54 protein-coding genes (2 of these 54 cut by a window edge) are annotated in these 56,453 nt (G+C 56.8%); 29 read left to right on the plus strand and 25 right to left on the minus strand.

Translation table 11 applies throughout. The features are described from left to right. On the plus strand, window positions 1-625 hold the 3' portion of the coding sequence (locus tag AC6I8X_RS02065; RefSeq protein WP_497841010.1) for a glucosamine kinase nucleotide-binding domain-containing protein. It extends 242 nt beyond the left edge of the window; only the last 625 of its 867 coding nucleotides appear in the window; the start codon falls outside the window, past its left edge; its stop codon occupies window positions 623-625. Window positions 626-653: 28 nt separating this feature from the next. Next, the gene (locus AC6I8X_RS02070; protein WP_497840470.1) at window positions 654-1,775 is read left to right on the plus strand and encodes an ROK family transcriptional regulator; all 1,122 of its coding nucleotides are present in this window, start codon (window positions 654-656) and stop codon (window positions 1,773-1,775) included. Between the two features lie 777 nt (window positions 1,776-2,552). Here the strand turns inward: AC6I8X_RS02070 and AC6I8X_RS02075 are convergent. Beyond that, entirely contained in the window at window positions 2,553-3,644 is a 1,092-nt protein-coding gene (locus AC6I8X_RS02075) for an ABC transporter ATP-binding protein (RefSeq protein WP_313689645.1), read from the minus strand. Between the two features lie 12 nt (window positions 3,645-3,656). Further along, on the minus strand, window positions 3,657-4,256 hold the full coding sequence (locus AC6I8X_RS02080; RefSeq protein ID WP_497840471.1) for a GNAT family N-acetyltransferase: 600 nt from the start codon (window positions 4,254-4,256) through the stop codon (window positions 3,657-3,659). A 528-nt stretch (window positions 4,257-4,784) separates the two neighbouring features. On the opposite strand from AC6I8X_RS02080, the gene AC6I8X_RS02085 reads away from it, so the two are divergent. Genes AC6I8X_RS02085 through AC6I8X_RS02100 form a run of 4 tightly spaced genes read left to right on the plus strand, consistent with a single transcriptional unit; the run spans window position 4,785 to window position 9,210 of the window. Next, the gene (locus tag AC6I8X_RS02085; protein WP_313689649.1) at window positions 4,785-6,125 is read left to right on the plus strand and encodes an ABC transporter substrate-binding protein; all 1,341 of its coding nucleotides are present in this window, start codon (window positions 4,785-4,787) and stop codon (window positions 6,123-6,125) included. A gap of 56 nt (window positions 6,126-6,181) precedes the next feature. After that, window positions 6,182-7,054, plus strand: a complete 873-nt coding sequence (locus AC6I8X_RS02090) for a carbohydrate ABC transporter permease (RefSeq protein WP_313689651.1) — start codon at window positions 6,182-6,184, stop codon at window positions 7,052-7,054. Next, a complete protein-coding gene (locus AC6I8X_RS02095) occupies window positions 7,054-7,869 on the plus strand; it encodes a carbohydrate ABC transporter permease (protein ID WP_084871902.1) in 816 nt (271 codons plus the stop codon). Before AC6I8X_RS02090 ends, AC6I8X_RS02095 begins: the two co-directional genes overlap by 1 nt. 9 nt (window positions 7,870-7,878) lie before the next feature. Beyond that, complete coding sequence (locus tag AC6I8X_RS02100; RefSeq protein WP_497840472.1) at window positions 7,879-9,210, plus strand: glycoside hydrolase family 28 protein; 1,332 nt, start codon at window positions 7,879-7,881, stop codon at window positions 9,208-9,210. A gap of 24 nt (window positions 9,211-9,234) precedes the next feature. Here the strand turns inward: AC6I8X_RS02100 and AC6I8X_RS02105 are convergent, their stop codons facing one another. Further along, window positions 9,235-10,308 (minus strand): tartrate dehydrogenase, encoded by a 1,074-nt coding sequence (locus AC6I8X_RS02105; protein WP_497840473.1) that lies wholly within the window; start codon window positions 10,306-10,308, stop codon window positions 9,235-9,237. Between the two features lie 85 nt (window positions 10,309-10,393). Here AC6I8X_RS02105 and AC6I8X_RS02110 point away from each other — a divergent pair, with 85 nt between their 5' ends. Beyond that, the gene (locus AC6I8X_RS02110; protein WP_497840474.1) at window positions 10,394-11,299 is read left to right on the plus strand and encodes a LysR family transcriptional regulator; all 906 of its coding nucleotides are present in this window, start codon (window positions 10,394-10,396) and stop codon (window positions 11,297-11,299) included. Window positions 11,300-11,303: 4 nt separating this feature from the next. Here AC6I8X_RS02110 and AC6I8X_RS02115 read toward each other — a convergent pair whose 3' ends face one another. Continuing rightward, window positions 11,304-12,803: a sugar porter family MFS transporter gene (locus AC6I8X_RS02115; RefSeq protein ID WP_497840475.1), complete on the minus strand. Its 1,500-nt coding sequence runs from the start codon at window positions 12,801-12,803 to the stop codon at window positions 11,304-11,306. A 670-nt stretch (window positions 12,804-13,473) separates the two neighbouring features. Here AC6I8X_RS02115 and AC6I8X_RS02120 point away from each other — a divergent pair. The 3 genes from AC6I8X_RS02120 to AC6I8X_RS02130 are packed head-to-tail and all read left to right on the plus strand — an operon-like array spanning window position 13,474 to window position 16,758. After that, on the plus strand, window positions 13,474-14,895 hold the full coding sequence (locus AC6I8X_RS02120) for a sodium:solute symporter family protein (protein ID WP_313683020.1): 1,422 nt from the start codon (window positions 13,474-13,476) through the stop codon (window positions 14,893-14,895). A 1-nt stretch (window position 14,896) separates the two neighbouring features. Then, window positions 14,897-16,081: a sialidase family protein gene (locus tag AC6I8X_RS02125; protein WP_497840476.1), complete on the plus strand. Its 1,185-nt coding sequence runs from the start codon at window positions 14,897-14,899 to the stop codon at window positions 16,079-16,081. Continuing rightward, window positions 16,078-16,758 (plus strand): SDR family NAD(P)-dependent oxidoreductase, encoded by a 681-nt coding sequence (locus tag AC6I8X_RS02130; RefSeq protein ID WP_497840477.1) that lies wholly within the window; start codon window positions 16,078-16,080, stop codon window positions 16,756-16,758. Before AC6I8X_RS02125 ends, AC6I8X_RS02130 begins: the two co-directional genes overlap by 4 nt. A gap of 24 nt (window positions 16,759-16,782) precedes the next feature. Here the strand turns inward: AC6I8X_RS02130 and AC6I8X_RS02135 are convergent, their stop codons facing one another. Continuing rightward, complete coding sequence (locus tag AC6I8X_RS02135) at window positions 16,783-18,738, minus strand: sigma-54-dependent Fis family transcriptional regulator (protein WP_497840478.1); 1,956 nt, start codon at window positions 18,736-18,738, stop codon at window positions 16,783-16,785. Window positions 18,739-18,934: 196 nt separating this feature from the next. Between AC6I8X_RS02135 and AC6I8X_RS02140 the strand changes: the two genes are divergently transcribed. From AC6I8X_RS02140 to AC6I8X_RS02155, 4 genes are all read left to right on the plus strand, one after another. After that, the gene (locus AC6I8X_RS02140; RefSeq protein WP_497840479.1) at window positions 18,935-19,945 is read left to right on the plus strand and encodes a Gfo/Idh/MocA family oxidoreductase; all 1,011 of its coding nucleotides are present in this window, start codon (window positions 18,935-18,937) and stop codon (window positions 19,943-19,945) included. Next, window positions 19,945-20,724 carry a TIM barrel protein gene (locus tag AC6I8X_RS02145; protein ID WP_497840480.1) on the plus strand — a complete coding sequence of 260 codons (780 nt, stop codon included), beginning with the start codon at window positions 19,945-19,947 and terminating at the stop codon, window positions 20,722-20,724. The genes AC6I8X_RS02140 and AC6I8X_RS02145 overlap by 1 nt, the downstream gene beginning before the upstream one ends. 79 nt (window positions 20,725-20,803) lie before the next feature. Beyond that, the gene (locus AC6I8X_RS02150) at window positions 20,804-21,721 is read left to right on the plus strand and encodes a substrate-binding domain-containing protein (RefSeq protein ID WP_084871915.1); all 918 of its coding nucleotides are present in this window, start codon (window positions 20,804-20,806) and stop codon (window positions 21,719-21,721) included. Window positions 21,722-21,811: 90 nt separating this feature from the next. Continuing rightward, window positions 21,812-22,900: a YncE family protein gene (locus AC6I8X_RS02155; RefSeq protein ID WP_299458080.1), complete on the plus strand. Its 1,089-nt coding sequence runs from the start codon at window positions 21,812-21,814 to the stop codon at window positions 22,898-22,900. Between the two features lie 34 nt (window positions 22,901-22,934). Here the strand turns inward: AC6I8X_RS02155 and AC6I8X_RS02160 are convergent, their stop codons facing one another. The 4 genes from AC6I8X_RS02160 to AC6I8X_RS02175 form a co-directional block, all read right to left on the minus strand. After that, the gene (locus AC6I8X_RS02160; protein WP_299458077.1) at window positions 22,935-23,225 is read right to left on the minus strand and encodes a DUF1330 domain-containing protein; all 291 of its coding nucleotides are present in this window, start codon (window positions 23,223-23,225) and stop codon (window positions 22,935-22,937) included. Then, window positions 23,225-24,106 (minus strand): glutathione-dependent disulfide-bond oxidoreductase, encoded by an 882-nt coding sequence (yghU, locus tag AC6I8X_RS02165; RefSeq protein ID WP_313683039.1) that lies wholly within the window; start codon window positions 24,104-24,106, stop codon window positions 23,225-23,227. Before yghU ends, AC6I8X_RS02160 begins: the two co-directional genes overlap by 1 nt. Window positions 24,107-24,377: 271 nt before the next feature. Further along, a complete protein-coding gene (locus AC6I8X_RS02170) occupies window positions 24,378-25,256 on the minus strand; it encodes a sugar phosphate isomerase/epimerase family protein (RefSeq protein WP_084871921.1) in 879 nt (292 codons plus the stop codon). A 16-nt stretch (window positions 25,257-25,272) separates the two neighbouring features. Beyond that, window positions 25,273-26,310: a Gfo/Idh/MocA family protein gene (locus AC6I8X_RS02175; RefSeq protein ID WP_313683088.1), complete on the minus strand. Its 1,038-nt coding sequence runs from the start codon at window positions 26,308-26,310 to the stop codon at window positions 25,273-25,275. A 328-nt stretch (window positions 26,311-26,638) separates the two neighbouring features. Here AC6I8X_RS02175 and AC6I8X_RS02180 point away from each other — a divergent pair, with 328 nt between their 5' ends. The 3 genes from AC6I8X_RS02180 (at window position 26,639) to AC6I8X_RS02190 (ending at window position 29,930) form a co-directional block, all read left to right on the plus strand. After that, window positions 26,639-27,667, plus strand: a complete 1,029-nt coding sequence (locus AC6I8X_RS02180; protein WP_313683042.1) for a LacI family DNA-binding transcriptional regulator — start codon at window positions 26,639-26,641, stop codon at window positions 27,665-27,667. A gap of 159 nt (window positions 27,668-27,826) precedes the next feature. After that, a complete protein-coding gene (locus AC6I8X_RS02185; RefSeq protein ID WP_313683044.1) occupies window positions 27,827-28,750 on the plus strand; it encodes a TIM barrel protein in 924 nt (307 codons plus the stop codon). Between the two features lie 10 nt (window positions 28,751-28,760). After that, on the plus strand, window positions 28,761-29,930 hold the full coding sequence (locus AC6I8X_RS02190) for a Gfo/Idh/MocA family protein (protein WP_313683046.1): 1,170 nt from the start codon (window positions 28,761-28,763) through the stop codon (window positions 29,928-29,930). Window positions 29,931-30,008: 78 nt separating this feature from the next. Here AC6I8X_RS02190 and AC6I8X_RS02195 read toward each other — a convergent pair whose 3' ends face one another. The 7 genes from AC6I8X_RS02195 to nac form a co-directional block, all read right to left on the minus strand. After that, window positions 30,009-31,136: a hypothetical protein gene (locus AC6I8X_RS02195; RefSeq protein WP_497840481.1), complete on the minus strand. Its 1,128-nt coding sequence runs from the start codon at window positions 31,134-31,136 to the stop codon at window positions 30,009-30,011. Between the two features lie 175 nt (window positions 31,137-31,311). Then, a complete protein-coding gene (locus AC6I8X_RS02200) occupies window positions 31,312-32,049 on the minus strand; it encodes an amino acid ABC transporter ATP-binding protein (RefSeq protein ID WP_313683050.1) in 738 nt (245 codons plus the stop codon). A 9-nt stretch (window positions 32,050-32,058) separates the two neighbouring features. Beyond that, window positions 32,059-32,811 carry an amino acid ABC transporter permease gene (locus AC6I8X_RS02205; RefSeq protein WP_313683052.1) on the minus strand — a complete coding sequence of 251 codons (753 nt, stop codon included), beginning with the start codon at window positions 32,809-32,811 and terminating at the stop codon, window positions 32,059-32,061. A gap of 5 nt (window positions 32,812-32,816) precedes the next feature. After that, window positions 32,817-33,512 carry an amino acid ABC transporter permease gene (locus AC6I8X_RS02210; protein ID WP_313683054.1) on the minus strand — a complete coding sequence of 232 codons (696 nt, stop codon included), beginning with the start codon at window positions 33,510-33,512 and terminating at the stop codon, window positions 32,817-32,819. A gap of 12 nt (window positions 33,513-33,524) precedes the next feature. Further along, window positions 33,525-34,277, minus strand: coding sequence for an SDR family oxidoreductase (locus AC6I8X_RS02215; RefSeq protein ID WP_313683056.1), 753 nt, complete (start codon window positions 34,275-34,277; stop codon window positions 33,525-33,527). Between the two features lie 119 nt (window positions 34,278-34,396). Next, window positions 34,397-34,828 carry an acetyl-CoA carboxylase biotin carboxyl carrier protein gene (locus AC6I8X_RS02220; protein WP_497840483.1) on the minus strand — a complete coding sequence of 144 codons (432 nt, stop codon included), beginning with the start codon at window positions 34,826-34,828 and terminating at the stop codon, window positions 34,397-34,399. A 120-nt stretch (window positions 34,829-34,948) separates the two neighbouring features. Next, window positions 34,949-35,872, minus strand: a complete 924-nt coding sequence (nac, locus tag AC6I8X_RS02225) for a nitrogen assimilation transcriptional regulator NAC (RefSeq protein ID WP_299458040.1) — start codon at window positions 35,870-35,872, stop codon at window positions 34,949-34,951. Between the two features lie 199 nt (window positions 35,873-36,071). On the opposite strand from nac, the gene AC6I8X_RS02230 reads away from it, so the two are divergent. Beyond that, a complete protein-coding gene (locus AC6I8X_RS02230; protein WP_313683061.1) occupies window positions 36,072-36,341 on the plus strand; it encodes a hypothetical protein in 270 nt (89 codons plus the stop codon). Window positions 36,342-36,365: 24 nt separating this feature from the next. Further along, window positions 36,366-37,574, plus strand: a complete 1,209-nt coding sequence (locus AC6I8X_RS02235; protein ID WP_497840485.1) for a pyridoxal phosphate-dependent aminotransferase — start codon at window positions 36,366-36,368, stop codon at window positions 37,572-37,574. A gap of 53 nt (window positions 37,575-37,627) precedes the next feature. On the opposite strand, the gene AC6I8X_RS02240 is transcribed toward AC6I8X_RS02235, so the two are convergent. From AC6I8X_RS02240 to AC6I8X_RS02255, 4 genes are read right to left on the minus strand one after another with little or no spacing between them, the layout of a single operon-like run. Further along, the gene (locus tag AC6I8X_RS02240; protein WP_313683064.1) at window positions 37,628-38,395 is read right to left on the minus strand and encodes a 5-oxoprolinase subunit PxpA; all 768 of its coding nucleotides are present in this window, start codon (window positions 38,393-38,395) and stop codon (window positions 37,628-37,630) included. A gap of 21 nt (window positions 38,396-38,416) precedes the next feature. Continuing rightward, window positions 38,417-39,403 (minus strand): 5-oxoprolinase subunit C family protein, encoded by a 987-nt coding sequence (locus tag AC6I8X_RS02245; protein ID WP_497840486.1) that lies wholly within the window; start codon window positions 39,401-39,403, stop codon window positions 38,417-38,419. Beyond that, window positions 39,400-40,107 carry a 5-oxoprolinase subunit PxpB gene (gene pxpB / locus AC6I8X_RS02250; RefSeq protein ID WP_084871936.1) on the minus strand — a complete coding sequence of 236 codons (708 nt, stop codon included), beginning with the start codon at window positions 40,105-40,107 and terminating at the stop codon, window positions 39,400-39,402. The genes AC6I8X_RS02245 and pxpB overlap by 4 nt, the downstream gene beginning before the upstream one ends. A gap of 3 nt (window positions 40,108-40,110) precedes the next feature. Next, entirely contained in the window at window positions 40,111-40,950 is an 840-nt protein-coding gene (locus tag AC6I8X_RS02255; protein ID WP_497840488.1) for a transporter substrate-binding domain-containing protein, read from the minus strand. 253 nt (window positions 40,951-41,203) lie between these two features. On the opposite strand from AC6I8X_RS02255, the gene AC6I8X_RS02260 reads away from it, so the two are divergent. Further along, on the plus strand, window positions 41,204-42,100 hold the full coding sequence (locus tag AC6I8X_RS02260; RefSeq protein WP_313683069.1) for a DMT family transporter: 897 nt from the start codon (window positions 41,204-41,206) through the stop codon (window positions 42,098-42,100). 57 nt (window positions 42,101-42,157) lie between these two features. Here the strand turns inward: AC6I8X_RS02260 and AC6I8X_RS02265 are convergent, their stop codons facing one another. Then, window positions 42,158-42,853 (minus strand): RraA family protein, encoded by a 696-nt coding sequence (locus AC6I8X_RS02265; protein ID WP_299458026.1) that lies wholly within the window; start codon window positions 42,851-42,853, stop codon window positions 42,158-42,160. A gap of 11 nt (window positions 42,854-42,864) precedes the next feature. Further along, a complete protein-coding gene (locus AC6I8X_RS02270; RefSeq protein ID WP_497840489.1) occupies window positions 42,865-44,376 on the minus strand; it encodes a sialate:H+ symport family MFS transporter in 1,512 nt (503 codons plus the stop codon). 308 nt (window positions 44,377-44,684) lie between these two features. Between AC6I8X_RS02270 and licT the strand changes: the two genes are divergently transcribed. Then, window positions 44,685-45,548 carry a BglG family transcription antiterminator LicT gene (gene licT / locus AC6I8X_RS02275; RefSeq protein ID WP_497840490.1) on the plus strand — a complete coding sequence of 288 codons (864 nt, stop codon included), beginning with the start codon at window positions 44,685-44,687 and terminating at the stop codon, window positions 45,546-45,548. 96 nt (window positions 45,549-45,644) lie between these two features. On the opposite strand, the gene AC6I8X_RS02280 is transcribed toward licT, so the two are convergent. The 3 genes from AC6I8X_RS02280 to AC6I8X_RS02290 all read right to left on the minus strand — a co-directional run bounded on the left by AC6I8X_RS02280 (window position 45,645) and on the right by AC6I8X_RS02290 (window position 50,152). After that, a complete protein-coding gene (locus tag AC6I8X_RS02280; protein ID WP_313683076.1) occupies window positions 45,645-47,039 on the minus strand; it encodes a glycoside hydrolase family 1 protein in 1,395 nt (464 codons plus the stop codon). Between the two features lie 15 nt (window positions 47,040-47,054). Next, window positions 47,055-48,917 (minus strand): PTS beta-glucoside transporter subunit IIABC, encoded by a 1,863-nt coding sequence (gene bglF, locus AC6I8X_RS02285; RefSeq protein ID WP_497840492.1) that lies wholly within the window; start codon window positions 48,915-48,917, stop codon window positions 47,055-47,057. A gap of 311 nt (window positions 48,918-49,228) precedes the next feature. Further along, complete coding sequence (locus AC6I8X_RS02290; protein ID WP_313683080.1) at window positions 49,229-50,152, minus strand: LysR family transcriptional regulator; 924 nt, start codon at window positions 50,150-50,152, stop codon at window positions 49,229-49,231. Window positions 50,153-50,299: 147 nt separating this feature from the next. Between AC6I8X_RS02290 and AC6I8X_RS02295 the strand changes: the two genes are divergently transcribed. The 8 genes in view from AC6I8X_RS02295 to AC6I8X_RS02330 are tightly spaced (at most 23 nt apart) and all read left to right on the plus strand, a layout consistent with a single transcriptional unit that may run on beyond the window. Further along, a complete protein-coding gene (locus AC6I8X_RS02295) occupies window positions 50,300-51,256 on the plus strand; it encodes a PDR/VanB family oxidoreductase (RefSeq protein WP_497840493.1) in 957 nt (318 codons plus the stop codon). Next, window positions 51,253-52,458, plus strand: a complete 1,206-nt coding sequence (locus AC6I8X_RS02300; RefSeq protein WP_497840494.1) for an amidohydrolase family protein — start codon at window positions 51,253-51,255, stop codon at window positions 52,456-52,458. Before AC6I8X_RS02295 ends, AC6I8X_RS02300 begins: the two co-directional genes overlap by 4 nt. After that, window positions 52,448-52,903 (plus strand): RidA family protein, encoded by a 456-nt coding sequence (locus AC6I8X_RS02305; RefSeq protein ID WP_497841011.1) that lies wholly within the window; start codon window positions 52,448-52,450, stop codon window positions 52,901-52,903. Before AC6I8X_RS02300 ends, AC6I8X_RS02305 begins: the two co-directional genes overlap by 11 nt. 14 nt (window positions 52,904-52,917) lie before the next feature. Continuing rightward, on the plus strand, window positions 52,918-53,796 hold the full coding sequence (locus tag AC6I8X_RS02310) for a creatininase family protein (RefSeq protein WP_497840496.1): 879 nt from the start codon (window positions 52,918-52,920) through the stop codon (window positions 53,794-53,796). Between the two features lie 14 nt (window positions 53,797-53,810). After that, entirely contained in the window at window positions 53,811-54,782 is a 972-nt protein-coding gene (locus tag AC6I8X_RS02315) for an ABC transporter substrate-binding protein (protein ID WP_313687972.1), read from the plus strand. After that, window positions 54,779-55,615, plus strand: a complete 837-nt coding sequence (locus AC6I8X_RS02320; RefSeq protein ID WP_299458003.1) for an ABC transporter ATP-binding protein — start codon at window positions 54,779-54,781, stop codon at window positions 55,613-55,615. Before AC6I8X_RS02315 ends, AC6I8X_RS02320 begins: the two co-directional genes overlap by 4 nt. Then, window positions 55,612-56,412 carry an ABC transporter permease gene (locus tag AC6I8X_RS02325; protein WP_310617372.1) on the plus strand — a complete coding sequence of 267 codons (801 nt, stop codon included), beginning with the start codon at window positions 55,612-55,614 and terminating at the stop codon, window positions 56,410-56,412. Before AC6I8X_RS02320 ends, AC6I8X_RS02325 begins: the two co-directional genes overlap by 4 nt. Window positions 56,413-56,435: 23 nt before the next feature. Further along, window positions 56,436-56,453, plus strand: partial view of an FAD-binding oxidoreductase gene (locus AC6I8X_RS02330; protein ID WP_497840497.1) — the 5' portion only. The gene runs 1,374 nt beyond the window's last position; 18 of the gene's 1,392 nt are visible here — the first part of the coding sequence; the start codon lies at window positions 56,436-56,438; the stop codon falls past the right edge of the window.

Below are 56,453 nucleotides of genomic sequence, written 5' to 3' on the forward strand. Positions count from 1 at the left end.
TCGTCTGGATAGCTGGCAGCCCGTTTGCCAGGCGCGCTATGTTTTTACCGATGTCGAAATTGCCTGCGCTGGTGCGCACCATGGCGCGCCCGGAGCGGTGTTTATTACCGGCACCGGCAGCCAGGGGGCCGCCTGGGATGGTGAACGCTTTACGTTGCTGGGTGGCTGGGGCTTTGCGCTCTCCGATGCTGGTTCTGGCGCGGTGCTCGGTCAGCGGGCATTGCGGCTGGCGCTGCTGGCCCATGAAGGCATTGTTCCGTCCTCGGCGCTGACGCAGCGTATCATGGCGCATTACCACGACAGCCCGGAACAGATGCTAATCTGGTCACGTCAGGCGACACCCGCCGACTGGGGCCGGGTTGTACCGGACGTGTTCACCGCCGCACAGGCGGGGGATGAGCATGGCACTGCCTTAATTGAACAAACCGCGGCGGATATCGCGCAAATGGTCCAGCCACTGCTGGCGCGCAGCCACGGTAAGCTGGCGTTGATGGGCGGCTTAGCCACGCCGATTCAGCCCTGGCTCCCGGCGGATATCGCCGCGCTGCTGGTGCCGCCACAGGGCGATGCGCTGAGTGGCGCACTCCGGCTCGCCAGTCAGTTCAGCCTGAGTCAACTCGCGTAACCTTTTCATTCTGCTGATAAAGAGAACCATGACCGCTCCGAACGTAACCGCCCGCATTCTGCGGCTGATTGTCGAAAACGCGCCAATAAGCCAGTCCGATCTCAAAGTGCGCAGCGGCCTGAGCATGTCAACGGTTTCGCAGGCCACCAATCGCCTGCTGACTGGCGGCATCGTGCAGGAGCTGGGGCTACGCCGGGTCTCGATGGGGCGTCCTAAAACTCTACTCGGCCTCAATCCAGATCACGCCAGTGTGGTTGGCATCCAGCTCAATGCGGAACGTAACCTGATTGTGCTGACCGACCTCGGTGGAAATATCATCGGCGAGCAGCAAATGCCTTCCGGTGCGATGAGCCCGAAACAGCTGGGTGACGCGCTGGCAAAGTTTCTGCGCGGCGTAGAAGGCAAGAAAGTCGGTGCCATTGGTCTGGCGCTATCCGGTCTGGTGGATGCCAGCAATGGCTATTGCGTGCGCTCACGCGTGCTGGACTGGGATAACGTGCCCATCGCCCGCCTGCTGGAAGAGCGTTTTTCGTTACCGGTATTTATCGAAAACGACGCTAACGCGCTGGCGATGGCGGCGCTGGTGTTTGGTCAGCTCGGTCATGCACAATCGGCGATTATCGCCACCTTCGGCAAAGGGATTGGCGCGGGTATTTTGCTGGATCGTCAGCTTTATCGCGGACGTCATGGCAAAGCGGGGGAGATTGGCAATGCCCTGCTGGGTGATGGCTCTGAGCGCCTGCTGGAAGACGTCGCCTCATCGCAGGCGATTCTGCATCGGGTGGCGGAGACGCTGAAAGAGGATGTACCGCCGACGCTGCGCGATCTGGATTTGCGTCCCACACCGGAGGTGTTAAGCGCGCTGGCGGAAGCCGGACATCAGCTGGGCATGTCGCTGGCGAACCTGTCGATTGCCTATGATCCGGATGTGGTTTATCTGGCGATGGAGCCGCAAATGGCGTCACGTATTCTGCTGGATAATATCACCCAGAGTTTCCAGAACTATCGTCTGAAGCTGACACCGCATATGACGCCGTTGCAGTTTATTACCGAGTCGAATCGGATGTGGGCGCAGGGCGCGGCGGGGTTTGCGGTGAATAAGTTGCTGGATTTGCTGGCGGCGCAAGCCGATGAGGATATTGCGCCTTAAGTCGCGTGGTTTCGTTTGCTTCCGCGGGGATTTCGTTTGCTTCCGCGGGGATTTCGTTCGCTTCCGAGGAGATTTTGTTCGCTTCCGAGGAGATTTCGTTCGCCTCGGGCTGAGGTAGTTTCAGTTCGCCGGTGCGGCGACCGAGCAAAGGGGGCCAGGCCGCCCCCTTTGCATTCCCCGGCCCTGCGCCGCCTGCCTCGCCGCTTCGCGGTCCCTTCGCTTACTCACGCTTCCGACGGACCGGCGTCGATTCGCTCCTGCTCAACGCCGCCTTTCGCCGCATCCATGCGGCTCATCCTGGAATCGTTCCCGCGCTCAGCGAGTTCGGATGGCGCTCACACCCCCGCTGCCCCAGCCATGCCGGTCTATGTTTTTTTCTTTTGCTGTTGGTTTTTATTCGATGGTCCTGCAAACGGGGGGGTTGGCGGCATTCGCAGCGCCGAGCGCAGAGTGAAGGCCAGGACGAGCCGCATGGATGCGGCGAGAGGGCGGCATGAGCCATGGATGGCGAATCCGCGCGGTCCGTCAGGCCTGAGAGATAAGCGAGGGAACAGCGCGAAGCGCTGCGCGAGGACGCCGCAGGGCGCGGATTGCAAAGGTCCGCGCCCTCGGACCTTTGCCCGTCCGCCTGCACAGGCGGCCCTGAAACTACCTAAAGCCTGGCGGGCGGAACCCCTACGGAGCTAAACCACTGTCTGGCGGGCGGAACCCCTGCGGAGCCAAACCGCTGCTGCCTGGCGGGCGGAACCTTCTCATAGCCACCCGCTGCCAGGCCCTTTACCGCATCCGCAGGCCCTGCTCATCAAACAACAAACAACTCCCCGCATCCAATTGGTAACGCATCGGCTCACCGATCTGATGGCTTGCCACATTCCGCTCCTCAATCACCAGCAGCCGCTCCTGGCCCACATCCAGATAAAGATAATTGGTGTGCCCCAGCATCTCACTGAACGATAGCGGGGCGCTAAAACTCAGCGGCGCGCTGGCAGTCGTGGCAAGCTGGAAATGCTCAGGACGTACGCCCAGCGTCACCTTCTGTCCTTCGTGGCAGGTCGCTGCAATATTCAGCGTTAAAGAGTGGATACCCAGCGAGGGCACGCGCAGCTGCACCTGGCCGGGAGCTAACGCTGCCACCTCAGCCGGTAAAAAATTCATCTTCGGCGAACCAATAAACCCGGCGACAAACAGGTTATCCGGGTCGCGATACAACTCCAGCGGCGCACCGACCTGTTCAATACGTCCCTGACGCAGCACCACGATCCGGTCGGCCAGCGTCATCGCTTCCAGCTGGTCATGGGTGACGTAAATCATGGTGTTGCCCAGCGAGGCGTGCAGCCGGGCAATTTCGATACGCATCTGCAAACGCAGCTCAGCATCCAGGTTCGACAGGGGTTCATCGAACAGGAAAATACGTGGATGGCGAATAATGGCGCGGCCAATCGCCACACGCTGCCGCTGCCCGCCCGACAAGGCACGCGGCAGGCGATCGAGCAACTCGGTAAGGTGCAGGCGCGCCGCGGTCTGCGCAATCGCCTGTTCAATCTCGGCTTTCGGCCGCTTCATCACCTCCAGCGGATAAGCGAGGTTGCCACGTACCGTCATATTCGGGTAAAGCGCGTAGGATTGAAACACCATGGCGATACCGCGCTCGGTGGCAGGCTGCTGGGTCATATCCGCCCCCTCAATCAGCAGCTTGCCATCACTGATCTCCTCCAGCCCGGCAATCATGCGTAACAGCGTCGATTTTCCGCAACCCGAAGGGCCAACAAACACCACAAATTCACCGCTGTTGATGGTGAGATCGATACCGTGGATCACGTTCACTTGCTCGTAGGACTTCTTAACGCTTTGCAGATGCAGGCTGGTCATGCTGTGTCTCGCTTAAAGTAACTGGCCCAGATAAATGGCGTTGCTGCGCACGATGGGCGTGAAGCCAAGGCGCTGATAAAAACCGCAAACCTGCTCGTTTTGCAGGCTAACGCCGAGATGCACGCCAGGCACATCGGCCTGGCGCAGCAGGGTCAGCAGGTGTGCAATCAGTTTGCGCCCCCAACCACCCTGCTGAGCGGGCGGCAGCAGATTAATGTGCAGATGCGCGGGCCACTGGCTCACCAGTCGATCGGCGGCGGCATCTGGCTTGAGGATGGCATCCAGCACTTTGCTGTCGAGCGGTGCGCTGGCCGGGTAGTCGCGATACTGCGCCTGCAACAGCGGCCACCACTGCTGATTCAGCACGGCTTCGAAGGCACGGGTATCCGGTACCGCGACCGCATAGCCGACGACCTCTCCCTGTTGTTCCAGTACCAGCGCGAAATCAGGTACGAAACGGGCGTAGGGAATCACAAAGCGCAGGCCCGGCAGGGCGGGGTCAGAATAAAGCGCGGTCGCGTCTTTCCCTGCATTGGCGGTTTCTAAACAAATACGCGAGAGCGCGGGAAAATCCGCCTCGGTGGCGTGACGAATAACACCTTCAGCCGTCATGGTGGAGCCTCTGTGGTCAGGAGATGAACAGTTTTTACGGTAATGAAAGCGTACTTAGTTTTCAAGGTGTAATAATTGCGCCATCCCACAAAGCGCAGGCGAAACATAACCGCAGCGCATGACAGTCAGCGTGGCAAGGCTGTGGTGATGCGCTGGCAAGCCCTTAATCCGCAGGCTTTTTCATGTTTTCTTCGTCAGTATCATCCATAACTATACGATTTTCATATGCTCTATCAGTAAGTTAATGCACTTTAAAATCGTGAGTGATTTATGCTGGGCATGGCTTGATGTGGGCTGTTTGCAGCGGCCTGGTGGCTGATTAAGCAGCATTCCCTGCTGATCATCGCGCCTTTTTTCTCACTTTTTGCACTGCATCACAGAGCAAAAATTCCGCGCGGCACAGGTTTGACTTTCTTTTGTTCATAAAGTAAGTATGGATAAGTGCGTTATTTATGCTGAATCAGCCTGCGGGAACTGCGGGTGTCGAGATGAAGGGATGCCAGTCATCTGTTGGAGAAACCGAGCATTATGTGTGATTCAACCGTACGTTCGCAGTACTTCCATCGCCCTCTGCGTACCCTGTCTCGTCTGGTTTCCGCTGGGGTGCTGCTCGGCGCAGCGATGACCTCGGCCCAGGCAGTGACGCTGAATGAGTGGGACATTTATAACTATCCACAGCAGACGGAAGCCGTGGATGAAGCGATTAAAGTGTTCCAGCAACAGAATCCCGGCATTGTCATCCAGCGTTCAGTGCACTCCTTTGAAGACACTCGCATCCCGCTCAAACTGGCGCTGACTGCCGGTGATGGCCCGCAGATCGCCCAGGTCAACCAGGGCGGTGGCGACATGGGATCGCTGGTGAAAGACAAACTACTGTGGCCGCTGGATGATTACGCCAAAACCTACGGCTGGACCACGCGCTTTCCGGATTCGATCCTGAAACGCAACCGCTGGTCCGATAATCAGGACTTCGGCAGCGGCAAGTTATATGGCGTCGCCAGCCTCGGTGAAATGGTTGGCCTGTACTACAACAAAGCGCTGCTGGATAAAGCCGGTATCGCGGTGCCGAAAACTCTCGCCGAGCTGGAACAGGCGATGGAAAAACTGAAAGCGCAGGGTACCGCACCCATGATGCTGGGGCTGCTGGACGGCAACATGGGCCAGCAGCTGCTGAGTACCCTTTGGGAAGCGCAGATCGAAAGCAGCGACCGCAAAAAACTGGATGACCTGATTTACGACGTGGGCGGCACCTTTAAAGATGACAAGCTGGTGAAAGCCGCCAACATGATGAAAAGCTGGAACGACAAAGGCTATTTCTTCCCCGGCTTTCAGGGCATTGGTCATGACGATGCCGCCACCCTGTTCCAGAACGGCCAGGCCGCCTTCCTGGTGAGCGGCACCTGGTATCTGGGGCAGTTCAAAGACAACAAAGATATTCATTTTGCCGCGATGCCGATGGGGGCGGGTGTGCAGCATGCGCTGATGGTGGGCGGGACTGACCTGGCGTTCTCCATCACCAGCACGGCGAAAACCAAAGAGCAGCAGGATGCCGCCGCGAAGTTCATCGATTATATTGTGTCGGATGAGATGGCGAACCGCTGGCTGAAAGTGGGCTTCCTGCCAGCCAGCGCCAGCAAAAATGCGCAGATCCCGGCCGATAACCCGCTGCTGGCCGAGACCTACCAGGTATGGGTGACGCTGAACCAGCATGATGGCCTCGGTCATTACGTGGACTGGGCAACACCAACCATGAACGCCGAACTGAATCAGAACGTGCAACTGCTGCTGGCCGGACGGCAAACCGCCGACCAGATGGTCACCAACTTCGACAACAACTATCAACGTTACCTGAAAACCCTGAAGCACTGATAAATCCGGCCCGGCATGAGGCCGGGCCGCTGACAGGTCCGCAAGCGAGTAAGGTTATGCTGAACAAATCTGCCTGGCGCAATGCGCTCTATCTCCTGCCCGCGGTGCTGGTATACGCGGTCTTTCTGTTGCTGCCGCTGCTGGCGTCGCTGGGCATCAGTTTTACCGAGTGGGATGGCACCTCGATGCCGATTTTTACCGGCATCAGCAACTACATGCGTATGTTCAGTGACCCGGTGTTCTGGGTGGCACTGGGCAACAACGCATTGCTGATGTTGTTCTACACCTTGTTGCCGATTGGTGTTGGCCTGCTGTTGTGCAGCTTCCTGTACGAAACGCGCAACAACAAAGAGCGCAGCCTGCTGCGTATCTTCTTCTTTCTGCCGTATATCATGCCGATGGCGGTATTGGGCGTGGTGTGGCGCTGGCTGTATAACCCGGCGTTTGGTCCGATCGACCAGTTCCTGCGCGCCATCGGCCTGCCGCAGCTGGCGCTGTCCTGGCTGGGGGATTTTACCTGGGCGTTGCCTGCGGTCGGTCTGGTGGCGACCTGGTACTTCTTTGGTTTTTGCCTGGTGTTGTTTATGGCGGGATTACAACGCATGGACCCGTCGCTGCTGGAAGCGGCCGATCTGGATGGCTCCTCGCGGCGGCAAAAATTTATGCGCATCACGCTGCCGTCACTGCGCCCGGAGTTGCGAATTGCGCTGTTGCTGACGGTGATCGCCAGCCTGAAAGCCTTTGATCTGGTCTACGTGATGACCCAGGGCGGGCCGGGTACCGCAACCATGGTGACCAACATCTTTATGTATAAGCAGGGCTTTGACCTGCACTACTTCGGCTATGCTTCGGCCGTCGCGGTGTTCAGTATGATGATTGTGTTGTTGATCAACGCGCTAATCCACTTTGCTATTCGGGAGCGTCACTGATGCGTGGCACGCCAGTAGTTTCTCGTGCGCTTATCTGGATCGTAGCGCTGATGACCATTATGCCGTTCCTGATGGCGCTGATGACCTCATTCAAAACCCAGATGGAGCTGTTCCAGGGCGTCTTTACCTTACCTGCGTCGCTCAACTTTAAAAACTACGTCACTGCCTGGCAGCAGGGCCATTTCAATGTTTACTTTATGAACTCGGTGCTGGTGGTGATCCCGGTGGTGATTTGCAGCATCCTGCTCGGTATTCTGGCCGGTTTCGGTTTTGCGTGGCTGAAGATCCCCGGCAAAAAAGTGGTAGCGGCAATGCTCGCGCTTGGCATGGTGCTGCCAAGTGAAGCCTTTATTATCCCGCTGTATCATGAGCTGCGCTGGATGGGGCTGACCAACACCTACCTGGCGCTGATTCTGCCGCAGATTGCGCTGTCGCTGCCGTTCACCACGCTGATGATTGCCACCGCACTGCAACAGGTGCCGCGCGAGCTGGTGGAAGCCTCGGTGATGGATGGCGCATCACGGCGCAAAATTCTGTGGGGCATTCTGGTGCCCGCCATCTGGCCCACGTTATCAACGCTGGCGCTGCTGCTGTTTATCTGGACCTGGAACGAGTTCTTGATCCCGCTGATTCTGGTGAACAAAGATGAGTTGCGAACCCTGCCAATTGGCATGATGTTTTTCCAGAACAAAAACACCATCGATATCCCGGTACTGATGGCGGGCGCGATGATCGTCATTCTGCCGCTGGTGGCGGTGTTCCTGGTGTTCCAGCGTAAATTTATCAGTGGCGTGACTGAAGGCGCGGTGAAATAGGAGAACTTTATGCACCTTTCTCTGGCCGATTTTCATCCCGCTGGCGACGGGGAAACACTCGATACCGCCTGCTTTCAGCGTGCTCTGGACCAACTGGCGCAACGAGGCGGCGGTACGCTCACGGTGCCAGCGGGCCGTTACCGTCTGGGCACCGTCACGCTGGGTTCAAATCTCCATCTGCATCTGGCGGCGGGGGCAGTGTTGCTGGCGAGCCAGCGGGTTGAAGATTACCAGCACTGCCTGGCGCAGAGTCAGGCTGAGTTGTCGCAGCATGTGCTGCTGTATGCGGTGGGGCAGCGCAATATTACCCTCAGCGGCAAAGGGATGATTGACGGGGATGGCGAAGCCTGGTTTGCGGCAGAAAAGGATGATCAGGGCTATCGACTGCCGCGCCCGTTTCGCCCACGCATCATCGTGTTTGAAGATTGCCAGCAGATCACGCTACAGGAATTCAGTATCGTGCAGGCACCGATGTGGACCGTGCATCTGGTGAGTTGCCGCCATGTCCATATTGATCATCTGACCATCGATAATTCCATGACCATGCCCAACACCGACGCGCTGGATATCGACAGCTGCGAAGCGGTGTTTGTCAGCAACAGTTATCTGAGCGCGGCGGATGACGCGATCTGCATTAAAACTACCCATAAACCGGCCCCTCTCAGGGGTGCGGCGCGCCAGATTATGATCAGCAACTGCCTGCTGCGCTCGTATAGCTGTGCCTTCAAAATCGGCACCGAAACCTTTGATGACGTGGAAGATGTTACTGTCACCGGCTGTACTATTTTCGATTCCAATCGGGCGATCGGCCTGCTGTCGCGCGACGGTGGCTGTTTCCGTCGTCTGCATTTCAATAACCTGACGCTGGCCTGCCACCATGCGCCGCCTTGCCACTGGGGCAAAGCCGATGCGTTGTTTGTTTCGGTTCGCGCGCGCGATCCGGCGATTGCACCGGGCCATATCGAACAGCTGCAATTCACTAACGTCAGCGGGGTGATGGAAGGGGCGATTAACCTGCATACCGAGGCAGCGGGGCAGATCCGTGAGGTGATGCTCAGCAATGTGCAGCTACGGCAGGTGGTGGCGACCACGGTGGAGCAGGGGCACTACGATGTGCGTCCGCCCTGTAATCCCGCATCACCCACCGGAATGGGGCTGGATAACGCCTATAAAATGGATAGCCTCACCGGGTTGGCCTATGGTGTGGCGGCCTACCCGGATGGCCTGCCGGGCGTGTTTGCGCGCGGCGTGGAGAACCTGCAACTGCACAATGTCACCATTGTGCGCCCGCAGCCGTTGCCAGCAGGCTGGCACATGGCAACGGTACAGATTCTGCCGTAGCGGCGCGATTTATCGCGCGGTTTTTTATGACAACGCCGCAGCGATGGCCGCTCCCAGCTCCTCAGTTGAGGCGTTGCCTCCGAGGTCGCGCGTCAGGCTGTTACCCGCCGCCAGCGTGCGTTCGATGGCATCCAGCACCGCCGCGCCAGCGTCGGTAAAGCCGAGATGTTCCAGCATCATCGCGCCACACCAAATCTGTCCAATCGGGTTGGCAATACCTTTGCCCGCGATATCTGGCGCGGAGCCGTGAACCGGTTCGAACAGGCTGGGGAATTTGCCTTCCGGGTTGATATTGGCTGAGGGCGCAATGCCGATGGTGCCGGTACAGGCCGGGCCGAGATCCGACAGGATATCGCCAAACAGGTTGCTGGCGACCACCACATCAAACCAGTCCGGGTGCAGCACGAAATTAGCGGTGAGAATATCGATATGATATTTATCGACTTTCACTTCCGGGTAACTGCCTGACATGGCTTCAACCCGACTATCCCAGTACGGCATGGTAATGGCGATACCGTTGGATTTGGTGGCGGAGGTCAGGTGTTTTTTCGGGCGCTTCTGCGCCAGTTCGTAGGCGAATTTCAGGATGCGATCGACGCCGGTACGCGTCATCACCGTCTCCTGAATCACCACTTCACGATCGGTGCCGGGGAACATGGTGCCGCCGACGCTGGAATACTCCCCTTCGGTATTTTCACGCACCACGTAGAAATCGATATCGCCCGGCTGACGATTCGCCAGCGGCGCTTTGACACCCGGCATCAAACGTACCGGACGCAGGTTGACGTACTGATCAAACTCACGACGGAACTGCAACAACGATCCCCACAGTGAGACATGATCCGGCACCACATCCGGCCAGCCCACGGCACCGAAGTAGATCGCATCAAAGGTTTGCAGGGAAGCGAACCAGTCATCCGGCAGCATTTTGCCGTGCTGTTGCCAGTATTCGGCGCTGGCATAGTCAAACCATTGCCACTCCAGCGGGATATTGAATTTTTTTGCTGCCGCGTTCATCACGCGGATGCCTTCTGGCATCACTTCTTTACCAATGCCATCGCCAGGGATGACGGCGATTTTAAATGTTTTGCCGCTCATAGGGTCTCTCGCAGGTTGCTGTTGATGTTCTGCCCGCAGTATAACTTTGCATCATGGGGAAATAATTAGCCTGAACAGCAAGCCAATGTTGAATAAAAGTAGAGAATCCCGCACCTCCACCGACGATCTGGCCTTTTTCGTGCGTATCGCCACCCTCGGTAGCCTGACGGCGGCAGCACGCGAGCTGGGGCTATCGTTACCGGCGGTAAGTAAACGGCTGAGCCAGCTGGAATTGCGTCTTGGCGTGCAACTGCTGCGTCGTACTACGCGCCGGCTGGAGCTGACGCCTGAGGGCAAACGTTACCTGGAAGGGGCACGCCCGCTGCTGGATCAGCTGGCGGAGCTGGAGGAGTCGGTCAGCAGCCAGACCGCCATGCTGCGCGGCACGCTGAATATCAATGCCTCGTTTGGTTTTGGCCGTCGTCATGTCGCGCCGCTGGTGTCGCGTTTTGCCGCGTTGCACCCGGAGCTGTCACTCAGCCTGCAACTGAGCAGCCAGCCGCTCAGTTTCCTTGATGCACATATCGATATTGATATCCGCGTCGGTGAGCCGCCGGATGCACGGCTGATGGCCCGCAAGCTGCGTACCAATCCGCGTGTACTGTGTTGCGCACCAGCCTATGCCGAACGTTGTGGCCTGCCGGAGAGCGTCGCGGCGCTGGCGCAGCACAACTGCATTTTGCTGCGGCAGTATGAAAGCGATTTTGCCCTGTGGCGGCTGAGTAATGGCGAGCAGCACTTAACGCAAAAGGTCCGGGGGACGTTGATCACCAATGACGGCGAGGTAGCGATGCAGCTGGCGCAGGATGGGCATGGCATTCTGTTGCGGTCGTGGTGGGATGCGCAGCACAGTATTCACAGTGGCGAGCTGCTGCATGTGTTGCCAGCCTGGACGGCACCAGACGGCGATATCTTTGCCGTCTGGCAACCGCAGCGCCAGCTTCCGGCGCGCATCAGCGCTTTTGTCGAGTTTTTGCAGCAGGCGCTGTAACAGTTTACTCCTCCGCCGTCTGCTGGCGGCGCTGCTGGAGTGGGTAAAACTCTCCGGATTTGAGCGAGGTTTCAATTTCCTCCAGCGAGCGGCCTTTGGTTTCTGGCATCAGGAAATAGACAAACACAAAGCCGAGCAGATTCAGCAGCGCGTAGAACCACATGGCACCGCCAATGCCGAGAAGGTTGACCATCGATAAAGCCGTGGCAGTCAGCAGCAGGTTGGAACCCCACAGCATCCCGGCGTGCAGACTGGTGGCTTTCTCACGGATACCCAGCGGGTATAGCTCCGACCCCATCAGCCAGCCAATCACCTGGATACCGCCGGAATTAAACACCATAAAACCAAACAGGCAGAGCACGATCAACAAACTGTGCCCACCGCCCTGTGCATCGAGACGGAATACCGTGCCCAACAGCAGCAGGCTGACGATCGCACCTGGCATCATCCACAGGGTTAAGGCACGGCGTCCAACATGATCGACCAGCAGCTTGCCGATGATGGTCAGCGTCAGATAAATCACCGCCACGCCCAGCGCCGAGTAGAGTGCCGCATCACGGCTGAATCCGGCGTTGGTGAGAAAGGTTGGCGTGTAGTAAATCATCATTTCAATGCCGGAAAGCTGAGTAAAGGCGGCGATCCCCAGCCCGACCAGCAGCGCCGGGCGCAGCCAGGCTTGTTTCAGATCGCCCCAGCTTGCAACCGCCTTGCGTTCTACTTTGGCGTGCACACGCTGGATATCGCGAATCTCCTGACGTACCTGTTTTTCCGTGTCGCGCACGGCATCCAGCGCCAGATGGGCCTCTTTCAGCCGTTTCTGACCGACCAGCCAGCGCGGACTTTCCGGCAGTGGCAGCATCCCCAGCAGCAGGATCACCGCAGGAATGGCGGCGACGGCGAACATGGTACGCCAGCTCCAGATATCCTGCATAAAGGTGCCGACCAGCGCGGCGGTAACAATGCCGACGCCAATCGAGATATTAAAGAATGTCACCAGGCGGCCACGGCGATCCGGTGGAGCCAGCTCAGCGATATACACCGGGACGATTTGCGAGGCTCCACCCACGGCAAAGCCCAGTACCAGGCGTGCGACGCCCAGCCAGACGGCATTGGGAGACAGGCCTGAACCGATTACGCCGACAGCAAAAATCGCTGCCACAATCATCACCGTGTAGCGACGGCCCAGCTGGCTGGAGAGACGTCCACAGCTGAGGGCACCCACCACCGCGCCGACGAGGATCGCGCTGGTCACCAGCTCCTGCGCATGCGAGGAAAGGTGGAAATCATGGGTAATCTGCAACAGCGCGCCAGAGATAATGCCGGTGTCGTAGCCATAGAGAAAGCCAGCAATGGCGGCGATGGCGGTCGCTGTCAATAAAAAGGCATCTGCGCTGAGAAAGCGGCTGTTTTCTTCGGTTGCGCTTGCGGATAACTTTTCATTGTCAGCCTGAGCAGACGGGGTTTCCGGCGAATATCGCCAGGTTTTATTTTCTGATGAAGGCATAGTATTCCTTGCAGGTGAGTTTATTTTTATGCAGGGGTACAGTGCGACCGAAATAATCGGCGTTCGCTCCTTGATATTATTCTGATGAGATAAAGATATAGCATTGTTTGTGATTTGTGTCACATTTTGCTGTGGATGGATGGCGAATTATAGCTGTTGTTCTACGAATTCTATAAAAATAAAGTGTCATAATTAATTGATGTAAATGACTTTTATTTTATAAAATTTATTATGTTCTGAATTTCCCTTCTCAACTATGAAATATTGAATTAAATAAAATTTCATCAGTCAGATTCGGACAAAATAATGTTTTACTATCCATGCGCTCACCAGAAAATATCACTGTTTACGCAGCTGCGCTGAGCACAGATATTACAACATCCTCTTTTTCCGTGCAGGTGCGGTGGTCATGCTATGAAATGATGTTTTGATTATTTGTAATCAACATTGAGTGTTTTTGAGCATGATCAAACAAATTTATCCGACCATCACCTATAAAGTAGCCCTGTCAGTGCGTGATTTTGCTCCTGATTGAGCGATTTAAATCATTCTTACCCTGGTGGCGATACCCGGTGCCCAGACACCCGTCAAAATAACAGACGCCACCCTTAATAACGGCGCGCGTGAAGCCCAGCGCGTGCCACGACCCTACGTTATCGATGAGGCTGAAATGAAACAATTCTCTACAGAAGGGATGATGATTATTGTCGGGATAGTGATTGCTTATATCCTGTTTACCACCTGGCTGACCTGGCGTTTGCGCAGTAAAAATACCGGCGACTTTATGGCGGGATCGCGCGTCATGCCGGCGTTTATTGTTGGGGTGATGCTGATGTCAGAATATATCGGGGCCAAATCCACCATTGGCACTGCGCAGGCGGCATTTGAAGATGGTTTTGCGGCGTCCTGGTCTGTGATTGGTGCGGCAATTGGTTTTCCGTTATTTGGTATTTTGCTGGTCAAACGTATCTATAACACCGGGAAAATCACCATTTCTGGCGCGATTGCCGAGCGTTACGGTAACTCAACCAAAAACATCATTTCGCTGATTATGATCTATGCGCTGTTGCTGGTGAACGTCGGTAACTATGTCAGCGGCGCAGCGGCCATCTCCACGGTGCTGAACCTCAACCTCACCACGGCAGCCTTTATCACCGCCATCGTCAGTACCTTCTATTTTATGTTCGGCGGAATGAAAGGGATCGCCTGGGTGACGCTGCTGCATAGCGGACTGAAATATATCGGGATTATGATTATTCTCGGTGTGGCGCTGCATATGACCGGTGGCGTGAGTCCGATGATCAGGCAGATGCCGCATTTCTACTGGACCTGGGATGGCAATGTCGGCGGCAGCACCATTTTTGCCTGGCTGATTGGCACCATCGGTTCGATCTTCTGTACTCAGTTCGTGATTCAGGCGATTGCTTCAACCAAAAGCGCCGCTTCGGCAAAACGCGCCACCTGGGTCGCCTTCTTCTTCTGTATGCCGATTGCGATCGCCATCGCGCTGATTGGCGTGGCGGCGAAATTCCTCCATCCTGATATCAAAAGCCTGTATGCACTGCCGGTGTTTTTACAGGATATGAGCCCGTGGCTGGCGGGGATTGTGACGACCTCGCTGGTAGCATCGATTTTTGTCAGCGTCAGCACCGTGGCGCTCGCCATTGCCTCGCTGGTGGTGAAGGATTTTTATGTGCCGTACCGTAATCCCACGCCGGAGCGGGAATTCCGCATGACGCGCTGGCTGTCGCTGGTGATTGGCTTCCTGCCGTTGATTTTCGTGCTGTTCGTGCCTGAAGTGCTGAAGTTGTCGTTCTTTACCCGCGCCATCCGTCTGTCGATTTCGGTGGTGGCGATCATCGCCTTCTACCTGCCGTTCTTTAAAAGTACCCGCGGTGCCAATGCCGGGCTGATCGCCGCTTGTGTGGTAACGTCGGTGTGGTATTTGCTGGGTGATCCTTTTGGTATCAACAACATGTATGTCGCACTGGTGACGCCAGCGATTGTGATGGTGATTGACCGACTGATTCCGTCGCGCCAGGCGCAGGATAAAAAAGCCCCGAAACAAACCATGCAAAACAGTGGAGCCTGATATGACCGATTTAACCGTGACCGTTGAGCGCAACGGTAACCTTCATTCTCACGCGCAGGACGCGCAGCAGCTCACCGCGATGCTGCCTTCGGTCTGTCCGCAAAACCATGCCGCCAATTTGCTGCCTTTGCCGAATGGTGACCTGCTGTGTGTCTGGTTTGGTGGCACCCAGGAAGGGATCGCCGATATCTCGATCTGGTGCTCGCGGCTGGAAAAAGGCCGCGATCAATGGGGTGATGCGCAAAAGTTATCGGACGATCTGACGCGATCGGAGCAAAATCCGGTGCTGTTTCTCGATCCGGATCAGGTGCTGTGGCTGCTGTGGACCGCGCAGAAGTCCGGTAACCAGGACACCGCGATTGTGCGTTATCGCCAGTCGCATGATTTTGGCCGCAGCTGGAGCGCCATCGACACGCTGCTCGATCAGCCCGGTACCTTTATCCGCCAGCCGCTGGTGGTGTTGCCGAATGGTAACTGGCTGTTGCCGGTGTTTTATTGCCGCACCCAACCGGGGGTGAAATGGGTGGGTAATGACGATGTCAGTGCGGTGAAAATCTCCAGCGATAAAGGCAAAAGCTGGCGTGACGTGGCGGTACCAGACAGCCTCGGCTGCGTGCATATGAATATCACGTTGTTGCACGATGGCAGCCTGCTGGCGCTGTATCGCAGCCGTTGGGCAGATTTTATCTACCAAAGCCGTTCCCATGACGGTGGTGAAAGCTGGAGCGCACCACAGGCGACCACCTTGCCCAACAACAACTCATCGATTCAGGTGACGACGTTGCAAAACGGTCATCTGGCGCTGGTGTTTAACGCCATGAGTGCCCGCGATGCCAGCGAGCGTCGTTTGTCGCTGTATGACGAAATCGAAGATGAAGACGAGGGCGAAATTGCGGTAGCGACGGAGCCGGTGGTGCACAGTGGTCGTACCGCGTTCTGGGGGGCACCACGCGCGCCGATGACGCTGGCGATCTCTGCCGATGGCGGCCACAGCTGGCCCTGGCAACGTAATCTCGACGAAGGTGACGGTTACTGCATGACCAACAATTCGCAGCAGAAGCTGAATCGTGAATTCTCCTATCCCAGCATCAAACAGGGGGAGGATGGCGCGCTGCACATTGCCTATACGTATTTCCGTCAGGCGGTAAAGTATGTGCGCGTTGATGAATCCTGGGTGATCTCATGAGCAGGCATGCGCTGGTGACAGGTGTCAGTTCCGGTATCGGTGCGGCGATTGCCGATGAGCTGTTGCAGCAGGGCTGGCAGGTGACGGGCTTCAGCCGCACGCGGGTGAAAAAAGATTATCCGCGTTTTACCTCGGTCAGCGTGGATCTGTTTGATGCCGCGTTACTGAAACAGGCGCTGGCCGTGCTGCCAAAAGTGGATGCGCTGGTGCATGCTGCCGGGATGATGGCGGCCGCGCCGCTCGGCGATTTGGATGAGGAGGCCAGCCACCGCTTGTGGTATCTGCATGTGCAGGCGGCGCAAATCATGGCTAATGCGCTGCAACCGCAGATGCAGCAGGGCGACCGTATTTTGCTGATTGGCAGCCGCACCTCGCGTGGGGCGGCGGGTCGCAGCCAGTATGTCAGCACCAAAGCGGCGATGGTGGGGATGGCGCGTAGCTGGGCTGCCGAGCTGGCACCGAAAGGGATCACGGTGAATGTGATCGCGCCAGGAGCCACGGAAACGCCGATGCTGCTGCAACCAGGGCGTGCCAGCTCGCCACCAAAACTGCCGCCGATTGGGCGTTATATCAAACCGGAGGAGGTGGCGGCGCTGGCAGCGTTTGTGCTGTCTCCCGTCGCAGATGCCATCACCGGGCAGGAGCTGGTGATATGCGGTGGGGCATCGTTGGCGTAGCGGCGCAATTTATTGCGCGGGGTTTCAGCCCCGCCGTATTGCCGCCACATCCACCTGCCACTGATTAAGCTTGTTATATAACGCGGTACGCGAAATCCCCAGCAGCTGTGCCGACTGGCGCAGATTGCCTTTCTGCTCCGCCACCACCTGCAACACATGCTGACGTTCATTTTCCTGCAATGAGGGCAACGCGATCGGTGGTTGATGGCTGTGCACCATCTCATCCGGCAGATCCTGCCTGCCAATCTCCAGCCCTTCGCACAGGTTCACTATGCGCTCGACCAGATTCTCCAGTTCGCGTACGTTGCCCGGCCAGTGCCACGCCTGTAAGCAACGCATCGCCTCCGGTGAGACCTGCGGCGCAATACGTTTTAGCCGGGCACAGAGCGCCAGAATAAAAGTATTCACCAGGCCGGGGATATCTTCCTGGCGTTCGCGCAGTGGCGGGATCGCCAGTGACACCACATTCAGCCGATAGTAAAGATCGCGTCTGAACGCCCCTTTCTCCACGGCGTCCAGCAGGTTGCAATGGGTGGCGGCGATGATGCGTACATTGACCTTCAGCGGATTAGCCGCGCCGATACGCACCACCTCGCTCTCCTGCAACACGCGCAGCAGACTGGTTTGTGCTTCCAGCGGCATTTCACCAATCTCATCAAGAAACAACGTACCGCCATCGGCCAGCTCGAATTTGCCTGGCGATCCTCCGCGACGTGAGCCAGTGAACGCGCCATCGACATAACCAAATAGCTCGCTCTGCACCAAATCGCGCGGCAGTGCGCCGCAGTTCAGCGCGATAAAGGCTTCCTGCTGACGCGGGCTGGCGTTATGGATCGCCTGGGCAAACAACTCCTTACCGGTGCCACTTTCGCCGGTCAGCAGCACGGTGCTATCGGTGCGGCTGCTGGCACGCGCTTTCTGAATCGCCTGCTGTACTCGTGGCGCATGGCCGCGAATCATCTCAAAGGTGTAGCTGGCGCTGACGCCCATCACCCGACGGGTAATGGCACGGATACGCTGGTTTTCCCGCAACGACAAGACACGTCCGCCGTCGGGGGCGGGCATTAGTGAAATCAGGCAGGGGATTGGTTGCACGCCGTCCGGCATAAATTGCAGCTCGCGGTCGTTGCAGAACGGCATGGTCAGTAGCGATCCCCCCTGTGGCTGCAACAACACATCGATCGGTCCGGCATCGGGATCCAGCCCGCTGAAGATCTGACGCGCATAACGATTCAGGGTTTTGATCCGGCCGTGGCGATCACAGACGATCACCCCTTCATTGAGGGTCTCAAGGATCGACTGCTGCTCCGCCAGCAGACGACGCAGCATCAGTTGCTGGCCTACCGCTTCAGCCGCCGCCTGAACGGTGCCCAGCGTGTGCGCATTGAAGTTATCGGGGGTGGCGGTGAGGGTCAGTACGCCAATCAGCTGGCCGCTGGCATCGCGTACCGGCGCGGCAGCGCACTGGCGATGACGTTTGCGCAGATCGAATTTCCAGTTCTCACCGCTCAGCACATACACCAGCCGCTGCTCAATCAGGCAGCGTGCGGTGCAGTTGGTGCCAAGCACTTCTTCGCGCAGGATACTGCCGACTGGCGTCATATCCGCGCCACAGTAATGTAGCGTCACCCCCTGGGCATCAGTCAGGTTGATATGCCCATCCGGGTTGTAGGCGAGCAGGTTCTCCATAATGCTGCGCGCCACCAGGATCAACCCGGCGTTGTGTTCAAGGATCGCAGCCAGTTCATCGGCTGGCGGGGAGATATAGGTAAAATCGCTGGGATCGGTACCCCGCTGCTGCGATCGTTGCCACGACTGCAAAATGCTACGCCGCATCCAGCCCGGCTGTTCACCGCGTTGAAAACTATGCCAGCCCTGCCACAGCAAATTATCCCACTCGGCAACCTCCGCGCCGCCCGGCAGGCTGAAGATCGGATCGCTTTCATCTTTAAACGGCAACCGCTCACTGAGAGATCGCATAACGCACTCCGGCGATGTATGGAATGTCCATTTTATTTACATGTGAAGTTGACATGTAAATTTTGTGGTCAGTTTGTGAACTATATCTGTGTGGCGTCTCACAAATTCCGGCGATTTTTACCTGGCATCGGCTTTGCAATAACCCCGTTATCTGCCGCATCCCATGTGATGCTTCGTCAATAACAAGGAGTTAGCAATGATTCAACCTGTACGCGTTGGCCTGATTGGGGCCGGTCGCATGGGCAGCTTCCATGCGGAAAATCTCGCCTGGCGGGTGCCGGGCGCAACGCTGGCCGCCGTGGCCGATCCGCTGCCGGGTGCCGCAGAAAAACTGGCACAGCAGCTCGGGGTAGCGAAAGCCTATAACGATTTGCACGCGCTGTTGCAGGACGCGGAAATCGATGCTGTCGTCATTGCCGCCCCGGCACGCACCCATGCGGAATGGGTGATCGCTGCTGCGCAGGCCGGAAAACATGTGTTCTGTGAAAAACCGATGGCGGTAACGCTGGACGAAGCCTGTCGCGCCATTCAGGCGGCGAAAACCGCCGGTGTGGTGTTGCAGGTGGGGTTCAACCGGCGCTTTGACAGCGGTTTTGCCGCTGCGATTGCCGCTGTGGAAGCCGGGGAGAATGGCACCACGCAGTTAAGCCGTTCCGTCACCCGTGACCCGGCGCTGCGCGATCCGGCACCGATCCCGCCGTGGACCATCTTCCTCGAAACCCTGATCCACGACTTCGATACCCTGCTGCACTTCAATCCTGGTGCCAGGCCGGTAGAAGTGTACGCGCTGGCTGATGCGCTGGTACGTCCGGATTTTAAAGACAAAGGCCTGCTGGATACCTCGGTAGTGACCATTCGTTTCGACAATGGCGCGATTGCCACTGCCGAAGCTAATTTCCAGGCTGTCTATGGTTATGACGTACGCGGCGAAGTGTTTGGCAGCAAAGGCATGTTGCAGGCCGGGCATATTAACGCCAACCACTGCGTGCGTTACCACGCGGGCGGCATCGCGATGGATACCTCGCGCCTCGATTCGGATCTGCTGCGCGACGCCTATGTGGCGGAGATGACCGAGTTTGCCCGCTGCATCCGTACCGGCGAGACACCACGCGCCAGCGGCGAAGATGCCCGTAATGCGCTGGAAATTGCGCTGGCCTGTATTGAATCCGTCAAACAACACCAACCGATCACGCTGGGAGGCCGCTAATGACTGGGTATCAACTTTCCGTCTGTGCCGAAATGGTGTTTCTCGATCTGCCATTTATCGATCGCGTCAGACGAATTCATCAGCTGGGCTTCGGCGTCGAAATCTGGGGCTGGGCCAATAAGGATATTGCGGCGCTGGCGGCGACGGGCGCGCGCTTCACCTCCATGACCGGCTATCTGAGCGGCAACCTGACCGATGATGACCAGATAGCCCAATTGCTCCAGAGTGCGGAAACCTCGCTGGCGGTGGCGGCACAACTGAATTGTCCGGTCCTCAATTTGCACGGCACCGGGCTGGATGACAAAGGTCTGCCGGTGAAACCGGTGGCGGTGGTGACCGGTGCCATGTGGCTGAAGGCCGCCGATACGCTACGCAAAGTAGCACAACTCGGTGAGCGCGCCGGGCGGGTATTCACGCTGGAAAACCTCAATCTGCCGGTTGACCATCCGGGTACGCCTTTTGCGCTGGCCGCCGATACGCTGGCGCTGGTGGAGGCGGTCAACAGTCCGGCGCTGAAGATGAATCTCGACCTGTATCACGCGCAGATCGGGGAAGGCAATTTGATCGAACTGATCCGTCGTGCCGGTCCGGCGATTGGTGAGATCCAGGTAGCGGATGTGCCCGGACGTCAGCAGCCTGGCACCGGTGAAATCAACTATCGCGCCATCGCCCGTGCGCTGCATGACATTGGTTATCAGGGCACGGTGGCGATGGAGGGCTGGGCCAGCGGCGACAGCACGGCTGCGCTACAGCAGTTCCGCGATCACTTCAGTTTATAAGCGTTATCCCGCCGGGTATTTGCCTGTTGCCCGGCGTTAAAACACAACAATAAAATCGCAACCCTACAGGAAACATATCATGAAAATCAGAACCTTATTTCTCCTGCTCTGTTCGTTGTTGTTCAGCCTGAGCGTCAGCGCCAAAACCTTCACCGTTGGCGTGGCGCTGGCGAATTTTGACCTCAACTTTGTGTCGATTTTGCGTACCCAGATGGAAGCCGAGCTGAAGGCCAATCAGCTCAAAGGACAGTTTGTTGATGCCAAAGGCGATGTCGCCCTCCAGGTGCAACAAGTGGACGATTTTATCAACCAGGGCGTTGATGCCATTATCCTCAACCCGGTGGATACCCAGGGCGTACTGCCGATGATCACCGCAGCGAAGAATGCCGGGATTCCGCTGATTTTCGTCAACCGTAAGCCAGAGGTGAAGCTGCCTGCGGATATGGCCTATGTTGGCTCGGATTCGGCACTGGGCGGCGAAATGCAGATGGAAGCGCTGGCGAAAAAGATGAATTACAAAGGCAACGTCGCCATCCTGATGGGGGCTTTGTCCAACGAAGAAGCCCGTGAGCGTACCCGTGCGGTAGAGGCGGTGATCGCCAAATATAAAGATATGAAGGTGGTGGAGAAGCAAAGCGCGAAGTGGCAGCGCAACGAAGCGGTGGATGTGGTATCGGGCTGGCTGTTGAATCAGCGTCCGATTGATGCCATTGCCGCCAATAACGATGAGATGGCGATTGGCGCGATTATGGCGCTGAACCAGGCGAAGAATGAAAAGATCCTGGTGGCGGGCATTGATGGTACGCCGGACGGCCAGCAGTTTGTGAAGAGTGGCAAAATGGTGCTGACGATTTTCCAGGATGCCAAAGGCCAGGCGACCGGGGCGGTGCAGGTGACCAAAGAACTGCTGAATAAACAGCAGGTTCAGGTTTATAACTGGGTGCCGTATAAAACCATTACGCCGGAGAATTACACCCAGTTTGTCGCAGCGAATTAAGGTTGCGCGAATATCGCGCGTTACGTTTACTACGCAATCGTTAATACGTATGATTCTCATTCTTTTTACAACTCCCTGATGGAGCGAAGAATGAAATCCTTGTTCAACCCACGTATTGCGGGTGTAGCGCTGGCTGTGGTCACGGCGCTGAGTCTGACGGCTTGTCAGGCACCGGCGAAAAAAGCCGCAGCGCCTGTTGTTGCCCCTCAGCCGGTTGCCAGCAATGTGCAGCAGCGGGTGCTGGCGGAGGGTCTGTATGAAATGGCCTATGTCCCCGGCAGCACCGCATCGCTGTTTGTCGCCAGTGCGCAGAGTTTCAAAGGGGTTAACGGTGGCGTGATCTACCGCCTCGATCCGGCCACGCTGGCAACCAAAGGCGAAACCCATACCGACCTGAAAAACTTTGCGATGACGATGGAGCCGGACGGTAGCCTGCTGTACGTCACCAATACGCTGGATGGCGGGATTTCAAAAGTCGATGCGCAGAGCGGCAAAGTGTTGCAGCGTCTGATGTTCGGCCTGATCAACGACAAAGGCTTCCCGTCTGGTGCGCGTGAAATCATGCTGCACGACGGCCTGCTGTATATCGGCGGCGTGGCGGATCCGGGCGTGATCTGGGTAGTGGATGCTAAAACCTTTAAGCTGAAAACCACCATCAAAAATGCCGGTAAGTGGGTAACTGGCCTGCTGTATTCACCGGTCACCGATCGTATCTATGCGGCCAACGGCAGTGGCGAGATCCTGGTGATCAACCCGCGCAGCCATAAGATCGAACAACGCTGGACACCAGGTGATGGCAAAACGTATCTGTTGCTGAATCTGGCGGAAGATCCGGCCACCGGTCGCCTGTTTGTTACCGACAATTCCAAAGCGAAAACCACGCTGGTATTTGATGAGCACACCGGCAAGGTGATCAAGCGGATCGATGGCGATGCGCTGGGTATCAAGTTCAACGCCAAACGCAATGAGATCTATATCAGCCAGCGTGAATCCGGCAAGGTGCTGCAACTGGATGCCACTACTTACGCGGTGAAAAACAGCTGGACGCTGCCAACCCATCCGAACAGCCTGCTGGTTTCGCCTGATGGTCAGACGCTGTATGTGACGGTGAAGCAGGGCTTTAACAAGGATCATTCGACGAAAGGGCCGGATAGCGTGGTGCGGATTAAATTGAATTGATGAGGTGAAAAGGGCGGTTGCACCGCCCTTAATTTTAGGCCACGCCCTGCACCAGCAGCACGCGATATTTTGCGCCCTTCAGGCGATGCGTTTTGGCTTCCTGATAGGCCGGGCTGTAATACCAGCCTTTCGCGGCATCGATATCCGGGAACTCCAGTACCACCACACCTTCTGCTTCCGGGCCTTCCAGCGTTTCCAGCTCGCCGTAAAAGGCCAGCGGGGTGATCGGATGATCGCCGCGCGCTTCACCGGCTTTCTCTGCGTAGATCGCCATTTCGTTGCCGTTCAGCGTTTCATCGCGGATAAACACCACATATGCGCTCATTATTTTTCTCCTCGCGCCTGGCGCTTGTCTTCGGTATTGGTCTCAAAATCGGATGCATCATGACGCTCCAGCAACTGGTCTTCCGGCGCGGCACCGAAGGCACGGTTCACCTTGCGACCACGGATCACTGCCGGACGCTGGGCAATCTCTTTCGCCCAGCGCACCACATGTTTATACGACTGCACATCAAGGAACTCGGCACCGCCGTATTGATCGTTCAGCACCAGGTTGCCATACCACGGCCAGGTGGCGATATCGGCAATGCTGTATTCATCGCCGCCGAGATAGCGGTGATTTGCCAGCTGGCGATCCAGCACATCCAGCTGACGCTTCGCTTCCAGCGTGAAGCGGTTGATGGCGTACTCGATTTTTTCCGGCGCGTAGTGATAGAAATGACCGAAACCACCACCGAGATAAGGGGCAGAACCCTGCAACCAGAACAACCAGTTGAGCGCTTCGGTGCGACCGGCAATGTCTTTTGGCAGGAAGTGGCCGAATTTGTCCGCCAGATACAGCAGGATATTGCCGGATTCAAACACACGCAGCGGCGGATTGACCGAGTGGTCGCTCAGCGCCGGGATTTTGGAGTTCGGGTTAACGTCAACGAAACCACTGGAGAACTGGTCGCCCTCACCGATGCGAATCAGCCAGGCATCGTATTCGGCGGCAGTGACGCCGAGTGCCAGCAACTCTTCCAGCAGAATGGTAATTTTCTGGCCGTTGGGGGTGCCCAGCGAGTACAGCTGGAGCGGGTGTTTGCCGACCGGCAGCGTTTTCTCGTGAGTGGGTCCGGCAGTCGGACGGTTGGTCTTAGCGCCGTTGCCTTTGGCTTCCGGGTCCCAGGTCCAGACTTTTGCGGGCTGATACTGATGTTCCGACATAGTGATTTCGCCTTGTTGTGGTTGCGTTTTTAGCTGCCACTGAGTGTAGCAGTCGCAGTCAACGGCGATTTAACCGCGCTGGCGATGAAATGCAAAGTGCGGTTATACAAAGTTCTCTTGCGTAAAAAGCATGTAGCTGATCCAGATGGTGTGCCGGGCGTCTGAGTTGCCGCCACTGAGCTACCTGCAATCATCAGGTGGGCATTTGCACGATGAATCGTGCCGCTACGGATATCTGCATGTATTTGTAGCGGCGCGATTTATCGCGCTTTTACAACAACTCGCGTTCAATCAGTTCGCGGGTTTCCACTGCCTGATACTTCATTTTCTCGGGATAGCCAAACAGCGCTGCCGAAATAATTGATTCGCCACCCACTTTAAAGCTGCGGTTGGCGAAATCCATCTCGCGCAGTGCTTCGAACAAGGCATCAAAATTAACCTCCCCTTCGCCGACCCCCACATGCTGGTGGATGGTGGCATCCACGCCCGGCGGGTTAACGATATAGCGGCAATGTTTGGTGTGGTTCATGGTATCGGCAATCAGCATATGCGACAGGTCATCCCCGGCGTATTGCAGCATGCTTTTCACATCGCCTTTGCCCTTGTCATAGAAGAAGGTATGCGGCGCGCTGTAGATGTATTTCACATGATCGCTGCGGAATGACTTCACGATATCTGCCGTTTCGTTGCTCTCTTCACAGAAGTCCCATGGATGCGCCTGAATTTCCACGCGGATACCTTCACGTTCGATAATCGGCAGCAACTCCTCCATCGAACGATAGAACATCTCTTCACAGATCTCCGGCTCATTCGGGTTGCCGGACAGCTCGGTATTGATCACCGGCACCCCCATTTCCACGGCAATCTCGATCATGCGTTTCCAGTTCTTCACGGCCGCCTGGCGACGTAATTCATCCGGGCCGGACCAGCGATACACCACGATAAACGAGGAGATTTCCAGCCCGGTCGAACGCAGCGCGTTCTTGTATTCCGTCATGATTTCACGGCTGGCTTTCGGGTGTTTATAGAATGGGTTAATTTGCGGATGCGGCGATTGTTCAATGTACTTGTAGCCCCATTCCGCCACCTGATGCACCATGCGGGTGATACCAAGGTCACGGATGACATCAACGTCAAAAGCGATTTTCATTGTTTTCTCCTGCGCGTTAAGCCGTTCGCTCTTCATTGAAAACCACACCGATCTGGCGTCTCACTTCATCCATCGCGTTAAGCGTTGCCAGCGAGGTGGCAAGCGGACGAGCCGGTGAGTCGATCAGGCCCTGATGGATGCACCAGGCGGTATGTTCGATTTCATGAGAAAGCTGGATATAGCGATTATTAGGTTCTTCCCAGCGCAGCGTGTGGCGGCCATCGCTGGAGGTCAGACGGAAGTTGCCGGGGGTGTAAAATTGCCCATCGAGATACAGGGTGGCATCGCGACCTGCGATCACCGCCGTGCCGGGCGTGTTACTGAATAAAGTGGTGTTGAGCACCGCCTGCATCCCGCCGGGATGGGTCAGCAGCATTGAGGTCTGGCCGTTGACGCCGCCAGGCGCAGGCTGGCCCACGGCGATAATGCTGTCCGGTGCCCCTGCCACCAGCACGCTGAAACTTATCAGGTAGCTGCCGAGATCCAGCATCGGCCCCCCTGCCAGATCGGCGTTGAAAATGCGGTGATCCTGAGTGAAATGCTCACCATGATCGGCAATCAGGGTATGAACCTCACCGAGTGCGCCATCTGCCAGCAGCTGGCGGATCACATCGTATTTTGGCGCGTAGTCGCACCACATGGCTTCAAGACACAGGCGCTGCTGTTGCTGCGCTTCCTGTTGTAACTGCAACGCCTGCTGCGCATTCAACGCCAGCGGCTTTTCAATCAACACATGCTTGCCAGCCTGCAACGCGCGTAAACCATCCGGGAAATGGTGGTTATGCGGCGTGGCGATATACACCACATCAATATCGTTGCGGTTCAGCAAGGCATCGATACCTGCACAGGCGTGGGGAATATCCCATTTGCTGGCAAACGCCTGCGCTTTCTCCATGCTGCGTGACGCGACCGCCACCAGCTGTTGTTGCGTGTGATGACGCAGCGCATGGGCAAAGTGGTCAGCAATCCAACCGGGGCCGACAATGCCCCAGCGCAATGCGGGAATCTGGTTAACAGGGTGACGACGGGGTACAGGTAAGGTTGAGGGGAACATATCATCTCCGTTTTTCATCGATACGTAACACACCAGGCGACCAGGCAGGCCGTTAACCACTATAGAAAGGCGCAGCAGGCCGCTCTAACGCTTTGCTGATGCAAATCCATCAACCCGTTGTCAGGCGTCATCGCTAAAATAATTATCAAACATTTATTCCGAATGGTATTGATGTGAAATTATTCATTTCATTTTTGCGAAGGGGATCAAAGTTATGAGAGATTCTCTATCAGACATGGCGATCTCCAGCATGAAGCATTGGCACTTTTGATGTGGCTGAGGCATTATTTTTGATAACTTTTCTATCATTTAATCCTGGAAATCTGGCATGAGTAAAATCACCATGAATGCCATCGCTGCTGCTGCCGGTGTCGGCGTGGCAACAGTCGATCGTGTGCTTAATCGCCGTGCGCCGGTGCGCGCCGCCACCGAACAGAAGGTGCTGGAGGCGGCGAACCGTCTGGGTTATCGCGCGGATCTGATGCCTCTGCTGCATCCGGGGCAGCAGGTGTCCGCCGTCTCGATGCGTATGGGTTTTATTCTGCTGGCAAAAAGCTATTCGTTTTATCAGTCGCTGACCGATGCCCTGCGCGCACAGGCGCAGCCGCTGCACCCGGCAGGCAGCGAACCGCAGTTTTTCTGGCATGACATTGATGATGTTGATGCGGTGGTGGCCTCGCTGCATACCCTGGCGAAACAGGTTGATGCCATTGGGTTGGTGGCGCTCGACCATCCGCTGATCCGCCGGGCAATTGAAAGCGTATCGCGCCAGGGGGTGAAGGTTTATGCGTTGTTTTCCAATTTCTCCCCCTGTGGTCACGCGGGTTATTTCGGGCTGGATAACCAAAAAGCCGGGCGCACCGCAGGCTGGATGGCAACGCATCTGCTGCATCAGCCAGGCCCGGTGGGCGTGCTGGTGGGCGACCACCGTTTTACCTGCCAGGAAAGCTGCGAGATCAGCTTCCGTTCTTACCTGCGCGAACAGGACAGCACGCGCCGGGTGCTGGAACCGTTAAAAACCCATGAGTCGATCGAGGGGGGTTATCAGGCGACGCGCCGCCTGCTGGATGACCATGCTGATCTGGCTCTGATCTTTGCACCATGCGGTGGGGTTGAAGGGGTGATCCGTGCTCTGCGTGAACAGCCGCAACGGCGGGTGGCGCTGATTTGCCACGGCCCGGTCAGCGATGGCGATCTGGCCTTGATTGACGGCACCATCACGGTGATGTTGCGCCATCGCATTGAGGATCTGGCGCTGACGCTGGTACAAACGCTGCAACAGCAGCAGGCCGGGGGCCATGAGCATTTCACCCAGGTGACGTTGCTGTTCGATATTGTGACGCGCGAGAATCTCTAACGGTGCGATTTATCGCGCTGCTTTTAGATGAATGATAGAAATTTATCATTTTTATGATAATAAATAACATGATCGCTATCAAAAAATGAAAGTTTCATGCTTGTTGAGGATGAAATTTTTATTTGATACTTGCGCCATCAATCACAGCAAGGAACGATCATGACTATTCATATTGCCAATGCGCCCTGTAGCTGGGGCGTTGATGATCCGAAAAATCCCTTCCTGCCACCGTGGCAAAAAGTCCTGAGTGAAGCGGCGCAGGCGGGTTACCGCAGCATTGAGCTTGGCCCCTGGAGCTACCTGCCAGTGGATGCCCGCGAACTGCGTCAGCAGCTGGAGTTACACAACCTGTCACTGGTGGCGGGTACCCTGTTTGACGACCTGGTGAGCGCGGCCAATTTCCCGGCGATGGTGGAGCTGACGCACAACATCTGCCGCAACCTGTCCCAGGTGCCGACAGCAGAGAAAACCCACGGCGTAAACCAACCGGCCCCCTACCTGGTAATTATCGATTTTGGTAATGCCGAACGGGCGAAATATGCCGGTCAGTCCGATAAAGCGCCGCGTCTGGCAACGGACGACTGGCAGCGCATGATGCAGCACATCACCACCCTGAGCGAAATCGCCTGGCAGGAATACGGCGTACGCGCGGTGATCCATCCCCATGCCGGTGGCTGCATTGAATTCGCCGATGAACTGGAACAGCTGGTGCAGGATATTCCGCACGAAGTCGCCGGTTTGTGCCTCGATACCGGCCATCTGTACTACTCCGGCATGGACCCGATTACCTGGCTGAATCGCTACTGGGATCGCATCGATTATCTGCACTTCAAAGACGTTAACGAGGCGGTGTGGCGGGATGTCATTGCGCGGGGCGTCGATTTCTTTGCCGCCTGTGCTGAAGGGGTGATGTGCCCGATAGGTAAAGGGGCGATTGATTACCCGGCGGTGCGCGCCTTCCTGGCGGAACGTAATTATCAGGGCTGGATCACCATCGAACAGGAGCGCGACCCGCGCAATGCTGACACCAGCCTGCGCGATGTCACTGCCAGCCTGCACTATCTGCAATCCGTCGGATTCTGAGGACAACATCATGATTAACGGCACTAAAGCTCTCGATCGTTCACTGCGTTGGGGTATGGTTGGCGGCGGTGGCACCAGCCAGATTGGTTACATTCATCGTTCCGCTGCCCTGCGTGACGGCAATTTTGTGTTGCAGGCCGGAGCGTTCGATATCGACGCTGAACGTGGCCGGGCCTTTGGCGTGGCGCTGGGCGTGACGCCAGATCGCTGCTATCCCGATTATGAAACCCTGTTTGCCGCTGAAGCGGCACGCGCCGACGGTATCGAGGCGGTCTCCATCGCTACCCCTAACAACACCCATTTCGCCATTTGCCGTGCCGCGTTAAACGCCGGGCTGCATGTGGTGTGTGAAAAACCGCTGTGCTTCACCGTTGCTGAGGCTGATGAGCTGGAAAAACTCTGTGCAGAGAAGAAAAAAATCATCGGGGTGACTTACGGTTATGCCGGTCATCAGTTGATTCATCAGGCACGGGAGATGATCGCCGAAGGCCTGCTGGGGGAGATTCGCATTATCAATATGCAGTTTGCCCACGGTTTCCATAACGAGGCGGTGGAACTGCAAAACCCCAGCACCAAATGGCGGGTCGATCCGCGCTTTGTTGGCCCCAGTTATGTGCTGGGGGATCTCGCTACCCATCCGCTGTTTATCGCTGAAACTATGGTGCCGAAACTGAAGGTCAAACGTCTGTTGTGCAGTCGCCAGAGCTTCGTCAAAAGCCGCGCACCGCTGGAGGATAACGCCTTTGTGATGATGGAGTATGACAACGGCGCGGTGGGTACCATGTGGGCCTCGGCGGTGAATTGTGGCTCGATGCACGGCCAAAAGGTACGGGTAATCGGCGAGAAGGCCAGTCTGGAATGGTGGGATGAACAGCCGAATCAGCTGCGTTACGAAGTACAAGGCGAACCGGTGCAGATTCTGGAACGCGGCATGGGATATTTGTACGGGCGTGCGTTAGAGGAGGATCGTATTGGCGGCGGTCACCCTGAAGGGCTGTTCGAAGCATGGTCCAATCTCTATCGGCGTTTTGCGCTGGCGATGGATGCCACCGACCGTGCTGATCAGGCTTTCCTTGAGAATTTCTGGTATCCCGATGTGCACGCAGGACTGATGGGGGTGCGCTGGGTCGGGCAGTGCGTGCAGTCGGCTGATGCCGGTGCGGTGTGGGTTAATTGCTGAAGCGAACATTCGTACGCGCAATAAATTGCGCCGCTACAAACCGTGCGTAGCGGCGCGATTTATCGCGCGGTGTTGCGGTTAAAAATAATAAATCTCCAGATTTTTAGGGAGAGTTTCCGGATGGTTCAATGGCGTAAAGGTGGCCCCTTCTTCAATGCCGAGACGACACGGGTAGTCATTAGTAAGCAGAGAATGCAGGGTTGCGCCACTTTCGAGGGTAATCTGCGGAATAAAACCGGTGGCCTCATCCAGGTGCGGTAAACAAATTTCATCAACAACGGCTTCCTTTCCCATCTTCAGGTTTTGCCCCAGTAGTCTCAATGGACCATGGACCGTTGAAGATAAGATTTCATGGTTTTGACCACCCAGAATGCCCCCCTGCCTGACAACAGAATGGTTGTGGATAAGCGAATTGCTATCTCTGGTATAAATAAATTCCACCGTGGAGTCATTTATCTCTGTCATGCCAATATTATTGTATACGGCTTTTGCGCTACTTTTTTCCACCAGGATATTGCCCGCACGATTCAGGAGGTTTCCGGCTACTGTGGAACCGATGATTTCAATATTCCTTGCAGGAAACCCATCCTCATAAAAAAGAATAGCTACATCGCCATATATTTTGCATGCATTTTCGCATCGTATACTATTATCTATGTTTTCAATCGCTACGTGGGAGAAAATCTCTCCTCCAATTACAGGTTTTAAAAGGTCTTTATAATAACCAACATCATTCATGTTAAATTGATAAACCGCATCATCGCGATCTTTTACCGGGCACATCCAGTCATTGAATCCGGACTGTGGCATCAGTTTTACATCGGTGTAGTCCTGGCTGCGCACTTCCGTTGCTGTCAGATGAATTGCGCCATTATAACTACTGACTTTCCCTTCAATTAAACAATTTTCAGTCTCGGTCAGATGATTTGGCGCAGAGACAATGCCTTTTACCTCACAATTATTCAGTTTTATTTTTCCATCCTGTGAGTAAACGGCCTCCCAGCTATGCTGTTTCGTATTTTTAATGCCAATTTTGCAATTATTAAGAGTGACGTCATTGCTGCATGAAATGCCAATATCGACGACGTGATAACTCTTTTCAATCGGTTCGTATCCGCCACCTATTAACTGTACAAAGTGCCACTGAATATCAGGATTATTAGTAACCGTACCGTATGAAGCTGAAACTGATCCTACGCTCATCATTCATTCCCTTAAAGTATGTAGCTATACATAGCGAACAGGCGAGGGGGAGTGTACTAAGGTCGATTGAAAATTAAAGTGAAGCTGGGACGGTGGGAGTCAATTTCACAAAAATATCATAACTTTTCAGAAATTATATCGCTGCGAGGTGTTGCGCGATAAATCGCGCAAACCTGAATCAATGGGAGCGTAAATCACTTAAAAAGCGCTGGGCGCGCGGGTGTTGCGGTTGGGTGAAGAATTTTTCCGGCGTGGCTTTTTCCAGAATCTGGCCCTGATCCATAAACCAGATGGTGTCGGCCACTTCACGGGCAAAATTCATCTCGTGAGTGACACACATCATCGTCATGCCTTCCTGCGCCAGGCCGCGCATCACTGACAACACTTCACCGACCATTTCCGGGTCGAGTGCTGATGTCGGCTCATCAAACAGCATCACCGGCGGTTTCATCGCCAGCGCCCGGGCAATCGCCACACGTTGCTGCTGGCCGCCCGACAGCTGTGCCGGCCAGGCATCTGCCTTGTGTGACAGTCCTACTCGTTCCAGCAGCTCCCCCGCCTGCTGACGTGCTTCAGAACGTTTCACCCCGAGTACCTTCATCGGCGACATCATTATGTTCTCTGCCACCGACACATGCGGGAACAGGTTGAAACTCTGGAAAACAAAACCAATACGCGTGCGCAGCTGGTTGAGGCGCGTGCTGCTGCCGTGGATATCGATGCCATCAAAGACAATCTGGCCGGATTCGATCGGTTCCAGTCGGTTTACGGTGCGGATCAGCGTCGATTTGCCGGAGCCGGATGGGCCGCACACCACTACCACTTCGCCGGGATTGATCTCGGCACTCAGGTCGGTCAGCGCCTGATACGCGCCGTACCATTTGTTGACCTGATTAAACAGAATCATCGGTCGCATAGCCGTTCCTTACTGTGATTGGGTTTTAGTCATCATTACCGCCGGGGCCACGCCAGGGGCTTCCATTGGCTGACGACGTTTCTGCGTGAGTCGCGCTTCCAGTTTGTTGGCAAGCCACGTCAGACTGAAGCAGATGAGGTAGTAGCTCAGCGCCACGATGGCGAACACCTGGAAAGGTTTGGTCAGCAACTGGTTACTCACCTGGTTGGCGGCGAAAGTCAGTTCCGGCACGTTAATCACATAGCCGAGGGTGCTGTCTTTAATGATCGACACCAGCTGGCTGACCAGGCTGGGCAGGGTGTTAAACAGCGCCTGCGGCAGGATCACCAGACGCAGGGTTTTGATATGCCCCATGCCGAGTGCGCGCGCCGCCTCATACTGGCCGTGCGGCAACGCCTGAATGCCGCCGCGGACGATTTCGGCGATATAAGCGCTTTCATAAATCACCAGCGTACACAGCATGGTGGTGAAGCCACTGATGTTGTGACCAATCAGCAGCGGCACACAGAAGTAGGTCCAGAACACCACCATCATCAGCGGGATACCGCGCAGCAGATAGACCCAGCAGGTGGCGGGCCAGCTCAGCCAGCGCCATGGCGACAGGCGCGCCAGCCCCAGCAGCACCCCCACCGGAAAGGCGAACAGCACTGCCAGCAGCGAGATCAACAGGGTACAGAGCACCCCGCCCAGTGGCCCGTTCGGGTACTGGCCCATTAACAGCAGCATGCCGTTGTTATGCAAAATGGTGAACATCTCAAGCATCGCCATTACCTCGCATAGACGCGCTGAAAGCGGCGGGCCAGCAGCGCGCCAAGGCCCATCAGCAACAGGGAGAAGAACAGATAGCCAATGGTGGCGACAAAATAGGCCTCGAAGGTGCGGAAGGTCTGGTTCTCGATGTCGCGCGTCACATAAGTCAGTTCCGCCACGCCAATCACCATCGCCAGGCTGGTGTTTTTGAACAGCAACACCGTATGGTTAATTAACGATGGCAGCGCATTACGAATGCCCTGCGGCAGGATCACCGACCACATGGCGCGCACAAAGCTCATGCCAAGCGCACGCGCGGCTTCGTTTTGCCCATCCGGGATGGCGCGCAGGCCGCTGCGGATATCTTCCGAGAAGTAGGCGGCCTGGCACAGGCCAAGTGCCACCAGCGAGAACAGAAATTCGGCGTTGTAGTCGTTAATCCACATTTGCAGCGCTTCCGGCAGCAGCGTCGGAATAGCGAAATACCACATCATCAATTGAATCAGCGTCGGCACATTGCGGTGATACGAGACATAGGCTTTCACCAGCCCGACGGCAATGCGTTGATTGGTCAGGCGGATGATCACCAGCAGCATGGCGAGGACCATTGCCAGCAGCCAGGCACCCAACGCCAGTTCAAGGGTGACAACCGTTCCATCGACGATCATCTGGCCGAAGTGGCCGGTTATCACACTGCTGAAATCGAGTGCCATGGTTTTACCTCTTTACTCGGCGCGGTCGCCCGGTCGCATGGTGGAAAGGCCGCCTGGCACCTGCAACGTTGGGGTGATCTCGATATTGCCGATATTCACCGCCACCGGTGCCGCCAGGGCGAAGGCGACGCAGTCAGCGATATCTTTTGCCTGCGGCAGCTCAAAGCCGTCAATAAAACGGCGACGCGCATCTTCGTGATCGCCCGAGACATTGCCGAAGATGTCGGTCGCGACGCGGCCCGGGCAGATTTCGGTGATGCGCACCCGCTTGCCATAACAATCGACGCGCAACTGGCGCGACAGGGCGTGCACCCCGGCTTTGGTGGCGTGATACACCGAGTTACCGCCAAAGTTGTAGATGGCGGCAATGGAGGTGATGTTGAACACATGGCCACGATCGCGAGCCACCATGCCCGGCACCAACAGACGGCACAGATGCAGCACCGCGCGCAGGTTCACATCCACCTGGGTTTCAATCACGTTTTCATCGGCATCGAGAATCGAGCCCGGATGCGACAACCCGGCGTTGTTGACCAGAATGTCGATTTGCAGGTCCTGGCACAGCGCCGTCAGCGCGCTGAGATCGCTGACATCCACCGCGTGTGGAATGCAGCCGGTGCGTTCCGCCAGCGCCGCCAGCTGTTCTTTGCGGCGCGCTACGGCGTGAACGGTGATCCCTTCCTGGCACAGACGTTCAACAATCGCTTCACCCATCCCGGCTGATGCGCCGGTGACCAGTGCGGTTTTGTAATCTGAAAATGGCATTTGCCTCTCCTGTCATCGCCGGGCCTGTTGGCTGTGGCGCGTTTCTGATCTTTTTCTGACTTTATGCAGTTATGTGATACGGGGATAAGACATAAAAATTTTGAGGCAATAAGCGACCCTTATAACCGCGGGAGTGCGGGGTTATCCTGATGAATTATCATGATTTCCTGGTTGTATTCCACTGGTGAGCCGCCGTCTGCCGTGACATTTTCCACCCGGCCAGCGGTGGCGCTGATGACGGGCAAATACAGCGGCCCCACCTGCACCAGTGCCACTATCTCCTCGGGTTGCACCTGCTGGCCGGGCTGGACAAAATTCTGCTGGCTGAGCGGATGGCGCAACAGCAGAGTGCCCGGCATCGTTGCTGTGACAGCATGAGTGCTGCTGCTCGGGATGACCTCCGGGGCCGGCGGGGGAGCAGGGGGTAAGGGGGCGAAAGTCAGTCGTACCGACCAGTCTTTACCGCCCAGCTCCAGGCGGCTCAGCCCGGAGCGGCGCATCCGGCGCGCGAGAGCGCGCAGCGTCGGCAGCGGTATTGTGGTTTTTTCCATGAGGTTCCCGTGAACGCAAAAGACGACAAAGCCCGCCGAAGCGGGCAGCGAATGCCGTCAATTTAGCGCGTTCGTCAGACGGGCAGTAAGAGGGTTTCGCTTTGCGGTAATAAGCGAGGCTTATCCCACCAGCGTCAGGGGATGGTTCTCAACGTTGCGGCGTGACATCAGCGACAGCAGAATCGATTTCACCGCTTCTGCCGGTTGCGACAGCGGCAGGTGATCGGACATGCAGAAGGAAAGCGACGCCTGCACATCCGGTTCGACAATCTTCGCCATCCACGCATCGGCATTTTTCAGCATCGCCCGCGCGGCGGACTCCGGCATGATGGTCGCGCCCAGCCCGGCGGAGAGGGCTGCATTGAGGGTGGTTTGCGATTCGATTTCGCATTTCACCTGATATTGCAGGTTGTTCTGCACAAAGGCATCGTCCAGCACTTTGCGCATGATGTTATAGATACGCGGCAGGAACAGATCGTATTTCGCCACTTCCGCCAGACGGATCTCCTTCATCGGTTTCGCGAGACTGAAGGGGCAAACGAAGCACAGATCTTCCTTCATCAGTGGCATAAAACGCAGACCGTGGATGTTGCGATGGTCATAGATCACCGCCATGTCCATGCGGCCATTCATGATCAGCTCACTCAGCGTGGTGCCGAAGTTCTCATTGAAATACAACACGATGCCGGGATGCTGCTGCTGCACTTCCATCATCAGCGGCAGGGCCAGGTTTTGTGCCGCCGTGCCCGGCGCCAGGCCGACAGAGACGCTGCCGCTAAGCGACGCGCCGACACGATCAATCGCACTTTGCGCCTGTTCGCACTGGCGCAAAATGGACTGGGCATGTGAATAGAGCGTTTTACCCGCTTCGGTGGGCGTGACGCCGCGCTTGGTACGAATCAGCAGTTGCTGATTCACTTCCCCTTCCAGGGTCGCCAGCTGCTGGCTCAGGGCAGGCTGGGCGATATGCAAAATATCGGCGGCCTGCGTCAGACTGCCGACATCGACAATTTTGACAAAATATTTAAGACGGCGAAGATTCATGGTCACTCCCTCCAGCGGAACGCATATCAGCATCAAGCAAAGTTGATGCCAGAATAAGGTTTAGTGATTGAACTCAGACAGGAGGGTACAGCCAGTGTGCCTCCTAAGGCTTTTGCTGAGTTGACTCCCTGCCTGTTCAACAAATGTTCAGACAGGGTGTTTCGCACCATTTTGGTGCGTTTTCCCATCAGCGTTACCAATGGCTGACGACAGCGATGCGCCGGGATGGCGCGTAAAAACAACTAAAAGTAACACTTTTTTAACATATCCGCGGCGGCAACTGCGTGACCCGCCGCGCATTTCCGCGCAAAGCGCTGGATTTGCGGCCAAAGTGTGCGACCGCTCCAGTCATCGTTTTGTGTTATATCACCACAACAAAGCTCTATTAACGGTGGCTTCGGGCAAAAACCTATCCTCAGAGAACCTTGCTGGCCCTGCGCGTTTCGGCGTGCTGCGCCGTTTCTGCTGACCCTGAGATCAGGAAATGTTCCCCATGCCCGAGATAGCCGATCGACTCAAGAATGTCACTGTTTCCGCCTCCGTCGCCATGACCCAGAAAGCACGCGATCTCGCGGCGCAGGGGATTGATGTTGTGGCACTTTCCACCGGGGAGCCAGACTTCCCGACGCCGGATCACGCCATCGAGGCGGCCTACGCGGCGGCCCGCGCCGGAGATACCCGTTACCCGCCCACCGATGGCACCCCGGCACTGCGCCAGGCGATTCAGCGGAAATTCAAACGTGATAACCAGCTGGATTACGATATCAGCCAGATCCTGACGGCAGGCGGTGCCAAGCAGATCATCTTTAACGCTATGCTGGCGACCATTAATCCCGGTGATGAAGTGGTGATCCCGACGCCATCGTGGATCAGCTATGCCGACATCGTGAAGCTCGCTGGGGGGATTCCGGTGCCGCTGCCCTGTGCCCAGGAAAACGGTTTCAAACCGCTACCGGAACAGCTGGACGCAGCGATTACCGACAAAACCAAATGGTTGTTGCTTAACTACCCAGGCAACCCGACCGGTTCCGTGGCGAGCAAAGCGGAGTTACAGGCGCTGGGCGAGGTACTGCTGCGCCACCCGCAGATGTGGATCATGACGGATGATATCTACGAACACCTGATTTATGACGAGGTGCGTTTTTACACCCTGGCGCAGGTGGAACCGCGTCTGTATGACCGCGTGCTGACGGTAAATGGTGTATCAAAAGCGTATTCCATGACCGGCTGGCGTCTCGGTTTCTGTGGCGGCCCGGCAACGCTGATTAAGGCGATGAGTAACGTCAACACCCAGAACAGCGGCGGCGTCACCACCCTGACCCAGGCGGCAGCGGTTGCGGTGCTGGAAGGTCCGCAGGATTTATTGCAGGAACGCGCACGTATCTACCGCGAACGTCGTGATTATGTGCTGGAACGTTTGACCTCGATCGATGGCCTGCGTTGTCACCGACCGCAGGGGGCGTTTTACCTGTTTGTGAATATCAATGGGTATATCGGCAAAGTCAGCGCCGGTGGCCGTCACATCAATAACGATGCGGATTTTGTGCTGGCCTTGATTGAGGAACAACATGTGGTGACGGTTCAGGGGGCGGCCTATGGCATGAGTCCGTTTATTCGTCTCTCCTACGCCACCAGCATGGAGCGTTTACAGACCGGCTGTGACCGTATCGCAGCGTTTTGTGCCGGTTGCCGTGAAGCCTGATGAGGGATGGATAAAAAAACGGTCGCTTCAGGGCGACCGTTTTTATTGGTGAATTATGCTACCACCTCAGCCGCTGGTGCTACCTGGTGGCCGCTGGCCTCCACTTCGCTGCGTACAATGCTGGCGAGTGCCAGCGAACCGGGGGTATCGCTGTGGACCAGAATCGAACGCGCACGCACGGCCAGTTCTTCACCTTCGATAGTGGTGACGGTGCCCTGTTGCAGAAACTGCCGCACCCTGGCGCGCAGCGCGCTTTCCTCGTTAATTACCGAACCCGCCACACCGCGTGGCACCAGACGCCCCTGGGCATCGTAGGCGCGGTCAGCGAGGAATAGCGTCAGGGTTTTTAATCCTGCCGCCTGCGCGGCGCGTTCAATAATGGTATCCGGCTGGGCGAAGATAATCAGCGAACTGTCGATGCGGGCTACCAGCGCCATCACCTGCTGTGCCAGCTTTTCGTCGCGATTGACGATATTACCCATCGCGGCATGGAAGCTTAAATGCGCCACTGTTGTGCCTTCGGCGCGGGCGATCGCCATCAACGCACCCAGCTGATAGGCCACCTGCTGGCAAATCTCGTCAGCGGAAAACGGCAGCTCACGGCGGCCAAATCCCTGGCGATCCGGCAGGCCCGGATGCGCACCAATGCCGACGCCATGCTGCTTTGCCAGCCGGACCATTTTGGTCATGATCGCCGGATCGCCTGCATGAAAACCGCAGGCGATATTGGCTGATGACACCACTTTCATCAGCGCAGCATCATCGCACAGCTGATACACGCCGAAGCCTTCTCCCATATCGGAATTCACATCAATCTTCATGGTATTGGGTCCTTGCTCTGGTTAAGCGCTGATGGCCTTGCGCAGCGGCAGGCAGCTCAGGCGCAGCCGGGTGAGCCAGTGCGCAATTTCCTGCTCGATGGCGATGGCTGCACGCGCATCACTTTTCACTAACTGGATCGACTGGCCTGGCAGCACCTGGCCGAGTCGCCACAGATCCTGTTCGATCACCCCGGCGATCTTGGGATAGCCCCCGGCGGTGTTGGCATCACTCAGCTGAATGATCGGTTCACCCGCTGGCGGTACTTGTACGATGCCGGGGATCAGACCGTACGATCGCATCTCCACCGTTTGTGACGGGAAGATCGGATCCCCTGCCAGCCGGTAACCGGTGCGGTTGCTTTGGTTCGATATCTGCCAGGATTGCTGCCAGAAACGGGCCGCATCGGCGGCAAACAGGTGATATTCCCCGGACGGGATGGCGCGTAGCTGGATCTCGCCCGCATTGTTGCGGGGAAACAGCGCGCGCAGTGCGCTTTCCGGCGGTTCAATGCCGATGCCGGAAGCAGGCAGGGCCGGGCCACTTCCGGTACCGAGTGCCAGCTGGTCGCCGCGCTGCAATGCCCGGCCATGATGCCCGCCAAATGCGCCACGTAGCGCGGTGCTGCGCGAATTCAGTACCATTGGCACATCAATGCCGCCACTGATGCACAGATAACCGCGTGCACCGCTGCGCGGATAACGCAGCTCCAACACCTGTCCGGCTTTCACACCGCAGCCCCACCAGGGCGGCAGCGGCTTGCCGTCCAGCGTGGCGCGGCAGTCGGCCCCGGTGACGGCGATACTGGTGTCCTGCAAAAAGCGCACGCGAAACGGAAACAGCTGCACTTCAATTGCCGCAGCGTTCTCGTCGTTGCCGAGCAGCAGATTCCCCGCGCGCAGCGCCAGCGGGTCCATCACGCCACTGACCGACACCCCCATATGGCGGTATTGAAAACGCCCCAGGTCCTGCACCGTATTGAGCGCGCCGCTCTGTTCAATCTCAATCACAGCTCAATCCTCTGCGGCAGAAAGCGGATGCGGTCGCCGGGTGCCATCAGCGCCGGGGAATCCGCCAGCGGGTCAAACACCTCCAGCTCGGCATAGCCGATGGCGTTCCAGCCGTTCGGTCCGGTCAGCGCCGAAACCCCTGCCTGCGCGCCACCGATGGTGACGGTGCCTTTCAGCATACTCAGGGAGGGGACTTTTTTACGCGGCGTTGCCAGCTGGGGATCCAGCCCGTGCAGATAGCCAAAGCCCGGCGCGCTGCCGAGCGCAAACACGGTGTATTCGTTTTGATGATGACGACGTACCACTTCGCGCGCGCTAAAGCCGGTATGGCGGCAGACCGCATCGAGATCGATAGCGTGTTCACCGCCGTAGTCCACCGGAATCTCAATCAGTTTGCCCTGCGGATGCACCGCCTGCGCCTGCTCCCAGGCCGCATGTAACCTGGCGCGCACCAGGGTTTCATCCGCTGGGATATGACGAAACAGTACCAGCAGATTGGTGACGCCGGGGATGAGCGCTTCGACGTCGTCATCGCCTGCCAGCAGACGTGCCAGCGACCAGACGCGGCGCTGCGAGGGCAGATCAAACCCCCCCGGTGCTTCAACCAGCCAGGCGCGCGCGCCAATGGTGGAGAGGGTAATGGTGGCACCTGCCAGCGCCGGGGCACTGGCAGGCTGGATAGCCGTTTTTGACATCACGGGCATGGGTTATTCCAGCGGTTCGAATTTCAGACTGGCGAGCGGCTGTACGCGTTCCTCACGCACCATTTTGTATTCGGTATTAGGCCCAATCCAGGTGTCCCAGATTTTGTCGATGGTGCCGTCATCGTCCATGGCTTTCAGGCCGCTGTTCACGCTGGCAAGCAGGGCGGGTTCATCACGTTTCATGCCGATGCCAATCGGCTCCAGTGCCATCGGCTCTTTGATCATCGCGAGGTCGATACCGTCTTTTTTTGCCTGAGTGATCATCTTGATGCCGGTCATGGTGTTGGTGACAAAGCCCAGCGCTTTGTTCTGTTCAACAGCCAGGAAGGCGGAGGCGGAATCCTGGAAAGTCACCGCTTTGGCCCCTTTCAGGTAGATCGACTGTTCCGAGGTGGTGCCTTTGGTGGCGCTGATGCGCTTACCTTTGAAATAGCTGAGCGGCTTGTCGGCCAGCGGCGCTTTCACCAGCAACATCTCTTTGGCGACGTAGTAAGGGTCACTGAACTGAATCTGGCTGCCACGGGTTTTGGTGTAGGCGAGGTTGGCGATCAATACATCAGCACGGCCGGTGGCGATCACCGCGATACGCGCTTCCACCGAGGTTGGCACCAGCGTGGGTTTGACGCCCATCTGTTTTGCCAGCGCATGACACAAATCCACATCCATACCGGCCAGCTGACGGGTTTGCGGGTCCGGTGAGGAGAAGGGTGGCACATCGGAATACACCGCGCATTTGAGTTCACCGCTCGATTTAATGTTTGCCATCAGATCAGCATGGGCGGAAGCGATAGCCAGCAGCGGCAGCAGCGCCAGCCCGATGGTGGTACGTCTTTTCATGGTCATGTGGTGCCCCTCAATGATGGTTATCGCGGCTGCGCCGGGAAATGTTCACTTTTCCCGGACTATATCGGCTTTGTTTTAAAGCGAATAAGAGGGAAACCCTGTCGCGCGATAGCGAAATGCTATGACTGCTGGCGATAAGTTATTGCTATTCAGGCAGAACAAAATAGTGTTATCGCGCGCGCCGCTCTCTCCCTAACGTAGGCACGTTGTCCTGCCGGCAGGTGACTGGCAGAGAGAGAGTAAGGTTAAAGCAATGAATGCCCGATTAGGCGTATTACTGAAGATATTGGCGGCGCTGTGTTCTACTCTGATGCTGGCGTGCGTGAAGGGACTGAATGGCACCATTCCCACTGGTGAAGTGATCTTTTTCCGCAGTTTTGTGGCGCTGTTTCCCCTGCTGCTGTGGCTGAAAATCCAGGGGAACGTGCTGGCAAGCCTGAAGACGCGTAATTTGTTCGGTCATTTGATTCGCGGCTTTTCCGGCACCGGCGGCATGTATTTCAACTATCTGGCGCTGGTTTATATCTCGCTGGCCGATGCCACCGCACTCAGCTATGCCGCTCCCTTATTTACCGTGATCATGGCGGCGCTGTTGCTGAAAGAGCGGGTGCGGGCTTCGCGCTGGCTGGCAGTGGTGGTGGGACTTTTCGGCATTCTGATTATGCTGTCTTCTAAACTGACGTTGTTTTCCGGCAGCGTGGCCCACGCCAGCGCCGGGATTGGCGTGCTGTGCGCATTAGTCGCCGCCCTGTGTACCGCCGTTTCCAACGTGCAAATTCGTTTTCTCAACGGTATCGAACAGCCGGGCGCGATTGTGTTCTATTTTTCGCTGATGACCACGATGATCGGTCTCGCCACCGCGTTGTTTGGCTGGACGATGCCCGGCGGCACACAGCTGTTACTGCTGATTGGCTGCGGGTTATTTGGCGGCATGGCACAGATTCTGGTGACCCTCAGCCTGCGCTATGCCGATGCGTCGCTGCTTGCGCCGTTCGATTACACCACGCTGGTATGGTCGATGGTGGTAGGTTTCGTGTTCCTTGACAGCCTGCCAGGGCAAAGCACGCTAATGGGGGCCTCAATTGTGGCGCTGGCGGGGATTTTTGCCGTGTGGCGCGAGCAGCGGCAGCGGAAACTGGCGATGGTTTAACGTGATAAATCACGTCGCTACAGGCCAGTAGCGGCGCGATTTATCGCGCAAAGTCTGTCAGCGGTAGATATCGTCGATGATTTCCACCTGCTTATTACGTAGCGTTTCATCCAGCCAGCCGCGCTCCAGCGAGCCGGTTTTTGCCAGCTCAAAGTTGCGCTCATCCACCTGTAAATAGGCCAGCGCATCTTCCAGAATGCGCGCCGCATCCTGGCGGGGAACAACAATCACCCCGTCGGCATCGCCAAGGATAATATCGCCCGGCGCGACGTGGATTTTGCCACAGGCAATCGGCACGTTGATTTCGCCCGGTCCATCTTTAAACGGGCCACCCGGCGTGACACCTGCCGCGTAGATCGGGAAATCCATACGCGATAAACCCTCGATATCACGCACCGGACCATCCAGCACAATGCCTTCCATGCCACGCTGTCTGGCATACGTCGCCATCACTTCTCCCATCAGTGACTGACTGCGATCGCCCTCATTCGACAGGATAATCACATCGTTACGACCGGCAATATCCATGGCTTTATGCAGCATCAGGTTATCGCCCGAGCGGGCTTTTACCGTGACGGCCAGTCCGCACATAATCGGTTTTTTTGGCGCGGTTTTCAGGTTGATCTCCGCCGCGAGCGCGGGCAGGCGGCTCATACAATCCGCCACGACGGCGGCGGGCAGGGTGCGAAACGCCTCCAGCAGCGGTTCAGCGTCATTCGGGCGGCGTAAATAAATACGGTTTCCTGCGGTCATAGGGTCTCCTTTCAGGGTTTGCCTGAGTTAATCGGGGTAAGGTGTTCAGCGGCACGTTCTTCACGGGTGAACGCACCAGAAAGTGGAGTGCCATCGACGGTGTCGTAGTGACGCACTGCCTGTGGCTTCAGCCAGCGCTGCATACGGGAAGGCATATCAAAACCAATCAACAGCATCACCACGAAGGTCAGGCCGAAGGACAGGCCGCCGAGGGCGCTGCCGAGTGACGCGTGCTGGGCGATCAGCGCCCCCAGCACCGGTGCCAGCGCGCCGCCGAGTGAACCAATGTTGTAGATAAAGCTGAGGTTAGCGGCGCGTTGTTCGGTATCGAAGTAGCCGCTGATCATCTTCGCCAGCAGGCCACCGACCCCCTGGCTAAACAGCTGTTGCAGGAAGATCAGCAGGCACAGCAACCAGACGCTGGAGCCGTTCAGCATAAATACCGGGATGATGATCATCTGGGCAATCAGCAGGCTCAGGACATAGGTTTTGCGGGTGCCGATGCGGTCAGCGGCAATGCCTGCCACGCAGCAGCCGAGTCCCATGCCGAAGCGGCTAAAAGAGAACACCAGTGCTACCACCTCCGGCGAATAATGCAGCTCGGTTTTCAGGTAGGTCGGCAGCAGTGCGTGGATCGGCCAGCCGTAGAGAAACACGCAGACGATAGTGACGGTGAGCATCAGGCTGGTGGGCCAGCGATCCCCGCCGCTTTGTATCAGAAAGCGGATAAAGATCGCGGCGGTGATGACGGCCAGCACCGCTGTCATTAGCCCGGACGTTTGATGATCAAAACAGAAGTAGAGCGCCGCCGCAGCCAGCAAACCCAGCAGCAGGTTGAGGGTATTGCGCAGGCGATTTGGTCCGCGAAACAGCGTATCCACCATGGTTTCTGTCGGTGTTGCCGCTTTGGCTTTGGCCGCTGCCCACTCTTCTGCTTCCGGGATGGCCCGGCGCAGCCACAGGGCGTAAAACACCGGGATGATGCCGAGGTAAAACAGCGAGCGCCAGCCCCACAGCGGTACCACCCAACTGTACGCCAGCACCGAGAGAATCGCGCCAGCCGAGAAGCCGGAGTTGAGGAAGGCACTGGCTTTGTTACGCATATCTTTCGGCCAGGTTTCGATGGCATAAGCCGAGCTGGTGCCATATTCTCCGGCCATACCAATGCCCACCAAAATGCGGGCGATAAACATCCAGGTATAGTTGGGAGCAATACCACAGGCTAAGGTGCCACCAGCAAATAATATAATGCTGGTGATCATCGCACTTTTACGTCCGTATTTGTCGCCCATGGCACCGAGGGCCAATCCGCCAAACCAGCGCAAAATAAAAGCCGCAGAAATTAACGCTGCCGCTTCCGCGGTGCTGACATTAAATTCCGCCATTATTTCCGTCAGCACTAACGTAATAATGACGAAATCAAAACCATCCAGCATATAACCCATCCATGCGGCCCAGAACGCTTTCCATTGCTGGCGATTCAGCCTTTTGTACCAAGGTGATAGCGAAGTTTCTTCAGGCATGGCTGGCTCCTGATGCGATTTATAGGGTAAGAGGAATAAGGGGCGTGCAGGCACGACCAGTTCAGAGTGTTTATTTTTCTGTTTGGAGAAGCCTACCGGATAAATAACGTGTTACGGATGTTGTGTTACGGCTAACAGCGGGGTGATCACGAAATAAAATTCCGACTTGATTTAACGCAATGATAAATAAATTTATTGAATTTTATTATGGGGGGATAATTTTATTGTATGGGGTTCTGGTATCATAGGTGAAATGAAATGGCGTCTAATCACCGTTATCCTGATTTCAGCTTGCCGCAGGGTGCAAAATGAAGATTGCGAAAATACTTAATAATAATGTGGCTATCGTACTGGGCGAGCAGGGCCAGGAACAGGTGGTGATGGGACGCGGGCTGGCGTTTCAAAAACGCGTGGGTGACTCGCTGGATGCGCAGTTGATTGAGAAAGTGTTTGCGCTGCAAAACCATGCGCTGACCAGTCGGCTGAGTGAGCTGCTCTCGGAGATCCCGATCGAGGTGATCACCACCACCGAATTGATCATCGCGCGCGCCAGGCAGCAGCTGGGATCAACGTTGCATGAAAGCCTGTCGATCGCCTTGTGCGATCACTGCAACTTTGCCATTGAACGCCACCGGCAAAACCTGCCGATCCGCAATGTATTGATCTGGGAGATCAAAACCCTGTACCCCAATGAGTATGCGCTTGGACTGGAGGCGCTGGCGATCATCGAAAAACGTCTCGGTGAACGGCTGCCGGAGGATGAAGCGGGGTTTATCGCCATGCATCTGGTCAATGCCCAGCTCGATAACGATATGTCGGATGTCGCGCATATCACGCGTTTTATGCAGGATATTTTGCAGATCGTGAAGTACCGCCTGCAACTGGATTATCGTGTCGAAAGCCTGAGTTACAACCGTTTCGTCAACCATCTGAAATTTTTCGCGCAACGCATGCTGGGCAAACGCGGCGTGTGCAGTGAGGACGAATCGCTGCACGATGTGGTGCGTGACAAGTACCCGGAATCCTATCAGTGCACCATCAAGGTTGATCAGCATATTCAGCAGAAATACCAGTACGCCCTGTCGAATGAGGAACGGATGTTTCTCACCATCCATATTGAGCGGGTGCGTAAAGAAACGCACGCGTTGCAAATCGGCGACGATGAAGCCTGAATGACAGCACGATCTGTAGCGGCGCGATTTATCGCGCGGTTTTTTCCTGCACCGCGCAAGGGATTGCGCGATAAATTGCACCGCTACGTTTCAGTGTTATTTCAGTGAGGCACCGTGGCTGCTGATCACCTTCTGATACCAGAAGAAACTTTTCTTGCGTGAGCGCGCCAGCGTGCCGTTGCCGTTATCGTCACGATCAACATAGATAAAGCCGTAGCGTTTGGAGAACTCCGCTTTGGAGGCACTGACCAGATCGATCGGTCCCCAGCAGGTATAGCCCATCACTTCCACACCGTCTTCAATCGCTTCACGCACCTGCACCAGGTGGTCGTTAAGATACTGAATACGGTAGTCATCGTTGATGCTGCCATCGGCTTCGACCTTGTCTTTGGCACCCAGACCGTTTTCCACGATAAACAGCGGCTTCTGATAGCGGTCATACAGCAGGTTCATCAGGATACGCAGGCCTTCCGGATCGATCTGCCAGCCCCAGTCTGAGCTGGCCAGATGCGGGTTCGGTACCATCGACAGAATGTTGCCGCGCGCTTTCTGATTTTCTTCTTCATTGGTGGTGACGCAACCGGTCATGTAGTAACTGAAGGAGATGTAATCGATGGTATTTTGCAGATCGCGTTTGTCCTGTTCGGTCATTTCGATCTGGATCTGACGATCGGCAAAGAAGCGTTTCATATACGCCGGATAGTAACCGCGTACCTGCACATCACCGAAGAACAGCCATTCACGGTTTTGCTGCATCGTTTCCATCACATCCGCCGGGCGACAGCTGAGTGGGTATAGCAGCGCACCCAGCAGCATGTTGCCGATTTTGCCGCCAGAAACAATCTCGTGGCAGGCTTTAACCGCGCGTCCGCTGGCGACCAACTGGTGGTGAATCGCCTGATAAATGGCTTGCTGATTGCTTTCTTCCGGCAGACCGACGCCGGTAAAGGGGGCATGCAGCGACATATTGATTTCATTGAAGGTCAGCCACAGCTTCACCTTGTGCTGGAAGCGGGTGAACACCGCGCGCGCATAGCGTTCAAAGCAATCGATGGTGGTACGGCTGCCCCAGCCGCCGTACTTTTTGATCAGGCCATACGGCATTTCATAATGCGACAGCGTAACCAGCGGCTGGATGTTGTATTTCGCCATCTCATCAAACAGACGATCATAAAACGCCAGACCTTCTTCATTCGGCTCGGCTTCGTCGCCCTGTGGGAAGATACGCGTCCAGGCAATTGAGGTGCGCAGCACGGTAAAACCCATTTCGGCGAACAGTTTGATGTCTTCCGGGAAGCGATGGTAGAAATCAATCGCGGTATCTTTGATACCGAAATCTCCGGCGTGGCGCTCGACGCGATCGCCAAAAATGCCTTTCGGTTGCAGGTCGGAAGTGGACAAACCTTTACCGTCGGTCTGATATGCGCCTTCTACCTGGTTAGCAGCGACAGCGCCGCCCCATAAAAATCCATCCGGGAAACGTGAGTTCATCTTGTAGCTCCTCAATTATTTCACCGCGCTGAGTAACGGCGCGCAGGCCGTAACCACAGACGGTTGCAGGGGTAAAACATCAATAAATTCATCGCTATTGCTGATTACCACCGGGGTGGTGAGATCGTAACCGGCGGCCTCGATGGCGCAGAGATCGAACTCCAGCAACAGATCGCCCACTTTAACGACGTCATCCACGGCGACATGTGGGGTGAAAAATTTACCGTCGAGTTTGACGGTATCGAGACCGACGTGGATCAGCACTTCCGCGCCATCCGCTGCCGTCAGCCCGATGGCGTGACTGGTGCGGAATAGCGACGACACCACGCCATCAATCGGTGACACCACGCGGCCATTGTCCGGCACAATGGCGACGCCTTTGCCCAGCAGGCCGCTGGCGAAGGTCTCATCTTTGATCGTTTCCAGCGCCAGTACCTTGCCTGAGATCGGGCTAAACACGGTTTGTTTGCGTACCGGAGAAGCCGGTTCTGCCTCTGCTGGCGGCGCGCTGAGTGGTGCGACCGGCGGCAGGCCAAACAGGTATGTCGTAACAGACGCGAACAGCAACGCCACTGCCGCCCCGGCAAAAGAAGCGTAGACGCTGGCATCAATGCCGCTGGTGGGCACTACCTGAATAAAGGTGAAAATGCTGGGGAAGCCAAAGGAGTAAATGGTGGTGTGCCAGAAACCGAGAATCGCCGCACCCAGCGCGCCACCGATGCAGCCGAAGATAAACGGGCGGCGATGGGGCAGGGTGATGCCGTACACCGCCGGTTCGGTAATACCGAAGATACTGGCGCTGAAGGCAGACCCCGCCATGGCTTTCACTTTGGCCTCGCGGGTGCGCAGCATGACGCCGAGCGTGGCACCTGCCTGGCCGAGCACCGCAGGCATCAGCAGCGGCAGCAGGGTGTCATGGCCGAAGTTGGCGAGGTTGTTCAACATGATCGGCACCAGACCCCAGTGCAGACCGAAGATCACGCAGATCTGCCAGATTGCCCCCATTACCGCACCGGCAATGGTCGGGCTGAGGCTGTAGATCCACAGATAGCCCTCGGCCAGCATCCGGCTCAGCCAGGTCGCCGCCGGGCCGATGGCGAGAAAGGTCAGCGGCACGGTGACCAGCATACAAATGAGCGGCGTGGTGAAATTGCGCACCGCACCTGGTGAACGTGGGTGCACCGCGCGCTCAATCAGGCTGGCAACCCAGGAGGAGAAGATAATCGGGATCACCGAGGCGCTGTAGTTGAGGATTTCCAGCGGAATGCCGAGGAAACTGAAGTGCTGCCCCTGCTGCTGCTGTTCGAACGCGGTCAGTATCAGCGGATGCACCAGCGCGGCGGCGATAGCCATGCCGACAAACGGGTTCGCCCCGAATTTTTTGCTGGCGCTGTAGCCCAGCAGAATCGGCAGGAAGTAGAACAGGCCATCACTGGTGACAAACAGCAATTTATAGCTGCCGCTCTCCTGATCCATCACACCGAGCACCAGCGCCAGTGCCAGCAAACCCTTGATGATGCCCGAGGCGATCATTACGCCAATAAACGGGGTGAAGATACCGGAAACCAGATCGATAAAACGTGCGAACAGGGTTTGTTTGGGTTCATCAGCCCGTTCTGCGCCATCATTCTCCAGCCCGTGACGACCCACCACCTGTTGATAAACATCGCCGACGTGGTTGCCAATCACCACCTGATACTGGCCGCCGCTCTCCACCACCATGATGATGCCGGGGTTATTCTTTAGCTGCGTGGTATGCGCTTTGCCCGGTTGTTTCAGTTTGAAGCGTAAACGCGTGGCGCAATGCACCACGCTGATGATGTTGGCTTTACCGCCCACACCTTCGACAATTTCGTCGGCCAGTTCCTGATATGGCATACCACACTCCCGCTTTTTCGGCTGTTGTTGTCGGGTTTTCCCGGATTGGAGGCAAAAAAAAACCTAAATCGCACCGCGCTCGGAAATCCGAATGCGGTGCGATTTAGGTTTTGCCTGCGTCAGCAGTAACAATCCTCAAACGCCGCCATCTTCCAGCAATCAACGCTGAACAGGCAAGAGGGGGAAAGTTAGAAGTGTGAAAGGAGTCAAAAAAATGCGCGATAAATCGCGCCGCAACGGTTGGATGCGGTCTGTAGCGGCGCAACGGTTGGATGCGATCTGTAGCGGCGCAATTTATTGCGCGGTTTTTGCTACCCCGCCTGCGCTTCCTCGTTCTGCATCAACGCGAAAAATGACTCCAGCTCGCGCAGCATCATTGACGCGGCAATCGACAGCTGGCGCTGCGGGGCGACGCACAACGACAGGGTGAACGGCTTCAGGATGCCATCAATCAGCGGGATAAATTTCAGCTCGCCACGGCGGTATTCATCCACAATATCCAGCCAGCACATCAGGCTGATACCGACGTCATCACGCACCAGCGAACGCAGCATATGGATATTGTTGGTGCGGCCCACCTCATTCAGGATAATGCCGGAACTGTTCACCAGTGCCTCCAGCGGCTCCGCCAGCATCAATGGCGCGGCAGGCACGATAAACGGCCAGGACTCGCAATGGCTGAAGCGGATACTTTCCAGCTTTGCCAGCGGATGCTGGCTGCTGACCACGATGCCGAGCCGCAAATCAGCGAATGATTTCACCAGCAGTTCGCGTGAGCAATTTGGATTGAGCATGATGCCGAAATCGGCGTCGCCATTGGTCAGCGCATTGGCAATATGGATATTGCTCATGGTGGTGAGCGTAAAGGAGATGCCGGGATACTCGGTGCGGATACGTTGCAGAATCGACGAGAAAAAGCCGCGGTTGATAGCGTCAATGGTGGCGATATGCACATGGCCGTGACGCAAACCGCGCAGATCATCCAACTGGGTACAGACGCGCCCAAACTCGCGCTGCCAGTTCTTCGCGGCGTTAAGCAGGATTTCCCCCGCTGCTGTCATACGTAATCCTGATGGATGACGTTCAAACAGCGGCATATCCAGCTGCTTTTCCACGCGCAGAATTTGCCGGTCGATGGAGGATGCCGACACGTGCAGCGTCTCGGAAGCCTTACGCAGTGAACCCTGGCGGGCCACCTCGGTGAAATAAATCAGAAACCGGGAGAAGGCGAACATAGCAGGTGCTCTCTTTTTTGCAACGCTTCGTGCTAATTAAACAGATGGACGCTTACACACAGGCAAAATAATAATCGCAATCACGATAAAAACAAGACTACGCGCGGCTTCCCGGCCGATGACGAGTCCGTCGTATGCAGGATTATTATGAAGCAGGCAGAGAATCTGGCTGTCACCGTCATCGCAAAGCAGTTCAACGGTGCTGGCAATGTATTACTGACCCTGGCGTCTGCCAGCGGGCACCCACTACCGGCGTTCACTCCCGGTGCCCATATTGATGTGACCATTCCCGACTGCGGCAAGCGGCAGTATTCGCTGTGCTCGGCTGCCGGGGAAGATCACTACCAGATTTGCGTCCGCCTCGATCAGGCATCGGGCGGCGGCTCCCGCTGGCTGCACCATGATGTGCAGTCAGGGGCGAACTTAACCATTTCCGCACCCCGAAACCATTTCCCGTTACCCGATGCACCGCGCACGCTGCTGTTTGCCGCCGGTATCGGCCTGACGCCGCTGCTGGTGATGGCGGAAGAACTGGCGGCTCGCGGTGCGGATTTCACGCTGCATCTGTATCTCAAACGCCACGATGAACTGCCGTTCAGCGCCCGTCTGGAGCGGCTGGGTGAGCGCGTGCAGCTGCATTACAGCAGCGAAGGCGACAGCCTGCGCCAGCGTATCCCGGCTGATCTCCAGCAGCCGCTTAACAGCGTACTGGTGAGCTGTGGACCGGCTGGATTTATGGAGCATCTGCACCAGCTGGCATGGCAACAAGGCTGGCAGGCCACGCAACTGCATAGCGAGAAATTCAAAGCTGTTGCCACTGCGCAATCGGTTGCTGGCGACGCGTTCGAGGTGGAAATCGCTTCCAGCGGGGCGCGTTACACCATCGATGCCGATGAAACCATTGCTGAGGTGCTGGAGCGGGCAGGCATTGAGATCGAACTTTCCTGCGAGCAGGGCATGTGCGGTGCCTGCATCACCAGCGTGCTGAGTGGTGAACCGGACCATCGCGATGAAGTGCTGAGCCAGAAAGAACGCGCCGCCAATGACTGCATTGTGTTGTGCTGCTCACGCTCCCGTTCCCCGCTGCTGGTACTCGATCTATGAACGCCTGGCCTGGCGCGACCGGCGCGCGTTTACCCCGCTGGCTGTTACCCGCGGGCTGGCCAATGCAGGAGGGGCAACCGGCGCTGGCAACCCTGCATTTCACTGCCGATGGCACCCGTTTCGAGCCACATCGCGACATCAGCGGCTATCTGGCGCTGGATGGTGCGCTGGTGCTGCCCGCGCTGATTGAACCCCATGCCCATCTGGATAAAACCTTTACCGTGCAGCGCAGTCCGGCGCAGCAGCCGGGCCTGCTGGCCGCCATTGCCGCCATGCATCAGGACCGTGACCGCTGGAACGCGGATGATCTACGCAGCCGTGCCACGCAGGCGCTCAACTGGGCGGTGGAAGCGGGTGTGGGCCTGCTGCGCACCCATATCGACTGGTTTTCTGCTGATGCGCCGCTGGCGTGGCAAATCGTTGGCGAGTTGCAGCACCCGTTATGCGTTATCGAGCGAGTCGCGCTGGCTCCGGTGACTTTTTTTGCGGACGCCGACCAGGCAGAGCATATCGCCGCCCAGGTGGCAGCCAGCGGTGCCGTGCTCGGCGGCTTTATTCACAGCAGCAACTGGGACGCCCAGGCGTTTACCCATTTGTTGCAGGCAGCGGAGCGCTGGCAGCTGGATATCGATTTGCACATCGACGAAGAGTTGAGTGCTGATGCCCAGGGGCTGCGCTGGCTGGCGCGCTATTTGCAACAGCAACCGTTTAGCGGACGCATCACCTGTAGCCACGGTTGTGCGCTGGCGCAGCAGGAAGACGGCACCGCCATCCTGGATGTGCTGGCGCAACATCGCGTCACGCTGATTGCACTGCCGCTCACCAACCTGTTGTTGCAGGACGCAGTGCCGGGTCGCACGCCGCGTCAGCGTGGTTTAACGCTGATTAAGGAAGCGCAGGCGCGCGGCATTCCGCTGCTGCTCGGGGCGGATAACGTGCAGGACGCTTTCTGCCCGGTTGGTAGCTACGACCCGCTCGACACCCTGTTCAGCGGCCTGCTGAGCGCTCAGTTGGGTGCGGCTTTTGATGAAGCATCGGCCCTGATTTGCCAGCGCACCGCGCTGCATGACGGTGCAACTTTGCCTGCGAATGATTTTGTCATTTTCCCTGATGCCGATACGGCCAGCTGGCCGCTGCGCCAGCGTCGTCGCTATCGGCTAAAACAGGGGATCTGTTATGGGGAATTCTCTGATGGCGCTTGATGTTGGGGCGGGTAAACCGCTGGCGAAATATGCCGCGTGGCGACGCGCGGGCGACTTTATCTTTCTTTCCGGCATTATCCCGGTGAACCCGCAAACCGCGCTGATTGTGCGCGGTTATGACGATATTCCTGCTGCGGCGCAACAGCTGCTGGGACGTACCGGTGAGTTCTCCACCGATATCAAAGAGGGGCCCATTCTGGCGCAAAGCTGGTACGTGCTGGAGAGCATCCGCACCACTATCGAAAGCGCGGGCGGCCAGATGAGTGATGTGATCAAACTGGTGCAGTACTTCCGTAATCTGGACCACTTTCCCCACTACAGCCGGGTGCGCAAGCTGTTTTATCCCGATGCGCCACCGGTTTCCACCGTGGTTCAGGTGAGCGAAATGCTGCCCAGTCCGGATGTCTTAATTGAAGTTGAAGCGACGGCGTGGTTGCCGCAATAACACGAGGAAGCGAGATGTTACATGGTTATATTCCGGCAAACCGCTTTTTGCCGTACCTGAGCTGGACTGATATCGCCACGCTGGAAGACAAAGCCAACACGGTGATTGTGCTGCCGACCGGCGCGATTGAACAACATGGCCCGCATCTGCCGTGCGCGGTGGACAGCGTGATTTCGTCTGGCGTGGTGGGGCATGCGCTGGCGCGCTTACCGGCGGCGATCCCGGCCTATGCCATTCCGCCGATCACCTATGGCAAATCCGATGAGCACCTGCATTTCCCCGGCACCCTGACGCTGACCGGTGAAACGCTGCTGCACACCATTCTGGAAATTGGCGAATCTTTATATCGCGCCGGTTTCCGCAAGTTCCTGATGGTCAACGGCCATGGTGGTCAGCCGCAGCCGTTGCAGATGGCGGCGCGCGAGCTGCGCCTGCGTCACGGCGACATGATCATCATCATGCAGGACACCTTCAAAGTGCCGAACTGCGCCGAAAGTTTTATGGACGAGCAGGAACGCCAGATGGCGTTGCACGCCGGACATGCGGAGACGGCACTGATGCTGGCGCTGGCCCCCGACACGGTGCAGATGGAAAAAGCGGTGGTGAATTATCCCCCGGCGTTTCCCTGCCCGACGCTTTCCAGCACCCGCCCGATGGCGGCCTGGGCGTCATATGACTTTGGCCCCAGCGGCGTGATCGGCGATCCGCGTCCCTCCACCAAAGAGCAGGGTGACGCGATTCTGGATTCACTGGCGACCAGCTGGGCGCAGGTGATTACTGAAGTACATCAGATGGCATGGGTAACACGCGCCGAACCGGCGTGGGGCACCGGGCAGTGGCAGGGCAAAGTATTAGACCAAAACGACGCAGCATCATTATTACCACCGCGCTAATTCGGGGATCGGTTATGAAAAAAACATTGAGCATTGTTGCCGCGCTTTCCGTGGCTCTGTCGGCCCAGGGGATGGCTGCCGAGAAATTTACCTTTATGACCAACTGGTATGCTCAGGCCGAGCATGGCGGTTTTTATCAGGCTCAGGCACAGAATCTGTATCGTGATGCCGGGCTGGACGTCACCATCAAGATGGGTGGGCCGCAGGTGCACACCATGCAACTGATGGCGGCGGGCCAGGCGGACTGCATCATTAGCGATAACATGCAGGCGCTGGAATCCTGGCAGCAGGGCGTGGAAGCGGTGCCGGTTGCCACCACCTTCCAGCATTCGGCGATTGTGTTTATCACCCATCCGGATGTGAAAAACCAGGCCGATTTGCAGGGGAAAACCTTCCTGCTGGCCGCTGAAGCTTACACTTCCTACTGGCCGTGGGCGCAGAGCGCGCTCAACCTGAAAAACGCCCATGTGCGTCCGTATACCTTTAGCGTGCAGCCGTTCCTCGCGGATAAAACCCTGGTACAGCAGGGCTACGTCACCTCCGAACCTTTCGCGGTGCAGAAAGCCGGGGCACAGGCCAACGTCTACCCGATCAGCGACTGGGGCTACCCGCCGTACGGCAACAGCATCGTGTGCATGAAATCAACCATCGAGAAACGTCCGCAGGCGGTTGCCGCATTTGTTAAAGCCTCGATGCAGGGCTGGAAAAACTACCTGGAAAATCCGGCACCGGGCAACGCGCTGATTAAGAAAGAAAACCCGCAGATGACCGACGAACAGATCGCCTTCGGCATCGCCCAGATGAAGAAGTATCAGATGCTGACTGGCGGCGATGCGCAGACCGGGGGTATCGGCATTATGACTGTGCCGCGCCTGAAGCAAACCTGGCAGCTGCTGGTGGATAACAAGCTGATCGATCCGGCCAAAGTCCCGTTTGATGGCAGCTACACCCTGAAATTCATTCAAGATGTGAAGGTTATGCCATGAATGCCGCCAGCCGACTGACCCTGATGAGCAATGATGCGCAAGCGGTGCCGCTGCATGCGGCCCCTCCGGCGATTGAAGTGCTCTCTGCCGAGAAAATTTACCCGAACGGTACACGCGCGCTGCTGCCAGTGGACCTGACGATTCGCCAGGGCGAGTTCGTCTCGCTGCTCGGTCCGTCTGGCTGTGGCAAAAGTACCTTACTGAAAATGATCGCCGGTTTGATTGAACCGAGCGATGGCAAACTGATGCTTTTCCGTCGCGATCGTCGGGAAAAGCAGCATGATTTGCCGTTATCGTTCGTGTTTCAGGAAGCGACATTGATGCCGTGGAGCAATGTGCACAAGAACGTACGCCTGCCGCTCGATCTGGCCGGTGTGCCGCGTGCGGAAGCGGACACCCGTGTACGCGAGATCCTTGAACTGGTCGGTCTCGGCCAGTTTGGGCAGGTGCTACCGCGTGAGTTGTCCGGCGGGATGCAGATGCGTGTCTCGATTGCCCGTGGGCTGGTGACGCGCCCGAAAGTGCTGCTGATGGATGAACCTTTCGGTGCGCTGGATGAGATCACCCGCAACAAGCTGGATAGCGATCTGCTGCAACTGTGGCAGGAACAGAAGCTGACCGTGGTGTTTGTTACTCACTCGATTCAGGAAGCGGTGTTTTTATCGCAGCGCGTGATCATGATGGCGGCCCGCCCTGGGCGCGTGGTGGATGACATCAGCATTGATGCACCGTTCCCGCGTGATGATGAGTTCCGTGTCAGCCAGCAGTTCACCCAATATGCGCAGCAGTTGCAGCGCGGCCTGTTCGCCGCCAGTCAGGAGAGCAAATCATGAAAAAGCCCTTAGCCGCGCAGCGTCAGTTTCAGCAGTGGCTGTTTCCGGCACTGGTCGCCATCGCCCTGCTACTGCTGTGGCAGTTTCTGGTCACTGCATTGAAGATCCCGGCCTTTCTGGTGCCGTCGCCGCTGGTGGTGGCGCAAAGTCTGGTGCAGAACTTCCCGACGTTGTTTATGTCGCTGCTGTACACACTGAAGATCACGGTGATCTCCTTTGTGGTGGCGATTGTGATCGGATCGATCGTGGCGTTCCTGCTGGTGCAGAACCGCTTTATCGAAACCGCGCTGTTCCCATATATCGTGTTTTTGCAGGTGACACCGATTGTCGCCATCGCGCCATTGATCATCATCTGGGTGAAAGACACCACGATGTCGCTGGTGGTCTGTGCCACGCTGATGGCGGTGTTCCCGATTATTTCCAACACCACTCAGGGCCTGCGCAGCGTCTCGCCGGGTTTGCTGAGTTATTTCAAACTTAACCATGCCTCGCGTTTGCAGATTTTGCTGCGCCTGCGCATTCCCTCGGCTCTGCCGTACTTCTTCGGCGCACTGCGTATTTCCAGCGGTTTGTCGCTGATTGGCGCGGTGGTGGCGGAGTTTGTTGCTGGCACCGGCGGCACCGATACCGGGCTGGCCTACCAGATTTTGCAGGCGGGTTATCAGCTCAACATTCCGCTGATGTTTGCCGCGCTGCTGCTGATTTCTCTGGCCGGGTTCCTGCTGTTTGCCGTGATGTCCTGGCTGACGCGCCGCGTACTGGCCGCCTGGCATGAGAGTGAACTTAGCCCGACCTGATACCTCAACTACAGGAAATGAAGATGTCTGATTCCGATCGT

This window comes from Pantoea sp. X-Soil-TKNS-1280, from assembly GCF_059730475.1.

Excerpts from the sequence above, each read along its gene's own strand:
- AC6I8X_RS02215 (WP_313683056.1), bottom strand. The coding sequence starts at position 34,277 with ATGCCATTTTCAGATTACAAAACCGCACTGGTCACCGGCGCATCAGCC.
- AC6I8X_RS02270 (WP_497840489.1), bottom strand. The coding sequence starts at position 44,376 with ATGCCTGAAGAAACTTCGCTATCACCTTGGTACAAAAGGCTGAATCGC.
- AC6I8X_RS02200 (WP_313683050.1), bottom strand. The coding sequence starts at position 32,049 with ATGCGACCGATGATTCTGTTTAATCAGGTCAACAAATGGTACGGCGCG.
- AC6I8X_RS02075 (WP_313689645.1), bottom strand. The coding sequence starts at position 3,644 with ATGACCAGCCTGCATCTGCAAAGCGTTAAGAAGTCCTACGAGCAAGTG.
- AC6I8X_RS02190 (WP_313683046.1), top strand. The coding sequence starts at position 28,761 with ATGATTAACGGCACTAAAGCTCTCGATCGTTCACTGCGTTGGGGTATG.
- AC6I8X_RS02300 (WP_497840494.1), top strand. The coding sequence starts at position 51,253 with ATGAACGCCTGGCCTGGCGCGACCGGCGCGCGTTTACCCCGCTGGCTG.
- AC6I8X_RS02150 (WP_084871915.1), top strand. The coding sequence starts at position 20,804 with ATGAAAATCAGAACCTTATTTCTCCTGCTCTGTTCGTTGTTGTTCAGC.
- AC6I8X_RS02290 (WP_313683080.1), bottom strand. The coding sequence starts at position 50,152 with ATGTTCGCCTTCTCCCGGTTTCTGATTTATTTCACCGAGGTGGCCCGC.
- AC6I8X_RS02295 (WP_497840493.1), top strand. The coding sequence starts at position 50,300 with ATGAAGCAGGCAGAGAATCTGGCTGTCACCGTCATCGCAAAGCAGTTC.
- AC6I8X_RS02130 (WP_497840477.1), top strand. The coding sequence starts at position 16,078 with ATGAGCAGGCATGCGCTGGTGACAGGTGTCAGTTCCGGTATCGGTGCG.
- AC6I8X_RS02280 (WP_313683076.1), bottom strand. The coding sequence starts at position 47,039 with ATGAACTCACGTTTCCCGGATGGATTTTTATGGGGCGGCGCTGTCGCT.
- AC6I8X_RS02095 (WP_084871902.1), top strand. The coding sequence starts at position 7,054 with ATGCGTGGCACGCCAGTAGTTTCTCGTGCGCTTATCTGGATCGTAGCG.
- AC6I8X_RS02170 (WP_084871921.1), bottom strand. The coding sequence starts at position 25,256 with ATGAAAATCGCTTTTGACGTTGATGTCATCCGTGACCTTGGTATCACC.
- AC6I8X_RS02180 (WP_313683042.1), top strand. The coding sequence starts at position 26,639 with ATGAGTAAAATCACCATGAATGCCATCGCTGCTGCTGCCGGTGTCGGC.
- AC6I8X_RS02070 (WP_497840470.1), top strand. The coding sequence starts at position 654 with ATGACCGCTCCGAACGTAACCGCCCGCATTCTGCGGCTGATTGTCGAA.
- AC6I8X_RS02255 (WP_497840488.1), bottom strand. The coding sequence starts at position 40,950 with ATGACCATGAAAAGACGTACCACCATCGGGCTGGCGCTGCTGCCGCTG.
- yghU (WP_313683039.1), bottom strand. The coding sequence starts at position 24,106 with ATGTCGGAACATCAGTATCAGCCCGCAAAAGTCTGGACCTGGGACCCG.
- AC6I8X_RS02315 (WP_313687972.1), top strand. The coding sequence starts at position 53,811 with ATGAAAAAAACATTGAGCATTGTTGCCGCGCTTTCCGTGGCTCTGTCG.
- AC6I8X_RS02210 (WP_313683054.1), bottom strand. The coding sequence starts at position 33,512 with ATGGCACTCGATTTCAGCAGTGTGATAACCGGCCACTTCGGCCAGATG.
- AC6I8X_RS02080 (WP_497840471.1), bottom strand. The coding sequence starts at position 4,256 with ATGACGGCTGAAGGTGTTATTCGTCACGCCACCGAGGCGGATTTTCCC.
- pxpB (WP_084871936.1), bottom strand. The coding sequence starts at position 40,107 with ATGCCCGTGATGTCAAAAACGGCTATCCAGCCTGCCAGTGCCCCGGCG.
- AC6I8X_RS02155 (WP_299458080.1), top strand. The coding sequence starts at position 21,812 with ATGAAATCCTTGTTCAACCCACGTATTGCGGGTGTAGCGCTGGCTGTG.
- AC6I8X_RS02220 (WP_497840483.1), bottom strand. The coding sequence starts at position 34,828 with ATGGAAAAAACCACAATACCGCTGCCGACGCTGCGCGCTCTCGCGCGC.
- nac (WP_299458040.1), bottom strand. The coding sequence starts at position 35,872 with ATGAATCTTCGCCGTCTTAAATATTTTGTCAAAATTGTCGATGTCGGC.
- AC6I8X_RS02310 (WP_497840496.1), top strand. The coding sequence starts at position 52,918 with ATGTTACATGGTTATATTCCGGCAAACCGCTTTTTGCCGTACCTGAGC.
- AC6I8X_RS02145 (WP_497840480.1), top strand. The coding sequence starts at position 19,945 with ATGACTGGGTATCAACTTTCCGTCTGTGCCGAAATGGTGTTTCTCGAT.
- AC6I8X_RS02305 (WP_497841011.1), top strand. The coding sequence starts at position 52,448 with ATGGCGCTTGATGTTGGGGCGGGTAAACCGCTGGCGAAATATGCCGCG.
- AC6I8X_RS02325 (WP_310617372.1), top strand. The coding sequence starts at position 55,612 with ATGAAAAAGCCCTTAGCCGCGCAGCGTCAGTTTCAGCAGTGGCTGTTT.
- AC6I8X_RS02105 (WP_497840473.1), bottom strand. The coding sequence starts at position 10,308 with ATGAGCGGCAAAACATTTAAAATCGCCGTCATCCCTGGCGATGGCATT.
- AC6I8X_RS02265 (WP_299458026.1), bottom strand. The coding sequence starts at position 42,853 with ATGACCGCAGGAAACCGTATTTATTTACGCCGCCCGAATGACGCTGAA.
- AC6I8X_RS02090 (WP_313689651.1), top strand. The coding sequence starts at position 6,182 with ATGCTGAACAAATCTGCCTGGCGCAATGCGCTCTATCTCCTGCCCGCG.
- AC6I8X_RS02260 (WP_313683069.1), top strand. The coding sequence starts at position 41,204 with ATGAATGCCCGATTAGGCGTATTACTGAAGATATTGGCGGCGCTGTGT.
- AC6I8X_RS02185 (WP_313683044.1), top strand. The coding sequence starts at position 27,827 with ATGACTATTCATATTGCCAATGCGCCCTGTAGCTGGGGCGTTGATGAT.
- AC6I8X_RS02085 (WP_313689649.1), top strand. The coding sequence starts at position 4,785 with ATGTGTGATTCAACCGTACGTTCGCAGTACTTCCATCGCCCTCTGCGT.
- AC6I8X_RS02140 (WP_497840479.1), top strand. The coding sequence starts at position 18,935 with ATGATTCAACCTGTACGCGTTGGCCTGATTGGGGCCGGTCGCATGGGC.
- AC6I8X_RS02205 (WP_313683052.1), bottom strand. The coding sequence starts at position 32,811 with ATGCTTGAGATGTTCACCATTTTGCATAACAACGGCATGCTGCTGTTA.
- AC6I8X_RS02320 (WP_299458003.1), top strand. The coding sequence starts at position 54,779 with ATGAATGCCGCCAGCCGACTGACCCTGATGAGCAATGATGCGCAAGCG.
- AC6I8X_RS02100 (WP_497840472.1), top strand. The coding sequence starts at position 7,879 with ATGCACCTTTCTCTGGCCGATTTTCATCCCGCTGGCGACGGGGAAACA.
- AC6I8X_RS02175 (WP_313683088.1), bottom strand. The coding sequence starts at position 26,310 with ATGTTCCCCTCAACCTTACCTGTACCCCGTCGTCACCCTGTTAACCAG.
- AC6I8X_RS02120 (WP_313683020.1), top strand. The coding sequence starts at position 13,474 with ATGAAACAATTCTCTACAGAAGGGATGATGATTATTGTCGGGATAGTG.
- AC6I8X_RS02110 (WP_497840474.1), top strand. The coding sequence starts at position 10,394 with ATGTTGAATAAAAGTAGAGAATCCCGCACCTCCACCGACGATCTGGCC.
- AC6I8X_RS02240 (WP_313683064.1), bottom strand. The coding sequence starts at position 38,395 with ATGAAGATTGATGTGAATTCCGATATGGGAGAAGGCTTCGGCGTGTAT.
- AC6I8X_RS02230 (WP_313683061.1), top strand. The coding sequence starts at position 36,072 with ATGGCTGACGACAGCGATGCGCCGGGATGGCGCGTAAAAACAACTAAA.
- AC6I8X_RS02160 (WP_299458077.1), bottom strand. The coding sequence starts at position 23,225 with ATGAGCGCATATGTGGTGTTTATCCGCGATGAAACGCTGAACGGCAAC.
- AC6I8X_RS02125 (WP_497840476.1), top strand. The coding sequence starts at position 14,897 with ATGACCGATTTAACCGTGACCGTTGAGCGCAACGGTAACCTTCATTCT.
- AC6I8X_RS02235 (WP_497840485.1), top strand. The coding sequence starts at position 36,366 with ATGCCCGAGATAGCCGATCGACTCAAGAATGTCACTGTTTCCGCCTCC.
- bglF (WP_497840492.1), bottom strand. The coding sequence starts at position 48,917 with ATGCCATATCAGGAACTGGCCGACGAAATTGTCGAAGGTGTGGGCGGT.
- AC6I8X_RS02195 (WP_497840481.1), bottom strand. The coding sequence starts at position 31,136 with ATGATGAGCGTAGGATCAGTTTCAGCTTCATACGGTACGGTTACTAAT.
- AC6I8X_RS02135 (WP_497840478.1), bottom strand. The coding sequence starts at position 18,738 with ATGCGATCTCTCAGTGAGCGGTTGCCGTTTAAAGATGAAAGCGATCCG.
- licT (WP_497840490.1), top strand. The coding sequence starts at position 44,685 with ATGAAGATTGCGAAAATACTTAATAATAATGTGGCTATCGTACTGGGC.
- AC6I8X_RS02115 (WP_497840475.1), bottom strand. The coding sequence starts at position 12,803 with ATGCCTTCATCAGAAAATAAAACCTGGCGATATTCGCCGGAAACCCCG.